A 54425-nucleotide genomic window follows, 5' to 3' on the forward strand; every position below is an offset into this window, starting at 1 on the left:
GTCGCCGGCATGGGCGCCCTGCCCAAGCGCGAGCGCCCGTAAGCGTCCGCCGCTCCGGCCACCGAGCCCCCGTGCCCACCGGCCGGGGGTTTTTCGTTGTTGGCGCGAAGATGGCGCCATGCCCACTCCCACCCGACTCCAGGTCCAGCGCCTGCGCCAGCTCTGGCGCAGCGCCGGCTGGCCCTGCCAGGACCTCGTCGAGGTCGAGCTGCTTGCGGCCGGCTGGGTCGAGCGCCTGCTGGAGGCCGACGGCCGGGAGCGCCTGCGCGTCACCGATGCCGGCGTCGGCGTGCTGGCCGAATCGCTGACCCGCAACCGCGCCGCCCGCGACGCCCACGAGAGCCTCGTCGAGCGCGTGGCCACCGAAATGCAGCGCGCCGGCCGCATCGCCTGGCGGGGCCTGGCCCTGCGCGCCGGCCTGCCCCAGGACGACGGCCGCATGCTCTGGGTCAACGCCCTGCCCGACGTCTATTCCATCCGCCACAGCACCGTCGAGGACTACCTCGAGCCCGCCATCCACGAGATCAAGGTCAGCCGTGCCGACCTGCTCGGCGAACTGCGCCGGCCTGCCAAGTCGGCCGCCTACCGGGCGCTGTGCGGCCAGTGCTGGTTCGTCATCCGCGCCGGCATCGCCGAGCCCGAGGAAATCCCGCCCGAGTACGGCGTGCTCATCGGCCACGACAGCCACCTCGAACTGGCCCGGCCGGCGCCCAGGCGGGCCCACAAGCCCGACTTCGCCACCTGGATGGCGCTGGCCCGGGCCACCCCGATCGCGCCTCCGGACGATCCCCAACCCCACCTCGGTTGAAGGGTGCCGGTGCCCATAATCGGGCCAACGCAGAACGAGGGGGGCGCCGGATGGAGCGCAATCGACAAGGCGCGCACCGGCGCCAGCGGGGTCGTCATGGCCGGGCGCGCCGCGGCTGGATGCTGTCCATCCTGCAACTGCTGCTGCTCCTGCTGGCGGGGGCGCCCGGGTGGGCCGCACCGGCCGCGCCGGGTGTGCCGGACCGCGGCCTGGCCTTCGGCCCCGCGCCGGCCTGGGTCGAGCCGCAGGCGGTGCCGCTGGACGCCGTCGCGCCGGCCGAAGGCCTGAGCGGGGGCGAGCACTACCTGCTGGCCGACGAGCAGGTGCGCGTCGTCGGCACGCAGCAGACGGACTATCACCACGTGGCCGTGCGGGCCGTCAACGAGCGCGGTGTCGAAGAGGCGGCCAATGTGCAGATCCGCTTCGACCCCAGCTACCAGACCCTCACCATCCATCGCATCGAAGTCCGGCGCGCCGGCAGGACGGTGTTCAGCGTGCCGGCCGGCGGCGTCAAGCTGCTGCAGCGCGAGGCCAGCCTGGAGTCGCTGATCTTCGATGGCCGGCTCACCGCCCACGTCGCCCTGCAGAACGTGCGCGTGGGCGACGTGGTGGAGACCGTCTACAGCCGCCAGGGCCACAACCCCGTCTTCGGCGGCCGGCAGTTCGGCAGCTTCGACCTCGAATGGGGCGTGCCCGTCGCCCGGCTGCATGCCCGCCTGCTGTGGCCGCAAGGTCGGCCGCTGTACTGGAAGCTGCACAACGGCGCCCAGGCTGCGCGCGTGGCGGACAACGGCAGCGAGCTGGACCACCGCTGGCAGATGCGCGACGTGCCGGCGCGCGTCGTCGACGCCAACAGCCCCGGCTGGTTCGACCCCTACGTCTGGGTCGAGTGGGGCGAATTCCAGGGCTGGGCCGACGTGGCCCGCTGGGCGCAGCCGCTGTACCGCCTGCCCGAAGGCGCGCTGCCCGCGCTGGACCGCGAGGTGGCCCGCATCGCCGCACAGTCCGCCGACCCCGAGCAGCGCCTGCTCGCGGCGCTGCGCTTCGTGCAGGGGGAGGTGCGCTACCTCGGCATCGAGATGGGCGTGAATTCGCACGCGCCCCACGCGCCGGCCGAGGTGCTGCAGCGCCGCTTCGGCGACTGCAAGGACAAGACCCTGCTCAGCCTGGCGCTGCTGCAGCGCCTGGGCATCCCGGCGCGGCCCGCGCTGGTCAACACGCGGCTGCGTGAAGCCACGGCCGACCGGCTGCCCACGCCGTGGGCCTTCAACCACGTCATCGTGCAGGCCGACCTGGGCGACCGCCGCGTCTGGCTGGACCCGACCCGCACGCCCCAGGCCGGCAAGGGCCTGGACCAATGGGTGCAAGCCGATTTCGGCCGTGCCCTGATCGTGGACGCGGCGACCCGCGAACTCGTGCCCATGGCTGGTCCGCAGGCGCGCACCCTGCGCCGCGAACTGCGCGCCGTGCTCGACGCCAGCGCCGGCTTCGACCAGCCGGCCACGCTGACCGTCACGACGCTGGCCCATGGCGAATCCGCCGAGCAGCTGCGCGAGGCCCTCGCCACCACCGCCCGCAACGATCTCCAGAAGCAATACCTCGACTTCTACGCCGCCAGCTACCCCGGCCTGGCCGTCGACCAGCCCTACATGGTGCGCGACGACCGCAACGCCAACACCGTCGAACTCGTCGAGCACTACCGCATGCCCAGCTACTGGAAGCGCGACGAGAAGCGCTCGCGCTGGAACGGCGAGCTCGAGGTGCCCGATCTGATGGAATGGCTGCGCCGGCCGCAGGCCGTCAACCGCCAGGGGCCGCTCGCCCTGCGCCACCCGGTGGACTTCACCCTCGTCAGCGAGTTCCGCCTGCCGGGCCAGTGGGACGTCAAGCCCGATCGCATCGCCGTGGAGGACCCGGCCTTCGAGATGAGGCGCGAGGAGGCCTGGAAGGACGGCAACGTCCTCGTGCTGACCGACCACTACCGCAGCCGCAGCAACCACGTCCCTGCCGCCGAGGTGCCGCGTTATGTCGCCCAGCTCGAGAAGGCGCGGGCCGGCATCAACTACAGCCTCTACCACGCTGACGCCGCAGCCTCTCAGGCCACGGCGCCTGCCGCGCCCGCGCGCGCGCCCGGCGCCGATTCGCCGCACTGGCTGCCCCTGCTCACAGGCGTGGCGGCGCTGGGCGGCCTCGGCCTGCTGGCGCGCCGCCTCTATCGCTGGGACCCCGAGCCGGCGCCGCTGCCGCCCGGCGGCGTCGCCGCGACGGCCATCGGCGGCTGGCTCTGGCTGCCGGCGCTCGGCCTCATCGCCACGCCGTTTCACGCCGGCAAGGTGCTGATGGAAGCCCTGCCGGCCTTGACCGTGGAGGGCTGGACCCTGCTGTCGCGTCCCGGCTCGGCCGCCTATCACCCGATGCTCGCGCCGACCGTGCTGGTCGAGTCCATCCTCAACCTCGCCATCGCCTGCGGCGCCCTGCTGCTGCTGTGGCTGATGGCCAAACGGCGCAGCAGCCTGCCGCGGCTCTACATCGCCTGGTGGATGCTGGTGTTCGCTGCGCTGCTGTGCGACGCCGTCGCCTTCAACCTGATTCCCTCCCTGAAGGGCCAGTGGACGGACAAGCAGATCGGCGAGGCCGTGCGCAGCGCCGTGTTCGGTGCGATCTGGATCAGCTACTTCCTGCGTTCGGAGCGCGTGCGCCGCACCTTCGTGAACCGGCTCGAGTCCGCCGCGGTACCGCCGGCCGCGCCCGTCGCTCCGGCCGCCGATCCACAATCGGCGTCATCCCTGACCGCCTGACGCCATGGCCACCGCCCCCTTGCTCGACGCCACCTGCCCGCGCTGCGGCGGCGGCTTCGAATGCGGCGCGCAGGCGGGGCGCTGCGACTGCTTCGACATCCGCCTGACCGAGCCCCAGCGCCAGGCCCTGGCCGCCCGCTACAGCGGCTGCCTGTGCCTGGCCTGCCTGCGCGAGCTGGCGGCGGGCGAGCCCGCGCGCGGCCCGCTGCCCGCCCAACCTGACTGACGGCAGCGGACCGGCGGGCGGGCATGATGCCCGCATGTCCGCCCTCGACCGCCTCGCCCCGCCGCTGTTCATCTTCATCTGGGCCACCGGCTACATCGTCGCCAAGCTGGCCGCGCCCTATGCCGACCCGCTGACCTTCCTCAGCTGGCGCTATGCCGGCGTGCTCGTGCTGATGCTGGGCCTGGCCCTGGCCGCCCGCGCGCCATGGCCGCGGGGCCGCGCCCTGGTCCACCTGGCCGTCGCGGGCCTGGGCATCCAGGCGCTCTACCTGGGCGGTGTCTGGGTCGCCATCCGCCAGGGCCTGCCGGCAGGCACGGCGGCCCTCATCGTCAACCTGCAGCCGGTGCTCGTCGCCGCGCTGGCGCCGCTGATCGGCGAGCGCGTCGCGCCGCGCCAGTGGCTGGGCGTGGCCCTGGGGCTGGCCGGCGTCGTCCTCGTCATCTGGCACAAGCTCACCGTGGGCACTTCCTTCGGCGCGCCGCTGCTGCTGTGCGTGATGGCCCTGCTGGCCATCACGGGCGGCACGCTCTACCAGAAGCGTTTCGTGCCGCAGTTCGACCTGCGCACCGGCCAGGTCGTGCAGTTCGCCGCGGCGCTGGCGGCCACCCTGCCCGCGGCCTGGCTCACCGAGCCCATGCGCATCGAATGGAACGCCTCCGTGCTGCTGGCCATGGCCTGGAGCGTGCTGGTGCTGACGGCCGGCGGCATCAGCCTGATGTTCTACATGCTGCGGCATGGGCGCGTTACGGCCGTGTCCAGCACCATGTACCTCGTGCCCTCTGTCACCTCGGTGATGGCATGGTTGCTGTTCAACGAGACACTGGGGGCACAGGCCATCGTCGGCATGGGCGTGACGCTGCTCGGCGTCTACCTCGTCGTGGCCAGAAAACCGGAGACCCCTGCATGAGCCGTCGAGCGCACCACAGCTTCTGGCCGGCCCGCGTGCCGCACGCGATCAGCCCCCCCGAGACCGCCCTGCCGGACAACCTGCTCGTCAGCGCCCGGCGCTATCCGCAGCGTCCGGCCCTGGTCTACCTCGGGCAGACGACCACCTACGCCGAACTGGCCGCGCAGGTCGACCGCCTGGCCGCCTGGCTGGCCGAGCGCGGCATCCGCAAGGGCGACCGCGTGCTCGTCGGGCTGCAGAACTGCCCCCAGCTCGTCATCGCCCACTACGCCGTCCTGGGCCTGGGCGCCGTCGTCGTGCCCGTCAACCCGATGAACCGCGCGGCCGAGCTCAGGCACCTCATCGAGGACAGCGGCGCCGTGCTGGCCATCACCAGCGCCGACCTGACCGCCGAGTGGCTGGCCGCCGGCATGGCGGCGAAGGACCTGCTCGTCACCCGGCTGGCCGAGGTCCTGCCCGGCGGCCGTACCGACGACCCCGGCCTGCCGCCCGGCTGGGCCGACTGGCTCAATGCCGACATCGCCCTGCCTGCCGGCGCCACCGCCTGGGCCGAGGCCATGGCCTGCACGGCCGCACCGCCCGTCACGGAGGTCGGCGCCGACGACCTCGCCCTGCTGCCCTACACCAGCGGCACCACCGGCCACCCCAAGGGCTGCATGCACAAGCACCGCAGTCTGCAGCACAACGTCTTCGCCGGCATCCTCTGGGCCACCGGCAACCAGGAGGACGTGGTGCTAGGCGTGGTGCCCATGTTCCACATCACCGGCATGGTCGTTGTGCTGCACGGCACCCTCGCTTGCGGCGCGGCCCTGGTGCTGATGCCGCGCTGGCAGCGCGAATACGCCGCGCGCCTCATCGCCGAGCACCGCGTCACGCGCTGGACCAACATCCCCACCATGGTCATCGACCTGCTGGCCAGCCCGCGCGTGGACAGCTTCGACCTCAGCCACATGGTCTCCATCGGCGGCGGCGGCGCGGCCATGCCCCAGGCCGTGGCCGAGCGCCTCTGGCAGCGCTGGGGCCTGCGCTACATGGAGGGCTACGGCCTCACGGAGACGGCGGCGCCCAGCCACAGCAACCCCTACGACGCGCCCAAGCAGCAATGCCTGGGCGTGCCCTACGTCAGCTGCGACGCCCGCGTCGTCGACCCTGACACGATGCGCGAGCTGCCCGTGGGCGAAAGCGGGGAGATCATCGTCCACGGCCCCATGGTCTTCGAGGGTTACTGGGGGCGCCCCGAGGCGACCGAGGCGGCCTTCGTCGAGTTCGAGGGCAAGCGCTTCTTCCGCACCGGCGACATCGGCTACGTCGACGCCGATGGCTACTTCTTCATGACCGACCGGCTCAAGCGCATGATCAACGCCAGCGGCTTCAAGGTCTGGCCGTCGGAGGTGGAGAACCTGATGCACGCCCACCCCGGCATCGCGGAGGCCTGCATCATCTCGGCACCGGATGCCTACCGCGGCGAGACCGTCAAGGCCGTCGTCGTCAAGCGTGCCGGCCACCAGGCCCTGACCGAGGCCGAGCTGCGCGACTGGTGCCGTACCCACATGGCCGCCTACAAGGTGCCCGCAGTCGTCGAGTTCGTCGACGCCTTGCCCAAGAGCGGCGCCGGTAAGGTGATGTGGCGCTCGCTGCAGGAGCGCGAGCGCGGCAGGGGATGAGGGCTGACGTGGCGCAGCTGGCCGCCCTCGTCCGCGCCACGCCCTGGTTCATGGCCGCGCTGCGCGCCGGCCGCGACCTGGGCCTGGCGCAGTGGTGCATCGGCGCGGGCGCGCTGCGCAACCTTGTCTGGGATGCGCTGCACGGCTACGCCCAGCCCACGGCGCCGGCGGACGTGGACCTCGCCTACTTCTGCGCCGAGGACCTCGACCCCGCGCGCGACGCGGCCCTGCAGCGCCGGCTCCAGCAGCGCTGTCCCAGCCTGCCGTGGGAGGTCACCAACCAGGCCGGCGTGCACCTGTGGTTCGAGGCCCACTTCGGGCACGCGGTGGCGCCGCTGAAGTCGCTGGACGAGGCCGTCGCCACCTGGCCCGAGCCGGCCACCGCCGTGGCGGTCTGGCTGGACGGCGACGACGCACTGCACGTGATCGCCCCGCACGGCCTGGCCGACCTGTTGGGCATGCGCATCCGCCGCAACCCGGTGCGGGTCTGCGTGGAGACCTACCAGCAGCGGTGCGAGAGCAAGCGCTACGTGGAGCGTTGGCCGAGGGTGGTGGTGGAGATGGAGTAGGGGGTGTGGCGGTGGCTGCAGCGGTCGCCGTGCTCGTCCGAACGGGTGGTCTCGGCCAGGAAGCGTCGTTCACGAACGACCGGTCTCTGGTAGTCTGACAGAAGGTATCTGGGGGTCTTGACATGACTAAACCGTCGGTTGTCGCGACGTATGCCGCTATGGCAGGCCTCCTGTTGGATCTAGGGCTCTTCGCGGCGGCATCGACGTATCTGTTGCTGCCGGAGTGGCGCGGGCCGTCGGCCAAAGCATTGGTGCTTGCGCTGTACTTTGCGCAGAGCGGTCTGGGCGTCTACGGCTTGTGGCGGGCTGGGCACCTCTCAAAGTCGATCCCCGAGATCCACACAAGCATCAAGGCATGGGGCCCGCCCCGGAGGCGCCTGTTCGAAGGCCAGGCGAACCTGATTGGGGTCATTGCGGTGGGCTTCGTCTTCTGGGCTTAGTGGAGCCTCGATGCATGCTCATGATCTGGCAGCCGGGAAAGCGATCATCGGCAACTGGCCGGCGAGATTGGCCGCGTTCTGGTCGTACCACGAGCAGGTCCTTCCGGCCAGGAGCGGCTCGTGGCGAAGGTCAGCTTTCGGAGAGGCTTGGCCCAGCACATGAACATGACCCTGTTGGTGTCCATCAATCGAATCAGCCGCGAGGAGTAGCGTGAGGCGTCGCAAATGAATAACCGGCTGTACGGACTGGCCCTCGCGCTGCTATGTGGCGTGAGCCACGCGCAGGAATTCTTCTCGGGCGAGTGGGATGGTTCCGAGCACATCTACCTTCGACAAGTTGGCAACAAGGTCTGCGGCCTGTGGTCATACGTGGCCACTGGACGCGGGTATGAGGGCCGCATGCTCGGCACTGCCAAGTCCAACTACCTGAAACTAGATTGGGCCTGTGGAACTCCCGGATCACGGACGCGTACCTATTGCGATGGCGCCGCGCCAAGGGGCGAGCCGGACGTTGGGTGGAGTCCTTCGAACGAGGAGGCCCTCGTTTGCAACGGCAGGCTTTGGATCACTAGTCACGTGCCGCCGTCCTGCCCACCACCATCCAAGACCGTCATGTGGGATGACCGAGTTTCAGGAACTGTCGGGCAGTCGGATGTACGTGCTTTCGATGCCGACGAGATCGCATGGGCCAACGAATGCGCGACGACGCTGGGCAGAGATGAAGGCGCGCTTTCTGCCATGCTGAGGCAACCTCAACCGCCCGGGTTGCCGGCATCCGGCTCCAACCGAATGCGAAATGAGGATCGCCTTGTAACGGTCGACCAGTTGCCTCAGGAGTGGAAGGAGGGGTTGCAACTGCCTCGCAGCGTAATGACGTACTGCTCGACCGAAGCGAGCCATCGTTCTCTGATAGGGGGCGAGCGAAAGGCCTTCATGCTCAGTTGCTCGGGGCTTAACATTCGATCTGAGCTGGGCACGTTTTATCGGTGCCGAGCCCAGTCCATTGGTCTGGAAGGTCAGGCGTATCTTGAGACGTATAAGAGTTGCCTGCTCGCCAGTGGAGCGAGAGAAGCCATTCCATTGGGCAGATGATGGCGTCGCCCCGACTGGGATCGATCAGCAGCAGCCGGTCGCAACCGACGGCTTTCAGGTAACCTGAAACGATGATTGAACCTCGTCCTGAAGTGGCGCTGCGGCTCGCGGAGCTGAGGCAAAGCGGCGCTTACCCAGTTCGCGCGATCAAGATCATTCGCGAAGAGTTTGGCCTTTCGCTTCGCGAGGCCAAGTTTCGGTTTGCGCAGTCACCTGTTTGGGCTGCAGAGAAAGCTGCCGCCGACGCTCTCCATCAGGAGATAGTCAACACCTTACGCACAGACGATGCCGACTGAGTAAAGACTGGCCTCGGCTAGGAGCGCAAGTAGGCAATAGCCTGCTTCAGGCGATTTTTGAGTCTTGGAAACGAGCCGACTTCTTGTACTGACCGTCGAAGATGCGTTTCAGATCTCCGGCCGCGGATGTCTGCTAACGCCCGGTATGCCTGCGGGCACGAAGCTGCCATTGACACCAGGTGCTGTGGTGAGGCTGGTTCGGCCTGACGGCGATGCCTTTGACTCCGTCATCAAAGGACTAGATGCTGTGCATAACCGACGCACCGATAACCCCGAGATTCGAATCTTCATTACGCTACCGGAGTCTGTCAGCAAGTCCGAAGTGCCGCCAGGTACGGCGGTTTTCTTCCCCGGCGGCTGAAACGTTCGCCGTCCAAAGCTCGCTGAATGTCCGCTTTGAGGTAGCGAGTTCGCTGGCGGCTACTTCCGCTCAGGGTCGCAAGCCATCAGCCAAACTGCCACGGTGAAAGGCGGCAACCAGGCCGCAGCTTCCGCTCGACCATCCTCTCGAACACCGTCGACGCCCACCCAAGGACCATACGATGATTAACTACCTGATCTCCTTTCCGGCAAGTGCCATGGATGTCCCCGCCGAGGAGCTGGCCGCCGTGGGCGAGGCGGCGCGGCAGGTCGTTCGCGAGGCCAAGGCGGCGGGCGTATACGTGTTCGGCGGCGGCATCAACGCGGATGCCGCCCCGCTCATGGTCGCGTCGGACGGCTCGGCCATCCAGGCAACCTATCCGCAGACTGCGGAGTTCGACGGCGGCTTCTGCGTTCTGCGGCTTCCGTCGCGCGAAGCCGCCATCCTCTGGGCCGCCAAGATCGCCAAGGCCTGCCGATGCTCGCAGGAGCTCCGTGAGTTCGGGGATGATCCCGAGAGCTGAGGGGCGGGGTCGAGCTCGCACAATCTCCATCCCGCTCCGCAGCGGCGGGCCTGACCTCCTCATGGCGCTCACCCAACCCCGCTACGTCATCGCCGTGTCCGACCTGGCGCGCTCGGCCGCCTGGTACCGCGACGCGCTCGGCTTCGAGGTGTACGAGCTGGGCGACCCCGGCTGGCGCTGGCTGCAGCGGGACGCCTGCATCATCATGGCCGGCGAATGTGCCGATGCCCTGCCGCCGTCGCAGCTCGGCGACCACGGCTACTTCGCCCATGTGCAGGTCGACGACATCGACGCGCTGCACGCCGACGTCGCCGCCCGCGGTGCCGGGAGATCAGCAAGCCGCTGCGCGACGAGCCCTGGGGCATGCGCGAGTTCGGCGTCCGCACGGTGGACGGCCACTGCATGATGTTCGGCCAGCGGCTCGCATGAGGCTCGCCCTCGACCCGTGGCAGGCCGCCTGGCAGGCGCTGGGTGCCCGCCCTGCCGACGCCTTGCACGCCGAGCTGCTGGGGCGTTATGGCGAGACGCACCGGGCCTATCACACGCAGCAGCACCTCGCCGAATGCCTGTCCCTGTTCGACGGGGTGCGACACCTCGTCGGGCGGCCGGCCGAGGTCGAGATCGCGCTGTGGTTCCACGACGCCATCTACGACGTGCACCGCCACGATAACGAGGCCCGCAGCGCCGACTGGGCGCGGCAGGCGCTGCTCGGTGCGAAGGCGCCCGCCGAGGTGGCCGCCCGCGTGGCCGCGCTGGTGATGGCCACGCGCCACAGCGTCGCGCCGGCCACGGCAGACGAGGGGCTGCTCGTCGACGTCGATCTCGCCGTCCTCGGCGCCACGCCGGCGCGCTTCGCCGAGTACGAGGCGCAGATCCGTGCCGAGTACGCCCACGTGCCCGCGCAGGTCTTCGCCGAGAAGCGGGGCGCCATCCTGGCGGGCTTTCTGGCGCGGCCGGCGATCTACGCCTGCGGGCCGCTGCGGCATCGTTTCGAGGCGGCGGCCCGGCGCAATCTTTCGGCTGCGCTGGCCACTTGCCGGCCCTGAATCACCAGGCCGCGGTCTGCGGCGCGTCCTGGGGGTGGCCGTCCGGGGCGAGCAGCAGGTACAGCAGCGGCCCGAAGGATCCGGCGGCCAGCGTGATGAGCGCGTAGGGCCAGAGCGTGCGCCCCCGCGACCGCGCGTCGCGGTGCAGCAGGAACAGCACCACCAGGCTCATCACGACGAGGTCGGCCAGCACCTGCGCGGCGCCCCAGTTGGCCAGTCCGGCCTGCCAGATGCCGAGGTAGCCCACCTGCCACATGGCCGCGAGGGTGAAGGCGCCGAAGGCAGCGAGGACGAGGATGAGGGCGGTGCGCATGATGGTCTCCTTGCGGCGGTCAACGGAACATGGCGTCATGCTCCGCGCCGACGCGCACCGCGGCAATGACCTCCGAGGTCATGGCCGCCGTGACGGCGCCGCCCCAGAATCCACCGCATGACCGCCACCCTCGCCGCCCTGCGCAAGTCGCGCCGGCTCAGCCAGCTCGAGCTGTCGTTGCGCACCGGTGTCTCGCAACGCCATCTCAGCTGCATCGAGACCGGCCGCGCCCGCGCCGGCCGTGAGACCCTGGTCGCCCTGCTCGATGCCCTGGGCGCGACGCTGGAGGAGCGCAACCAGGCGCTGCTCGCTGCTGGCTACGCCCCGGCCCACGCCGAGCGGTCGCTCGACGCGCCGGAGATGGCGCCCGTGCGCGCCGCACTCGCGCAGCTGCTGGATGCCCACGACCCGATGCCGGCGCTGGTGCTGGATGGCGAATACAACGTCGTCATGGCCAATGCGGGCCTCGCGCGGCTGCTCGGGCTGCTCGGCCTGCCGGCGCAGGTCATGCTCAGCCAGCCGCTGAACCTGCTGCGCGCCGTCTTCGCGCCCGACGGACTTCGCAGCCTGTGCGTCAACGAGGCCGAACTCTGCGGTGAACTCTGGGCCCGGGCAAGCCGGGAAGCCGAGCACCTTCCGCGGCTGCGCGTCCTGCTGGACGAGCTGCGCCCGTCGCTGCGGCCTAGGGGAGCCGCCGAGGCAAGCGGCCTGCCCGTGCTCGCCTTGCGGCTGCGGGCGGCGGACGGGCGCACGCTGAGCTTTTTCTCCGCCTTCACGAGCTTCGGCACGCCGCTGGACATCACGCTGGCGTCGCTGAAGGTCGAACATCTGTTTCCGTCCGACGAGGCCACGCGGGCGGCGGTGGCGGACGCTGTCTGAACGGGGTCCTCCATCCGGGCCCCGCCAGCGTTTCAGTCCTCGCCCGACTCCGGCAGGTGGATCAGCCCGGTGTGGTAGTCGTACTCGAAGACCTCACCGTAGCGGGCCCATTCGATGGCCACGCGCAGCACGCGTTCGGCCTCGGCGGCTTCCATGCTTTCCTGCAGCAGCTTGAGGAAGGGCTCTTCCTTGAGTTCGCCGTCGTCCTCCTGCTCGAGGCTGTGGCGGATGAAGGTCGCCAGGGGCACGTGCTCCAGCAGCTGCTGGCCGAAGATCTCGCGGCGGAACTCGTGGCTGCCCTCGACGTAGCGGTGGCCCAGCGGCGTCATCAGCAGGTCGCCGCCGCTGAGCTGGGCCAGGCCCAGGCGGTGCAAGGCGTCGGCCAGCGGTAGCAGGTCCTCGTCGGTGAGTTCGCTTTCCTCAGCCAGCTGCGGCAGGTCGGCACGGCCCTTGAAGGGCTCCTCGGCCAGCAGCTCTAGCAGGCTCTCCATGCGGCCGACCTCGGCCTCGGGCAGGCGGTCGGACAGGTGGGGGCGCGGTGCCTCCTCGACGGCGCCGGCCTCCGGCGCGGCGCTGGTCATCAGCCGGTAGACCTCGTCGATGAGCAGGCGCACCTCGGCGCTGTCGGCGCGGCGCGGGCGCTGCAGGGTGATGGGCAGTTCGGCGCGCACGCGGCCGGGGTTGCTGGCGAAGATCAGCACCCGGTCGGCCATCAGCACGGCCTCCTCGATGTTGTGCGAGACGACGAGCATGGCCTGGGTGGGCATCTGGCCGCCGTCCCACAGCTCCAGGATCTCGTTGCGCAGCCGCTCGCCGGTCAGCACGTCCAGGGCCGAGAAGGCTTCGTCCATCAGCAGCACCGCCGGCTGCATGACCAGGGCCCGCGCCAGCCCGACGCGCTGGCGCATGCCGCCGGACAGCTCGCGGGGCAGGGCGCCCTCGAAGCCCGCGAGGCCGATCAGCTCGATGGCCGCCTCGGCGCGGCGCGTGCGTTCGGCCGCGCCGATGCCGGCCGCCTCGAGCCCGAGCTCGACGTTCTGCTGCACCGTCAGCCACGGGAACAGGGCGAAGCTCTGGAACACCATGGCGATGCCCTGGGCAGGCCCGAACAGAGGCTGGCCGCGGTAGCGCACGTCGCCCGCGTCGGCCGGGATCAGCCCGGCCATGATGCGCAGCAGCGTGCTCTTGCCGGAGCCGCTCTGGCCGAGCAGGGCGACGATCTCGCCCTTGGCGAGGGTGAAGTCCACATCCTCCAGCACGCTGCGCAGGCTGCCGTCGGCGGACTTGAAGCCCTTGGCCACGTCCTTCAGTTCGATCAGGGCATCCATCAGAAGTGCATCCTTTCCTCGGCGATGCGGTACAGCCTGCGCCAGACCCAGTGGTTCAGCGCCATCACGAACACGCACATCACGCCGATGCCCAGGGCGATGCGGGGGAAGTCGCCCGCCGTCGTCATCTGCTGGATGTAGCTGCCCAGGCCCGCGGCCTGGAGCTTGGTGTCGCCCCAGGTCACGTACTCGGCCACGATGCTGGCGTTCCAGGAGCCGCCACTGGCGGTGATGGCGCCGGTGACGAAGCTCGGGAAGATGGCCGGCAGCAGGTAGCGCTTCCAGGCCAGCCAGCCCTTGAGGCCCAGGTTCTGCGCGGCCAGGCGCAGCTCGGTCGGGATGGTCGAGGCGCCCGCCACCACGTTGAAGAGCAGGTACCACTGCGTGCCCAGGATGATGAGGGGCGACAGCCAGAGGTCGGGGTCGAGGTGATATTTGACGATCACCAGCACCGCCACCGGAAACACCAGGTTGGACGGGAAGGCCGCGAGGAACTGGGCGACGGCCTGCACCCGCCCGGCGATGCGCGGGTTCAGCCCGATCCACACGCCGATGGGCACCCAGACGAGCGACGCCACCGCGATCAGCACCAGCACGCGGGCCAGCGTCAGCAGGCCGAGCCGGAAGACGTGCGCCGCCTCGCCCCAGCCCACCTCGGTGTGGATGAAGCTCACCAGGCGCCAGATGGCGAACAGCACGAGGGCGGCGATGAGGGCGTCCCAGGCGCGGGCCCACAGCGGATTGGCCGCCTTGGGCCGGGCGCGGATGGAACGGCCGTCATAGGTCTTGCGCAGGGGCGCGAAGCTGGCGGTGATCCAGCGGCCCGGCCACTCGCCCAGGCGTGCCAGCAGCTGGGTGCGTCGCAGCCAGGTGAGCAGCCAGGACTGGGGCGCCTGTTCGCTGCCCGCCTCCTCGAAGCGGAAACGGTCGGCCCAGGCCAGCAGCGGGCGGAAGAAGAGCTGGTCGTACAGCAGGATGCCGACCAGCATGCCGAGGATGGCCCAGCCGATGGCGCCCAGGTCGCGCGCCTCGATGGCCACGGCGATGTAGGACCCCACGCCCGGCAGCTTGATGTCCTGGCCGGCCACCGAGATGGCCTCCGACGCGACGACGAAGAACCAGCCGCCCGACATGCTCATCATCATGTTCCACAGCAGGCCCGGCATGGCGAAGGGCAGCTCCAGCCGCCAGAAGCGCTGCCAGCCCGAGAGCTGGAAGATGCGCGACGCCTCCTCCAGCTCGCGCGGCACGGTGCGCAGCGACTGGTAGAGGCTGAAGGCCATGTTCCAGGCCTGGGAGGTGAAGATCGCGAAGAGGGCCGCCAGTTCGACGCCGAAGAGATTGCCCGGGAACAGGGCGATGAAGGGCGCCACCGCGATGGCCTGGAAGCCGAGGATGGGAATGGACTGCAGGATGTCCAGCAGCGGCACCAGCACCTTCTCCGCCGCCCGCACCTTGGCCGCCAGCACCGCGAAGACACAGGCGAACACCACCGAGGCGGCCAGGGCGATGAACATGCGCAGCGTCGTGCGCAGCAGGTAGTAGGGCAGCCAGGCGACGTCCAGCGTCAGCGGCAGCGGCTCGCCGAGGTGGAAGGGCCGGGCCATCTGCGACGCCGCCAGCGCCAGCAGCACCAGCACCGCCAGCACGAGCGGCAGCAAGGCCCAATCCCAGCGATTGAACGCGGCCTCGACGGCGGGGCGGGGGAAGAAGCGGCGGTCGGACATGGGCATGCGAGCTGGCGGCCCGGCAGCCTAACGGCGCCATGTCACCGGGCCGTGAAGCTTCGCTGTCGGCGCCCTTGCAAAAGTTTGACCGGCATCGATTGTGCAGGTCCCAATATGGGACTATGCTCCGGCCATGCGCGTGATCGCCGTCTCCACCCTTCGCGCGTTCTGGGCCCTGCATCCAGACGCCGAGCAGCCGCTGCGCGCCTGGTACGAGGAAGTGGCGAACGCCGCCTGGACCCAGCCGGCGGACATCAAGCAGCATTACCGCAGCGCCAGCATCCTGAAGAACCGGCGGGTCGTGTTCAACATCAAGGGCAACGAGTACCGCCTGATCGCCGCCGTCGCCTACCGGCTGCAGATCGTCTACGTGAAGTTCATCGGCACCCATGCGCAGTACGACGCGGTCGATGCCGAGACCGTCGAATTCCCTTGAGATTTGCGAGAGAGAAGGCCATGGACATCCGCCCCATTCACACCGACGCCGACTACCAGGCGACGCTGCGCGAAATCTCGGCCCTCATGGTCGATGACCCCGCGCCCGGCACGCCCGAGGGCGACCGGCTGGACATCCTGGCCACGCTGGTCCAGGCCTACGAGGCCCGGCACTTTCCCATCGAAGCGCCCGATCCGGTCGAGGCCATCAAGTTCCGCATGGAGCAACGCGGCCTGTCGGTGAAGGATTTGGAGCCCCTCATCGGCAAGAGCAACCGCGTCTACGAAGTGCTCAACCGCAAGCGTCCGCTGACCCTGGCCATGATCCGCCGCCTGCATCGCGGCCTGGGCATTCCCGCGGCTGCGCTGATTGCCAGCGATGCCGCCAGCCGCTGACGTGGACTACTCGAACAGATGCCCCAGGTCGTGGTGGCCCATGGACTCCGCCTTGGTGCGGAGGTAGCGCTCGTTCTCGGGGCCGGGCCGGGTCAGCGAGGCCTCGCGCTCGACGACCTCGATGCCGAACTCCGCCAGCGCCGCCATCTTCAGCGGGTTGTTGGTCATGAGGCGGATGCGCTGCACGCCCAGGGCGCGCAGCATGCAGGCGGCAGCGTCGTAGCGGCGGGCGTCGATGGGCAGGCCCAGGGCGGCGTTGGCCTCGATGGTGTCCTTGCCGGCGTCCTGCTCGGCGTAGGCGCGCAGCTTCTGCACGAGGCCGATGCCCCGGCCCTCGTGGCCGCGCATGTAGACGATGGCGCCGCGGCCCTGGGCGGCGATGCGCTTCATGGCGCTTTCCAGCTGCGGCCGGCAGTCGCAGCGCAGCGAGCCGAAGACCTCGCCCGTCATGCATTCGGAGTGCACGCGCACCAGGGGCGGCTCGTCGCCGGTCAGCTCGCCCAGGCTCAGCACCACGTGCTCCTGCCCGCTTTCGCCTTCCCGGAAACCGTGGATGACGAATTCGCCGTGGACGGTCGGCAGGCGGGTGGAAACGATGCGTTCGATCTTCATGGTGGGGCGTGTCGCGGCGCCATTGTCGCTGCCCGCGGGATAACCCGCGCTGCGGAGTGCAGATCGCACGACATCCGGCCGCGCACCCACCCGACAAGGGGGGTATGACTTTCGATGCCATCCCTAGAATGACAGCATTGTCAAATTTACCGGTCCCGCCATGCGCCTGCCCCTGCCCCTGCCGATCTTTGCCCTGCTTTTCTGCGGCGCGGCCCATGCAGGTTTCGCTCCGCTGAACGGCCAGCAGGTCCTGCAGCAGTTCAACCTCGTGGCCCTCAGCGGCGGCAGCAGCAGCACCCACGTGCACGGCCGCGGCTGGATCGGCGGCAACTTCGTCGGCAGCAGCGGTGCCGAGTTCGCCAACGACAGCCCCATCCCGGTGTCCAACTATGCGGCCCTGACGGTCATGGGCTCGGTCGGCAACGTGACGGTCAACAACAACGGCTCGGCGGCCGTCGGCGTCGTCGCCACGGGCAACCTGAGCAGCGCCACCGTCAACAACGGCGGCGGCGTGGTGCAGGGCTCCACCAACGGCGTGAACTTCAACGGCTCCACGGGCGGCGCCTACGTCGGCGGCTCGGCCACGGCCACCAACTTCAACAGCGGCAAGGTGACCAACCTGGCCGGCGACGCCAAGCTGCAGTCCGCCCTCAATGCGGCCTCGTCCACCGACATGCGCGCGGTGATGGGCGGCCTGTCCAGCCAGCTCGCGGCGCTGGCGGCGACCAGCTCGATCGCCATGCAGGGCAGCAAGGCGGTCTTCACCGCCGTGGCCGACGCCACCGGCCGCGCCGTCTTCAACCTCAACGGCGGCTTCGGCGCCCAGGTGCTGGGCGCCTCGGAGTTCGAGTTCAACCTCGGCAACGCCTCGACCGTCATCTTCAACAGCGACCTGACCTCGGTCGTGGTGGGCGCCAACTTCCTGGGCGGCAGCGCCAGCGGCGCGCTGGCCCATGAGGCGGTCTGGAACTTCAACAAGGCCACCAGCGTCACCATCAACAACAACTTCGGCGGCACCATCCTGGCCACCCAGGCCTCGTTCAAGAACATGGCCGACATCGAGGGCTCGGTGATCGTCGACACCCTCAACAGCAGCGGCGCCCAGGTCCACCTCTACAGCTTCACCGGCGACGTCACCATGCACAAGCTGCCCGAGCCGGCCTCGCTGCCCCTGGTGGCCGTAGCCCTGGCCGGCCTCGCCTGGGGCCGCCGCCGCGCCGGCTCGTCCGCCCGCGTCCGCTGAGCGCCATGCGCCCGACTCGCCCGCTGGCGGTCCCGGCGGTCCCGGCGGTCCCGGCGGTTCTGGCCCTGGCCCTGTGCTCGGGCCTGCTCGGCGCCGCGCCGGAGAAGCCCGCCAACAGCGAGCTGGCCTATGCCTTCCTGAGCAAGGCCGAGCAGTGCTTCGGCAAGCGTGACCTGGCCTGCGCCCTGGAGAACGTGCGCAAGGCCCTCATCACCGACAAGGGCCTGCTGCTGGCCGAGCTGCTGCTCGGCAAGGTGCTGCTGGAAGGCGGCAACGCGGCCGGCGCCCAGGCGGCGGCCGAGCGGGCGCTGGCGCACGGCGTGCCGCTGGAAGACCTGGCCGAGACCCTCGTCCGCGCCGCCCTGCTGCAGGGCCAGCACCAGCAACTGCTGGCCGACGCCCGCCTGGCGCCGGCGCGCCTGCACGGCTCGGCCCGCCGCGCCGTGCTGCTGGCGCGCGCCCAGGCCCAGTTCGAACTCGGCCAGACGCGCGCCGCCCTGACGGAGCTGGACCTGCTGCGCGCCGACGACCCCGACCACCTCGCCGCCGCCCTGGCCGAACTGCCGATGCGCCTGCAGCTCGGCCAGCTCCGTGAAGCCGCTGCCGCCGTGGAGCGCGCCGAGCGCCTGGCGCCGGCCTCGGCCGACGTGCGCCTGGCCCGCGCCCAGCTGCTGCAGGCCCAGGGCGCTGCCGCGCCGGCCCAGCTCGCCGCGCTGGCGCAGGCCCTGGAGCTCGACCCCCGCCACCTCGAAGCGCGGCTGATGCGCGCCCAGCTACTGCTGCAGGGCAACCGCTGGGACGAGCTGCGCGCCGAGCTCAAGCCCTTGGCGGACGGCCATGGCGCCGACCCGCGCGTCGCCTATCTGCAGGCCCTGGAAGCGGCCCAGCGCGGCGACCGGGCCGCGATGACCGCCGCCCTGCGCCGGGTGACGGCCCAGATCGACCCGCAGCCGCAGGCGCTGCTGCGTTTCCGCCCCCGGCTGGAGCTGCTCGCGGGCCTGGCCCACGTCGCCCTGGGCGAGGCCGACCAGGCCAAGCCCTACCTCGAGGCCTACCGCAGCAGCCAGGGCGACAGCCGCTCGGCCACGCTGCTGGCGCGCCTCTACCTCGGCCAGCACCAGACGGAAGCGGCCACCCGCACCCTGGAGGCCGCGCTCGCCGAACAGCCCGGCCGGGCCGACGCCCTCGGCCTGCTCGGCGCGGCCAAGCTCTCCGCGGGGCGGCCCGAGGAGGCGGTGGCGCTGATGCGCGAGGCCCTGCGCAGCCAGGAGTCGCCGGCCTTCTACGTCACCCTCGGCCAGGCGCTGCTGCGCCAGGGCCAGCTCGACGAAGGCCGGCGCGCCCTGCAGGCGGCGCTCCAGAAGGACCCCGACAACGCCGACGCCGCCCAGGCCCTGGCCGAAGCGGCCCTGGCCCAGGGCGAGGCCCGCGGCCTGCAGCAGGCCGCCGACGTGCTCGCCGGCCAAGTGCGCCGCCAGCCCCGCCAGCCCGCGCTGCGGCTGCAGCTGGCGCGCCTGCAGCTGGCCAGCGGCCAGGCCGCCGCCGTGCTGCCCCTGCTGGACGACGCCCTGCGGCAGGACCCCGACCTGCACGCCGCGCGGCTGCTGCAGGCCGAGGCCGAGCGCCGGCTCGGCCGCGAGGACGCGGCCCAGGCCCGCCTGGTGGCCATGGTCAAGGCCGACCAGGCCGCCGTCGACGCGGCCCTGGCCCTGGCTGCCCTGGAGGAAGCCCGCGGCCATGGCGCCGAGGCGCAGGGCTGGCTGGCGCGCGCCGTGGCCAAGGCCCGGCCGCCCGAACTGCGCCCGCAGGCGGCGCTGGTGGAGTTCCACCTGCGCCAGCGCCAGCCGGTCGAAGCCGCAGTCGCCGCCAAGGCCCTGCTGGCCCTGGCGCCGGAGCACGTCGGCGCCCTGCTGCTCGGCGCCCGCGCCGCCGTCGCCCAGGGCGACGCCGCCGGCGCCCGGCCGCTGCTGGTGCAAGCCGCGCGCCTGGCCGGCGACGACGTCGCCGCCCTGGCCCAGGCCGGCCGCCTGCAGCTCGCCGCCAGCGACCTGGCGGGCGCCCGCGCCACGCTGGACCGCGCGCTGGAGCGCCAGCCCGACCTGGCGCCGCTACAGCGCCTGCGCATCGAGGCCGCCCTGCGCAGCGGCGACGTGGCCGACGCCCAGGCGCGCGTCACGCGCCTCGTCAAGCAGCAGCCCAAGGCAGCCGTGAGCCACATGCTGCTCGGCCAGGTGGCCCTGGCCCGCCACGAGCCCGCCGAGGCCATCCAGGCCTTCGCCCAGGCCCACCGGCTGGAGCCTTCCACCGAAAGCCTGCTGCGCCTGTATGCCGCCCAGGTCGGCCAGGTCGATCCGGCGCGCAACCTCGCCCTGCTGCAGCAATGGCTGGCGCAGCGGCCCGGCGACGCCCTGGTGCGCAACGCCCTGGCCGAGAGCCTCGTCGCCCTCGGCCGCCTGGCCGATGCCCGCCGCCACTACGAGCTGCTGCTTCAGCAGACCGACGCCAACGCCGTGCGCAACAACCTCGCCGACGTGCTGCTGCGCCTCAAGGACCCGGGCGCACTCGCCCTGGCCAAGGAAGCCCTGCGCCGCGAGCCGGGCAACGCCACCATCCTCGACACCGCCGGCTGGGCCCATGTCCAGGCCGGCCAGGCCGAGCAGGCCCTGCCCCTGCTGCGCGACGCCCTGGCGCGCGACCCTGCCGCCGCCGGCACCCGCTACCACCTGGCCCAGGCCCTGGCCGCGCTGGGCCGCCGCGACGAGGCCTTGCAGGCCCTGCGCGCCGCGCTGGCCGACAACCAGGCCGCCTTCGACCGCCCGGCCGCGTTGACCTTGCTGCGGTCTCTCGAAGCCTCACGCTGAACACAACTCAAAGGCAACCACAGAGGCACGGAGGCACAGAGACAAATGCGGTCCTCTGTGTCTCTGTGCCTCTGTGGTTGCATTTCTCTCGTCGCGTCATGCGCTGCGGAGGCCGTGAACGAGCCGTGGGCAACTGACCTGCGCTAGCCTTGGCGGTTCCCATCCTCCAGGAGCCCGCATGAGCCGCAACATCCGCTTCCAGCGCCCCGACGGCGCGTCGGCCGAGGCCTATCTCGCGCAGGCCGAGCAGCCCCTCGGCGCCCTCGTCGTCATCCAGGAATGGTGGGGCCTGAACGACCAGGTCCGCGGCGTGGCGCAGCGCTTCGCGAAAGCCGGCTTCACGGCCCTGGTGCCCGACCTCTACCGCGGCAAGAGCACCGTCGAGGCCGAGGAGGCCGAGCACCTGAAGTCCGACCTCGACTTCGCCGATGCCGCCTCGCAGGACATCCGCGGCGCCCTGCTCCACCTCAAGGGCCTCAAGCTCGGCGGCGGCAAGGTCGGCATCACCGGCTTCTGCATGGGCGGCGCGCTGACGTGGCTCGCGGCCCAGCAGTCGCCCGAAGCCGATGCCGCCGTCGTCTGGTACGGCATGCCGCCGGTCCAGGCCATCGATGCCGCCCGGCTCAAGCTGCCCATCCAGGCCCACTGGGCCGAGCAGGACGAGTTCTTTCCCATCGACCAGGTCGACGCGCTTGAAGCCAGGCTGCAGGCCGCCGGCGTGCGCTACGAAGGCCACCGCTACCTCGCCCGCCACGCCTTCGCCAACGAGACGGCGCAAGGCCCCGGCCGCATCCCGCAGACGCAGTACGACGCTGCCTGGGCGCAGCAGGCCTGGGACCGCACGCTGCGCTTCCTCGGCCAGCATCTGTGCTGACGTAAAACTCAAAGGCAACCACGGAGGCACGGAGGCACAGAGGAAACACGGAGCTCTTCTCTCTGTGGCTCTGTGCCTCTGTGGTTGCATTTCTCTCCGCGGGTGACGCCAAACACCACGGGCGACCGAATTCAGCCGCTGCGCCTGACCCGCAGGCGCGGCTCGGTCAGCCAGGCGGCGTCGTCCAGGCACAGGCCTTTTGGCCGCACCCCGTCCGCGCCCACCACGCCCACGTAGCCATCGCGGCCCTGCTCCTTGGCGGCGTAGAGGGCGGCATCCGCCAGGCTCAGCGTCGCGTCCCAGTCCCAGGCCCGCGGGGCCTGCGGGTCCAGCGGGAAGACGGCGAAGCCGATGGACACCGTGACCGGCAGGGTGCGGCCGTCGGCCAGGGTGAAGGGCCGCTCGCGCACCGTGGCGCCGAAGCGCGCGGCCAGCTCGGCGGCGCCGCTGCGCGCGCCGCCGCGCGCCAGGGCGAGGAACTCCTCGCCGCCCCAGCGCACCAGCACGTCGCTCTCGCGGAAGACGGCGCGCAGCCGCTGGGCGAACTCCACCAGCACCTGGTCGCCCGCGGCGTGGCCGTGGCGGTCGTTGATGCGCTTGAAGTGGTCGATGTCCATCAGCATGACGAGCAGGTCGGCCTCGTCGTCGGGATGGCGGTCGGCGGCGCCGCGGCGCGGCTCCGTGTAGTGGCGCAGGCTGAGCTGCAGGTCGGAGGCCACGCGCGAGTCCAGGTAGCGGCGGTTGCGCAGGCCGGTCAGCGGGTCCGTCGTGCTGGCCTCGCGCAGCTCGGCGGTGCGCTGGTCCACCAGGGCCTGCAGGGCGGCTTCGCGGCGGCGCAGCTGGGCCGTGCGCCGCGCCACGCCCCAACGCAGCAGCGCCCACAGCAGCGTGAGCCCGGCCAGCACGCCGCCGGCCTGGGCCCAGCGCGTCTGCCACCAGGCGGGCAGCAGCTCGATGTCGAGCCACAGCGGGCGGTCGCTCCACATGCCGTGGTGGTTGGTGGCGTACACCTCGAGCCGGTAGTGCCCCGGCGCGAGGCCGCCGTAGGTGGCGAAGCGGGCGCTGGCGTCGGTGAAGGTCCACTCCTGGTCCCAGCCGTCCAGGCGCAGCATGTAGCGCAGCCGCGCGGGGTCGGTGTAGTCCAGGGCGGCGAACTCCACGGCGAAGCTGCGCGTGCCCGCCGGCAGCTTCAGGCCGCGGGCGAACTCCTGCTCGGGCTGGAAGGGCTGGCCGTTGCGGCGCAGGCTGCTCACGACCACCGGCGGCGCGTAGCGCGAGGGCATGAAGGCCAGCGGCTCCACCACCAGCAGGCCACGGCTGCCGCAGAAGAGCAGCCGGCCGTCGGGCAGGGCGGTGTCGGCGAAGAAGCGCGGCGTGCCCATGGGCGGACCTTCGGCGCCGCTGAGCTCGTCCAGGCGGTCGGCGGCGGGGTCGTAGACGGACTGCTGGCTCCAGATGCGGCCGTGCGCGTCCTCGTGCAGGTTGACGCCGAAGGGCCGCCCCGGTGCGCCCAGGCGCTCGCTGATGCGCTCGAAGCGCGCCCGGCCTTGGGCGTCGTAGCCCTTGAGCCGGTGCAGGCCGCTGACGGCGGTGTCGACGTAGAGGCGGCCGTCGCGCGTGTGCAGCAGGCCAAGCACGGCCGGAAAGCCGAGGGCTTCGCCCGGCGCCCCCACCACCTCCACCAGCCGCTGGCCGTCCCACCGGAACAGGCCGGCCAGGGCGCCCACCCAGAGCTGGCCGCTGCCGGGCTCGACGTGCAGCGCATGCACGCCGCCGCGCAGCGGCTCGCCGTCCGCGCGGCGCACGCGTTCCACGCGCGCGGCCTGGGGCGAGGGCAGGCGGTAGAGGCCGTCCTGCATGCCGACCCAGACCTGCCCGTCCGGCAGCGCCAGCACTCGGTGGGCGCGGCCGCCTTCCAGCGGCCAGCTGGCCAGCAGCCGGGCGCTGCGCGGCTCGCGCCGTTCGAGGCGGCCGTTGGCGGCCAGCCAGACGCTGCCGTCCGGCCCTTCGGCGAGGTTGTCCACCGGCGTGTCGGCCTCGCGCGGCCAGCGTCCGACGGTGCGCAGCTGCGCGTCCAGCAACGCCACCGGACCGCTGTGGGTGGCCACCATCAGCAGCCCGTCGCGGCGGGGCAGCAGGCCGCGCAGGTCGCTGCTGGCCAGCGGGCTGTCCGGGTCGGCGTCGGGGCCGCGAACGGCCAGGGCGGGATGCTGACGGTGGCGCTGCAGGCCGACGCCATAACCGCCCACCCACATGGCGCCGGCCTGGTCGCGCAGCAGCACGTTGACGTCGTTGCCGGCCAGGCCGCCGGGCAGGTGGGGGTTGTGCCGCAGCTGGCGCAGCAGGGCGCCGCTGCCACCGTCCAGCCAGGCGATGCCATCGGTCAGGCCGGCCCAGACCGTGCCATCCGCACCCTGGGCCAGGGCCTGGACGCTGCCCTTGAAGCGCGCCGCCAGCCAGCGCGGCTGGCCGTCCTCGCCGATGCGGCCGATGCGGCCGTCCATGCTGCCGAACCACAGCCGGCCATTGCCATCCTCCAGCAGCGTGCTGATGCCGACGGCGCCTTCGGGCAAGGCGAGCGGCGCCCAGCGCCCCTGCGTGTCGCGCCGCGCCAGGCCGCGCCAGTGGCCGGCCCACAGCGAGCCGTCGCGGGCCACGGCCAGGGCCAGCACGCGGCCCTCGGGCTCGCCGTCGACCAGCAGCGGCTCGGTGTCGAAACGACCCGCCTTGGCCTCGTAGCGCAGCAGGCCCTGGCCCAGCGTGCCCACCCAGACGCGCCCGGCGCCGTCCTCGGCCAGGGCGCGGATGGGCGTGTGGCGCTCGCCGCCGCCGCCGAGCATGCGCACGCGGTCGAAGGCGGGCTCGTAACGCGCCAGGCCGTTGACCTCGGTGCCTATCCACATGCCGCCGTCGGCCGCCGCGGCCAGGGAGCGCACCCAGCCGAGGTTGCGCTGCACGGGCGTGCCGCCCTCGCGTTCGATGGGGCGCAGCCGGTAGCCGTCGAAGCGGGCCAGGCCGTCGCTGGTGCCGATCCAGATCAGGCCCTGCCGGTCCTGGGCCAGGCTGCCCACCACGTCGCGCGGCACCGGCACGCTGGCGAACTGTGGCTCCAGGGCGCTCGGGTCGGCCTGGGCCACCGGCACCCGGGCCAGCGCGATCAGCAGAGCCAGCGTCAGGGAGGGGCGGATCATGGGCGGCGCGAACTTGAAACCCGGCATTGTCCAAGCGGCGAATGAGCTGCCCGCGCCATGTTTACCCGGCCTCGAACGAGGCGCGGCCAGCGGCGCGACGCCCTTCGAAGTGGGGATGCGCGGCCGGTCTGGTCATGACGTGCCAGCCGACGTGCGGCCAGAATCGCCGCAAGAACAGGGGGTGCTGCGATGAACGTGTTTGTCAGCGTCGGGTCCACCGCCAATCCCGCCCACGAGACCTTCGTCAAGGCCGTCGAGGACCGGCTCCGCGCCGAGGGGCTGACGCCGCTGACCGTGGGCCGCAACTACTTCACCTCGGATTCGCCCTTCATCGGCGTCAACAAGCTCATGGACGACTGCCGCGGCGTCGTCGTCATCGCGCTGGAGCGCATCCACGTCGAGAGCGCCACCGAAAAGCGCGGCAGCGCGGCGGAGGGCAAGCTGCGCGACGTCAAGCTCGCCACGCCATGGAACCAGATCGAGGCGACGCTGGCGTACAGCCGCAAGCTGCCCTTGCTCGTGCTGGTGGAGCAAGGCGTGCGGCAGGACGGCCTGCTCGAGCAAGGCTTCGACTGGTACGTGCTGAACACGCCCCTCGAGCCGGCGGCGCTGGCCACCTCGGAGTTCAACGGCGTGCTGGCGTCATGGACGAGGAAGCTCTCCAGCGCGCCGGCCGTGCGGGCGCCCGCTGCGGGTCCGGCCAGCCCTGCCGACATGACGGTCGGGCAGCTGCTGGGCGCGCTCAAGCCGGCCCAGCTGTGGTCGGTGCTGGGCGCCCTGGCGGCGGCATTCGCCGCCACCTTTGCGCTGGGCGGCAAGTTGTTCCACTGAGCCCCGCGTCAGAACGGCAGCGCGTTCGTCGACTTGACCTCTTCCATCACCGCGTAGGTGCGCGTCTCGCGCACGCCGGGCAGGCTCCAGATGACGTTGCCGATGAACTCGCGGTAGGCGCCCATGTCGCGCACCCGGGTCTTGAGCAGGTAGTCGAAACCACCGGCCACGAGGTGGCATTCGAGGATCTCGGGCCGGGCCTGGACGGCGGCCTTGAAGGTGTCCATCACGTCCTGCACGGTGCGGTCCAGGTGCACCTCGATGAAGACGAGCATGGCCGCACCCAGCTTGGCCGGGTTGAGCCGCGCCTCGTAGCCGAGGATGTAGCCGTCGCGGGTCAGGCGCTTGACGCGCTCCAGCACGGCGGTGGGCGAGAGGTGCACCGTCTCGGCCAGCTTGAGGTTGGAAATGCGCCCATCGGCCTGCAGGACGCGCAGGATGCGTTCGTCGATCTTGTCGAGCCGGCCGTTCTCATCGGTCATCTGGATTTTCGTCGGTCATCGCGGTAATCCTTGGAATTTAATCCAAGTAGCTCCTCGATAAAGTGCCTGTTCTCACCAGGAGAGCCCCATGTCCACGCCGTTCACCGCACCGCCCGAACAGCCGCGCCTGCCCGATCCCTACCGGCCCGAGGCCGGCGTGGTGCAGGCGCTGGCCGCCCGCGTGGAGGGCGCGCTCGACTGGCCCGGCGTCGTCGCCATGGCCGCGCCCTGGGTGGAACAGGTGCGGCGCAACCCGGCGCCGTTCTGGGCCATGGAATCGCTGCTGCGCGAATACCCCATCACCAGCGCCGAGGGCCTGGCCCTGATGCGCCTGGCCGAGGCCCTGCTGCGCGTGCCGGACGCGCCCACCGCCATCGCGCTGACGGCCGACCAGCTCGGCCGTGCCGACTTCGACGGGGCCAGCGCCGGCAGCCCGCACAAGATGCTGGCCGCCCTGTCGGCCTCGGCCATCTCGCTGTCCAAGCGCTTCCTGCCCGGGGCCGAGGACGAGGGCGGCCTGTTCAAGCGCCTGGGCGCGCAGACCGTGGTGGCCGCCACGGTGCGCGCCATCCAGCTGCTGGGCCGGCAGTTCGTGCTGGGCCGCAACATCGGCGAAGCCATGGCCGAGGCGGACGCCGCGCGCAGGCAGCAGGCCAATCTGCGCTTCAGCTACGACATGCTCGGCGAGGGCGCCCGCACCGAGGACGACGCCCGCCGCTACCACGCCGCCTATGTCTCGGCCATCCAGGCCATCGCCGCCGGCCGCCGCGCCGAGAGCCCCGAGGCCTCCGACGGCATCTCCATCAAGCTCAGCGCCCTGTTCAGCCGCTACGAGGTGCTGCAGCGCGAACGCGTCTTCGCCGAGCTGCTGCCCCGCGTGTGGGAGCTGATCGGCCTGGCGGCGGCGGCCAACATCAACCTCACCATCGACGCCGAGGAGGTCGACCGCCTGGAGCTGTCGCTCGACGTGCTGGACACCCTGGCCGCGCGCATCGCCCTCATCCACCCGCAGTGGCGCGGCTTCGGCCTGGCGGTGCAGGCCTACCAGACGCGGGCCCTGGCCGTCATCGACGAGGTGGCCGACATCGCCCGCCGCCACCGCCTGCGCTTCATGGTGCGGCTGGTGAAGGGCGCCTACTGGGACGGCGAGATCAAGCGCGCCCAGGAGCTGGGCCTGCCCCACTACCCGGTGTTCACGCACAAGCAGCACACCGACGTCTCCTACCTGGCCTGCGCCCGTGCCCTCATCCAGCACGCCGACGTCATCTACCCCCAGTTCGCCAGCCACAACGCCGGCACCATCGCGGCCATCGTGCAGATGGCGCGCGCGGCCGGGGCGCCGTTCGAGATGCAGCGCCTCCACGGCATGGGCGAAGGGGTGTATCGCGAGGCGCTGAAGGACGGCAGCATCCCCTGCCGCGTCTACGCCCCCGTCGGCGAGCACCGCGACCTGCTGGCCTACCTCGTGCGCCGGCTGCTGGAGAACGGCGCCAACTCCTCCTTCGTGCATCAGCTGGCCGACCCCAGCGTGCAGGTGCCCGAGCTGCTCGGCTCGCCGCTGGCCGAGGTGCGCGACGCCAGCGCCCTGCCCCTGCCGCCGGCCCTCTACCTGGACGAGCAGGGCCGCGGCCGGCTCAACTCCTCCGGCGCCGACCTCACCGCGCCGGCCCAGCGCCAGCCCCTGCAGGCGGCGCTGGAAGCCACGGCCGTGCCCGCCGTGCCCGAGGCCACGGCCGCCGACGTGGACGCCGCCATGGCGCGGCTGCACGCCGCCTTCCCGGCCTGGAACGGCACGCCCGTCGTGCGGCGCGCCGCCATCCTGCGGCGCGCGGCCGACGCCCTCGACGCCCGCCTGCCGGAGTTCTGCGCCCTGCTCGTGAAGGAAGCCTTCAAGACCCAGGCCGACTGCGTCGCCGAGGTCCGCGAGGCCGTCGACTTCCTGCGTTACTACGCCGACATCGCCGAGCAGGACCCCGCCCTCATGCAGGGCCGCGGCGTCTTCGTCTGCATCAGCCCGTGGAACTTCCCGCTGGCCATCTTCTCGGGCCAGGTGGTGGCGGCCCTGGTGGCCGGCAACACTGTAGCGGCCAAGCCGGCCGAGCAGACGCCCGCGGTTGCGCAACGCATGGTGGCCCTGCTGCACGAGGCCGGCGTGCCGCCAGCCGCGCTGGCCCTGCTCCACGGCCCGGGCGAGACCATCGGCGCGGCGCTGGTGGCCCACGGACACACGGCGGGCGTGTGCTTCACCGGCTCCACCGCGGTCGCGCAGCTCATCCACAAGGCCCTGGCCGCGAAGCCGCACCCGTCCACTGGGCCGTTCCCGAGGACGGGTGAGCCCCCTCGGGGGGCAGGAGGCGTACCCGCCGACGTGGGGGCTCCAGTTCTGCCGATCCCGCTGATCGCCGAGACCGGCGGCCTGAACGCCATGGTGGTGGACTCCACCGCCCTGCCCGAGCAGGTCATCGACGCCGTCGTGCAGAGCGCCTTCCGCTCCGCCGGCCAGCGCTGCTCGGCCCTGCGCCTGCTGTGCGTGCAGGACAGCGTCGCCGACGGCGTCATCGAGATGCTCAAGGGCGCGCTGCAGCAGTTGCACGTCGGTGATCCGGCCAACCTCGCCACCGACGTCGGCCCCGTCATCGACGACGAGGCCCATGCCCACATCGCCCGCCACGTCGAGCGCCTCAAGCGCGAGGCCCGCCTCATCGCCGAGGCGCCCGTGGCCGAGGCCCTGCCACGCCAGATCCGCCCCGTGGCCTTCGAGCTGCCCGGCGTGCAGCACCTGCGCGAGGAGATCTTCGGCCCGGTGCTGCACGTGGTGCGCTTCCAGGACTCGGTCGACGAAGTCATCCGCGACATCAACGCCCTCGGCTACGGCCTCACCCTGGGCATCCAGACCCGCATCGACAGCCGCGCCCAGCGCCTGGCCGACGAGGCCCGCATCGGCAACGTCTACGTCAACCGCAACATCATCGGCGCGGTGGTGGGCGTGCAGCCCTTCGGCGGCGAGGGCCTGTCGGGCACCGGCCCCAAGGCCGGCGGGCCCGACTATCTGCGCCGCTTCTGCGCCGAACCCGTCATCGACGCGCCCGCGCCGCCGCTGCCGCTGGACGGCGACGCCCAGCCGCTGGCCGTCGCCGCCGACGCCGGCTGGCGCGACACCCCGCTGGCTGGCCGCATCGCCACGCTGCGCCGCGCCGCCGACACCCTCGACGCGCCCACCGCACTGGCGCTGCGCAGCCTCTTCACCGCCGCGCAGACCCTGTTCGCCGACATCGCCCTGCCCGGCCCCACCGGCGAGAGCAACACGCTGCGCCACCATGCCCGCGGCGTCTTCGCCGTGCTCGGCCGCGCCGAAGCCGGCCTGGCCGCGGCGGTGAGCGCCCTGCTCGCCGGCAACAGCGTGATCTGGCTGGGCGGCTCCGAGCAGCACCGCCAGGCCCTGCTGCACGCCGGCCTGCCGGGCGATGCCCTCACCCTGCTGCCCGACGCCACCTTGCCGGGCCTGCTGGCCGCGCCGCAACTGGCCGGCATGGCCCTCGCCTCATCGGATGCCGCCGCCGCCCACCGGCTGGCCCAGGCGCTGGCCGCGCGGCCCGGCGCCATCCTGCCCCTGGTGGTCGCGGCCGGCCACGTGCGCCAGCTCTACCGCTTCGCGGCCGAGCAGACCCTCACGGTCAACACCGCCGCGGCGGGCGGCAACGCGGCGCTGCTGGCGGGAGTGCACTGAGCGCGTTCAGCAGCCCTCGATCTGGTGGGACTGCACCACCCGCGTCTTGTCGTCCACGACATAGCGCACGGTGCAGCTGAAGCGGTTGAGGCCGCTCGCCGGGTCGGTCGTCGTGCGGGTGAAGGCATAGGTCGTGCGGCCGGCATTGCCGCGCGTTACCGCGGTCGGCTTGCCCAGCTTGGCCTGCAGCTCGGTGAGCGAGGCGCCGTGCCAGCGGTTCAGCGCCGCGTCGAACTCGGCGCGGCGGGCCAGGTCGGCGGCCGAGGCCGCGGGCCGCGCCGCCGGGGCCGGGGGTGACGCCGGCGCGGGCGTCGGCGCGGGAGCCGGTACGGGCGCCGTGGCGCAGCCGGCCATCAGCAGCAGCGCCAGGGCCGGCAGGGGCAGGAGGGCCAGGAGGGCTCGGGCGTTCATGGCCGCCGAGGCTAGCGCAGGCCGGCGCACCCGCCTCGTGGCCAGATGTAAACCTCGTCAGGAACGCTTGCCGCGAGCCCGGGCCGAGGCCTCAAGGCGCGGCCTCATACCGCCGCTCGCCGGTGCGCGGGTTGTAGAGCACCTGCATGGCCTGCCCCGACTCCGGGTCGACGAAGCGCTCCCCGGTCGCCTCCCATGGCCCCTCGGCCGCGGCGGTGCGGTGGCGGTAGCGCCAGCGCTCCAGCAGCACCGCCAGGGCCATGCCGCCGCTCCAGAAGACCAGCGGCAGCAGATCGTGCCGGCCGGCGAGCGTGGCGGCGGCGCTGATGGCACAGGCCGCGAGGGACACCACGAACAGCACGGTGCGCAGCATGGCTCAGGCCGGCAGCCGCTCGACCACCACGGCCGTGCCGTAGGCGACGATCTCGCTCATGGTCTGGCCCATCTCGGACGAGTCGAAGCGCATCATCACCACGGCGTTGGCGCCCATCAGGTTGGCGTTCTTGACCATGCGGTCGATGGCGTGGCGGCGGGCCTCCTCCAACAGCTGGGTGTACTCCGTGATCTCGCCGCCGACGAGGGAGCGCAGCCCGGCCATGATGTTGCCGGCCAGGCCGCGGCTGCGCACGACGACGCCGAAGACCTGGCCCCTGACCTCGGCGACGCGGTGGCCGGCGAGGTTTTCCGTGGTGGTGATGAGCACGCTGTTCTCCTGTGGATGGGTGACACCATCCTAGGTCTGTGGGCGTTAGGAAGCCGTTAGGGACGGCGCCCGACAATTCACCGCGATGAGCGCCGACCCCAACCCTAACCCCGACCCCGACCCCATGCCCCAGCCGCCCCCGCAGCCCGACCTCGACGCCTGCTGCGGCAACGGCTGCGACCCCTGCATCTTCGACCTGTACGACCTGGCGATGGACGACTACCGGCGCGCGCTGAGGGCGTGGCGGGAGCGGCATCCCGAGGCATCCTGAAAGGCCCCCCCGCCATGTGCCGCAACATCCGCACCCTCTTCAACTTCGAGCCGCCCGCCACCGAGGTCGAGATCCGCGACGCGGCGCTTCAGTTCGTGCGCAAGCTCAGCGGATTCAACGTGCCCTCGCAGGCCAACCAGGCCGCCTTCGACCATGCGGTGGCGGCCATCGCCGAGGAGGCGCGAACGCTGATCGCGTCGCTGGTGACCACGGCCGAGCCGAAGAACCGCGAGGTCGAGGCGGCCAGGGCGAGGGCGCGCTCGATGCAACGTTTCGGGCCAGGCGGCTGAGGACGCGGGAGCCGTCTCAAGACGCCACTTCAACGCGCCGCTGGCCCCGCCTCCAGCCGCTCGGCGGCCTCGTCGAGCTGGCGGGCCGCGGCGTCGTCCAGGGGGTGCAGGGCGGCGGTGGCGTAGGCGGCCACCAGCACGATGGCGAGCACGAGGCCGGCGGCCAGCACGCGGCCATCGCGCAGGTGCTGGCGCAGGGCGCGTGCATTCAGCGCCAGATGGGTGCCGGCGGCGCCCACGAGCAGCAGGCCGAAGAGCTTGTGCACGGGGTGCAGGCGCAGCGTGAACGAGGGCTGGTCCACCACCAGCATCAGCAGGCCCGAGCTCGCCATGGCGATGAAGGAGACGAGGAGGCATAGCGCGGTGAGCTTGCGGGTCATGGCTGGGGGTTGAAGTGCAGCGTGAATTCGGCGCCGGGCAGGGCGTTGCGCACGGTGATGCGCCAGCCGTGGGCGCGGCTCACGGCTTCGCAGATGGCCAGGCCCAGGCCGGCGCCGCGGTCGCGCCGGCTGGGCGCCCGCCAGAAGCGCTTGAAGAGGTGCTCGAAGTGGGCCGGCGCGATGCCGCTGCCCTGGTCGCGCACGACCAGGGCGTCGGGCGAGATCGTCACTTCCACCGTGCCGCCGGCGGGTGAGCAGCTGATGGCGTTCTCGGTGAGGTTCTTGACGAGGGCGAACAGCGCATCCCGGTCGCCCTGCAGCCCCGGCGGCGGCGTGGCCGTGTCGGTCCACAGCAGCACGCGGTGGCGCAGCGCCAGCGGCTGCAGGAAGCGGCTCACGTCGTCCACGATGGCGGCCACGTCCAGCGGTTCGGGGTGGTAGCTGCGGGACTCGGTCACCTCGGCCAGCAGCAGCAGTTGCTGCACCTGGCGGGTCATGTGGTCGATGTCCTCCAGCAGCGCGGCGGGCTTCTCGCCCATCTCGACCTGGGCGCGCAGCAGCGCCAGCGGCGTCTTCAGCTCATGGGCCGCATCGGCCAGGAAGCGCAGCTGGCGTTCGAAGCCGAGTTCCACGCTGGCCAGGCTCTGGTTGAAGGCCAGCACGAGGGGCTGCAATTCGGAGGGCAGGCCGGCGACCTCGAGCCGGCGGCCGGGCTGGTGGACCACGTCCGCGGCCTCGCGCGACAGCCGCCGCACCGGGCGCATCAGCTGCCGCAGCACGAAGAACTGCGCCAGGCCGAGCAGTGCGATGGAGAGAACGATGGTCATCGCCACCGTGCCGCCCATGCGGACGGCGGTGCCGGAATGGATGATGGTGACGAGGCGTTCGCTCATGCCCACCTGCAGCCACACGGTGCCCCCGGGCAGATCGACGGACTGCGTCCACAGACGCAGCGGCCGGCCGCCGACGACGGCGTGCGTGGGCCCGCCCAGGGGCGATGCCGGCAGCCGCGCGGCGCTCCAGTCCGCCTCGGTGATGGGGGAACTCCACATCAGCACGCGGCCCCGGGCGTCGAACACGCGGTAGCCCATGTCCTGCGGCGCGACCTGCGTCAGCCACTGCACCCGCTCGGGGGCCGGGGCCACGGCGAGGCGGCCTTCGGCGTCCCGGGCCAGCGTGCCGGCCAGCTCCAAGGCCAGCTCGGCGCTGGAATGGTCGGCCCAGCGCGCCGGGTCGCCGCGCAGGTAGATCAGCAGGCCGCCGCCCACCAGCGCGGCCGTGCCCAGCCAGGCGGCGAGGTAGGCGGTCAGCAGCCGGGCCTGCAGGCTGGCGGGCTTACTCGGCCAGGGCATAGCCGACCCCGCGCTGGTTGAGGATGCGCACGCGCGAGCCGGCGGCTTCGAGCTTGCGGCGCAGCCGGTGCAGGGCCACATCCAGGGCGTTGGGCGTGACGGCCTCCTGCGCGCCCCAGGCGGCGGCCTCCAGCGCCTGGCGGCGCACCGGCGTGCCGGCCGCCTGCACCAGGCTCAGCAGGATCTGCAGTTCGGTGCGCGGCAGCGCCACGGCCTGGGTGCCGCAGACCAGGCGCCCATGGCCGGGCTGCACCTGCAGGTCGGCGAAGGCCGGATCGAGCGGCACCTGGGCCGGCGGGCGGCGCAGCAGGGCGCGCACGCGGGCCACCAGTTCGTCCATCGGGAAGGGCTTGGTGAGGTAGTCGTCGGCGCCGGCCTCCAGCCCGGTCACGCGGTCGTGCAGGGCGTCGCGAGCGGTCAGCAGCAGGCAGGGCAGGTGCTGCTGCTGGCCGCGCAGGCGCTGCACCAGGGCCATGCCGTCGCCGTCGGGCAGGCCGCGGTCGATGAGGGCGGCGGCGTAGGGCTGGGCCTGCAGCGCGGCCCAGGCATGGTCCAGGCGCTCGACGGTGTCGCAGCCGATGCCGGCCGCCTCGAGCGCCCGCTGCACCAGGGCTGCCAGGCGCGGATGGTCTTCGACGAGGAGCACGCGGGCCATCGGGGTGGTGCGCCGGTCAGAAGCGGTAGAGCCAGCCCAGCCGCACCTCGGGCAGGGTGCTGCGGTCCACCAGCGGGCTGCGCTTGATGGCGCTGCCGAGCGAGGTGACCCCGAGGTCGGCGAACAGCAGCTGTTGCGGCGTGAGGCGGTAGTCCAGGCGCAGGGCGAGTTCGCTGTTGATCGTGGAGCCGGGCGTGTAGGCCGCGCGGTCCGCGCGGGCTTCGTCGGCCTTCACGCCGTAATAGTAGTTGACGTACTTGCCGTCCAGCCAGGTGGCCGTGAGGCGCGGCGTGACGGCGAAGTCGCCCAGCGAGAAGCGGCGCTGGACACCCAGGCGCAGCTTCTGGCCCTTGCTGTGGCTGCTCGCGTCGCCAGACCAGTCGGCGCTGAAGGAGGCCCAGTCGGTCTGCAGGCCGAGGCGACCGCCGACCCAGGCGCTGGCCTGGCGCTTGTCCATGCCGGCGAGGAAGGGCGAGTCGCCGGCCTTGTAGCCGTCTCGGGCATAGCCCACGGTCAGGCCATAGCTCAGCGGGCCGGTGCGGCCGAGCTTGACCTCCAGCCCGGGGCCGAACACGCGCACCCAGCGGTTCTCGAAGGTGACGATGGGCCAGACCTCGGTCTTGTTGTCGAAGTCGCGGTAGGCCTTGGTCTCGGGCATGACCGCAAGGCCCAGTCCCCAGCGGGAGGCTTCGCCGTCGCCTTCATGGGCGCCGTCGGCCATGGCGGCCTGCGGGATCAGGGCCGCGAGGACGGCGGCGAGCAGGGGAGTCTTGAACATGGTGGATTTCAGGGAAGGAGGAGGGACGGCGGACAGTCTGCGGCGGGCTGTCTTACCGGAGATTTACCGGAGATGCCCTGCCGTTGACCCGGCGGAGCGGACCAAGGGGGTGGCCGGGCTCGGCGCCGTCTCGTCGCCGACGAGCAGGCTGACGCACAATCGCCGCGCCCCGGCTTCGCTCCCACCTCGCCATGCGCCTCAAGCTCGCCTTGTCCGTCGTCGCCCTGCTGCTGCTCATCACGGCCTGGCTGTTCTTCGCCTGGCACTGGAGCTATTCGGAAGGCGAGCGCGCCGGCTGGGTGCAGAAGCTCTCGCGCAAGGGCTGGATCTGCAAGACCTGGGAGGGCGAGCAGGCCCTCGTCTCCCTGCCGGGCAGCAGCACCGTCGAGAAATTCGTTTTCACCGTGCATGACGAGGCCACCGCCCAGGCCATCTACAAGGTCATGGGCCGGCGCGTGAACCTGCACTACGAAGAGAAGGTCGGCCTGCCGGGCTCCTGCTTCGGCGAGACGCGCCACTTCGTCACCGGCGTCACCGTGGTCGACGAAATCTCGTTGTCGCCCGGCGTCGTCGTGCCCGTCCCTGCCGCATCGGCCGCCAGCCGCTGAACCATGGCCATCGAACTCGACCGCGCCCAGCGCGATCAGGCCATCCAGTCGCTCACGCGCTACGTCGAGCAGGAGCTGGACCAGCGCCTGGGCAACATCGCCGCCGGCGCCCTGCTGGGCTTCTTCCTCGAGGAGATCGCGCCCCTCGTCTACAACCAGGCCGTGGCCGCCGTGCAGGAGCGGCTGTCGCAGCGCGTGGCCGAGGTGGACGTGGAAGTCCACGAGGACGAGTTCCAGTACTGGCGCCGCCGCGAGGCCAAGGCGGGCGGGCGACGGTGACCTTCGGCCCGGATAGCGCTGTCGGGCGACACTAACCTCTTTTTCGCCCACACTTCCCGGCCGCGGGCACGCGTCCTGCCCGCCGGCCCCGACCCCCGCCCCGTATGGCATCGCCGTTCCAGCCGCTGATCTCGCGCTTCGAGCGCCTCGTCGACCCCTATCCGGAGGCCCCCGGCGGCGCCCCCGTGCAGGCGCTGCCGACCCGGTTCTTCGCCTTCCTGTGGCGCTGCGCCGACGGCGTGCGCCCACAACTGGTGGCCGTCATGCTGTTGACGGCCGGCATCGCCGCGGCCGAGGCCTGGCTGTTCAGCCTCATGGCCTCGCTGGTGGACTGGCTGGCCACCCTCAAGCCGGGCGAACTGTGGACCCGGCCGCAGCCCGTCGTGCTGACGCTGGTCGGCGTGCTCGCCGTCAGCGTCGCGCTCGCGGCCGTGCAGGCGCTGACCAAGTACCAGGCCGTGTTCGGCAATTTCCCGATGCGGCTGCGCTGGATCTTCCACCGCCGCATGCTCGCGCAAAGCCTCGCCTTCTTCGGCGACGAGTTCGCCGGCCGCATCGCCACCAAGGTCATGCAGACGGCCCTGGCCGTGCGCGACACCTGGCTCATCGTCGTCGACATCCTCGTCTACGTGGCCGTCTACTTCGGCACCCTGGTGGCCATCGTCGCCGGCTTCGACGCCTGGCTGATGCTGCCCTTCGCCGGCTGGCTGGCGCTCTACCTCGTCGCGCTGCGCTTCTTCGTGCCGCGCCTGGGCCGCATCGCCCAGGCCCAGGCCGACGCCCGCAGCCTCATGACCGGCCGCATCACCGACGCCTACACCAACATCGCCACCGTCAAGCTCTTCGCCCACGGCCGGCGCGAGGCGGCCTACGCCAAGTCGGCCATGCAGGACTTCATGCTCACGGCCTACGGCCAGATGCGCCTGGTGACGGGCTTCGAGGTCGTGAACAGCCTGCTGTCGGCCCTGCTCGTCGGCTCCACCGCCCTGCTGTCGCTGTGGCTCTGGGGCGTGAGCGCCATCGGCGTGGGTGCGGTCGCCGCGGCCACGGCCATGGCCATGCGGTTGAACGGCATCTCGCACTGGGTGATGTGGGAGATGGCCTCGCTCTTCGAACACATCGGCACCGTGCAGGACGGCCTGGCGACGCTGTCCAAGCCCCAGACCGTGGTCGACGCGGCGGGCGCCAAGGCGCTGGCCGTGCCGCGCGGCGAAGTGCGCTTCGAGAACCTGCGCTTCGCCTACCCCAACGGCAAGGTCGTGGTCGACGGGCTGGACCTGACCATCCGCCCGGGCGAGAAGATCGGCCTCGTCGGCCGCAGCGGCGCGGGCAAGAGCACCCTCGTCAACCTGCTGCTGCGCTTGCACGACCTGCCGCAGGACGGTGGCCGCATCCTCATCGACGGCCAGGACATCCGCACGGTGACGCAGGACAGCCTGCGCCGCCACATCGGCATGGTCACGCAGGACACCTCGCTGCTGCACCGCTCGGTGGCCGACAACATCCTCTACGGCCGGCCCGACGCCACGCGCGAGGACCTCGAGCGCGCCGCCGAACGGGCGCATGCCGACGAGTTCATCGCCCAGCTCTCCGACCCCAAGGGCCGCGTCGGCCTGGAGGCCCATGTCGGCGAGCGCGGCGTCAAGCTCAGCGGCGGCCAGCGCCAGCGCATCGCCATCGCCCGCGTGATGCTCAAGGACGCCCCCATCCTGCTGCTCGACGAGGCCACCAGTGCCCTGGACAGCGAGGTCGAGGCGGCCATCCAGCAGTCGCTCTACACGCTGATGGAAGGCAAGACCGTGGTGGCCATCGCCCACCGCCTGTCCACCATCGCGGCCCTGGACCGCCTCGTCGTCATGGACGCCGGCCGCATCGTCGAGCAGGGCTCGCACGCCGAGCTGCTGGCCCAGGGCGGCATCTATGCGCGGCTGTGGGCCCACCAGAGCGGGGGCTTCCTGGGCTTGGAAGACTAGGGTCCGGGTTCGCCAACCTCCAGCACGGTCACGCTGCGGGGCGCCACCTCCAGCGCCTGGCCGAGGTTGAAGCGCCGGCCGCTCAGCACGTCGCGCGCCGGCTGGCCGGGCTTGACCAGGGCCTCGAACCGGCCCAGCGGCACGGCCAGCGGCTGGCTGCCCTTGTGCAGCACCACCATCACGCAGCCTGGCTTCAGCGGGTCGTGGCGGAAGTAGACGTAGGCGCCGTCCCGCGGCACGTACTGCGTCATCCGGCCTCCGTGCACCAGCGGCTGCCCCTTGCGCCAGTTCAGCAGGCGGCGCAGCCAATCCTGCATGCGCCGCGCCTCCTCGCCGAGGCCGCGTCCGCTGACGGCGTCGCCCGCGTCGCCGGGCCAGCCGCCGGGGAAGTCGGCGCGCAGCACGCCGTCCTGCCGCGGGTCGGGGCCGCGCCAGCCCAGTTCGTCGCCGTAGAAGAACTGCGGCACGCGCGGCGCGGTCGCCACGAAGGCGAAGGCCATGCGGGCCAAGGCCTCGTCGCCCTTCACCGCGGCCATCATGCGGACGGTGTCGTGGTTGTCCGGGAAGAGCATCAGCTGCGACGCGTCCGGGTAGACGAAGTCCAGCCCCAGCGCCTCGTAGAGCGAGTACCAGCCCTGCTGGTGGCCCTCGGGCGTGACGAGGGCGCGGCGCAGCGCGGCCAGCAGCGGGAAGTCCATCATCGACGGCATCGAGGAGCGGTAGCCGTCGTGGTTGGCCTGGCCGCGCTGCCAGTAGGCCACCATGGGCGCGTGGTCGCTCATCTCCTCGCCGACGAGGCCCAGGCGCGGGTACTCGGCCATCACGCGGGCCGACCAGCGCGCGAGGAAGTCCTTGTCGGCGTAGGAGTAGGTGTCCTGCCGGATGCCGGTCAGGCCGAGCTCCTCGATCCACCACAAGGTGTTCTGGATGAGGTAGGTGGCCAGCAGCGGCTGGCGGGTGTCGAGGTCGGGCATGCTGGCGTCGAACCAGCCCTGGACGAAGGCGTCGCGGTCGGCCGCCGCGGCATGCGGGTCCTGCACGCTGATGTGCGCGTGGTTGGTGCGTTCGCGGCCGGCGGCGCGGTTGATCCAGCCGCGCGTCGGCGGGTCGGCCACCCAGCGGTGGGACAGGCCGATGTGGTTGAGCACGATGTCGTGGATGAGGCCGATGCCGCGCGCGCGGGCGTCGTCGGCCAGGCGTTTGTAGTCGTCCAGCGTGCCGAAGCGCGGGTCGATGCGGTAGTGGTCGGTGATGGCATAGCCGTGGTAGGAGTAGCGCGGCTGGGCGTTCTCCGTGAGCGGCGTGGCCCAGAGCTGGGTGAAGCCCATGGCGGCGATGTAGTCCAGCCGCTGGCGGATGCCCTCGAGGTCGCCGCCGTGGCGGGCATCGGGGTCCTGCCGGTCGACGCGGTCGCTCAGGTCCAGGCGCGGGTCGGGCCGGGCCACCGCGCTGCCGCCCCGGGCGAAGCGGTCGGGCACGACGAGGTAGACGGCGTCACGCGGCCCGAAGCCCTGGCGCTGGGCCGAGCCCGGCGCCCGCTCGCGCAGTTCGTAGGCCAGGCGCTGGCGCGGCTGGCCGTCCTGGGCCAGCTCAATGGACAGCGGGCCCGGCCGCGCATCCGGCGCGATGCGCAGCTGCAGGAAGAGGTAGTTGGGGCTGTCGCCGCGTTGCGTGGACTCCAGGCTGACGCCGGGGCGGTCGATGCGGGCCTGCAGCGCGGCCACGCCCGGGCCCTCGAGGGCGAGCTGCAGCGTCGGCTCGCGCATGCCCACCCACCAGTGCGGCGGGTCCACGCGCTCGACGGCGGCGTTGGCCGTGGCGGCCTGGGCCAGCGGCAGGGCCAGGCCCAGCATCAGGGTGTTCATCCAGCGGCGAAGACGCTTCATGCGCCATGCTCCTTGCGAGTGGAAAGTTGGAAGGCCTCGGCCTGGCGCCTGAGCGCGGCGTAGCGGCGCCGCAGCGCCTCCCGGTCCAGGCCGGCGTCATGCCCGAAGAAGGCCTGGCCCGCGCGCAGCGCGCCGAAATGCCCGGCCAGGGCGGCCAGCAGCCAGTCCGCGCGTTCCAGCGTCAGCGGCGTGCAGCTCTGGCCGCGCAGGTCGTCGTCGAGGTCCAGCACGTGCGAGCGCCAGGCCTCGGCGAGGTAGAGGTCCGCGGCGTCGCCCTGCAGCGCCGTGGCCCAGCGGCCGATGAAGCCGTCGAGCCAGGCCAGCACGTGGGCCTGCGCGCCCCGGGCGGCGGCCTCGCGGCGCAGGCGGCGGTAGGCCTGCAGCGCCACGGCCTTCTCGCGGCGGAAGGCGGCCAGGGCCGCGTCGCGGCCGGCCGTGCGCTCCAGGGCCAGCAGGTGGGCGCTGAAGCAGCGCGTCTCGAAGCGTTCGGCCGGGTGGAAGAGGGGCTGGTCGTCGCCGTGGCCTGCGCTCGAGAATTGCGTCAGCGGGTCGAAGCGGTACTGGTAGCCGAAGTCGAAGAGCCGCACCTGCCGGCCGTCGTCGAGGATGTTGGCCTCGCTGAGGTCCCATTCGAAGAGGCCCTCCAGCCACAGGTCGCAGGCCAGGCGCAGCAGCTGGCCGAGCTGGCGTTCATCCCAGCCGGCCACCGGGCCGCCGTCGATCCAGGGCGACAGCAGCAGGCCGTCGCCGAAGCTGGCCCAGGCGGTGTCGGCGAGGCCGTGCCAGCGCGCGGGCTCGCGGCGCTTGAGGGCGAGGTGGTCGGCGCGGCGCTGGATCTCGTTGAGGAAAGCGGTGCGGCCGTCGGCGTTGCGCACCCGCGCCTCGGGCCAGGCGCGCTTGAGCGCCCAGCGCTGCCCGCCCGCCTGCAGGCACAGCACCTCGGCGCTCAGGCCGGTGTCGATGCGCAGCACGGCGTCGTCAGGCCCGAGGGCCGCCAGCGCCTCGCGGTCGAAAGGCGTCGCGGCGAGGTCGCCCACCACCAGCGGCGCGCCGCGGGCGATGAAGTCGAGCTGGGCGGCCTGGCGGCGGGCGTCGAGAGTGGCGGTGTCGGTCATGGCCCGAGAATTCTGGGCAGCCGCCGCGGGCGGCGCATCCACCCGGGGGGTGGATTCAGCCCGGACAGCATGCACACCCTGAGCCCCGACGATCACCATCCCTGGACCGCCCTGTTCGGCCCTTGCCGTGCCGAGCTCGGCGAGCGGCTGGGCGCTGCCGGCGCCTCGGCGCCCGCGGCGCTGCGCGCGGCCTGGCTCATCGAGGTCGAGCGGCTGCCCCATGAGGCGGACCGGCTGCTTCGCCGCGAGCCGTTGGCCGATGCCGGACTGCGCGACCTGCTTGCGGCCGCCTCGGCGCGGATGTACGACGATGCCGCCGCCACCGCCGGCCATGCGGCCCGCGCACTGGCGCGGTTTGCCGACCCGCTGCATCCGCTGCACGCCTGGGCCGCCTGCCTGCAGGGTCAGGCGCAGCTGGAACTTGGCTGGCCGGCCCGCGCCCTCGCACCGCTGCAGGCTGCCCTGCGCGGGGCCCATCGCGACGGCCTCGCGCTGCTGCAGCTGGACGCGCTGCTTGCGCTGGCCCGCGCGCATGACGAACTCGGCGACGCGGCCCAGCGCGATGCGGTGCTGGCTGACGCGGCGCCGTTGGCTGCCGCCCATGCGGCATTGCCCGCGGCCGACTCCCTGCGCCGGCTGCAGGCCCAGCTCGCCGGCCGGGCCGCCCTCGTCGGCGGCCCACCGCCGCATGCGCTCGACGGCGAAGGCCGCGGCGTGCGCCTGGCCCGGGCCTGGCAGGCCTGGCTGGAGGGCGCGGCCGACGCGCCGGGTCTCGCGGCCGAGGTCGCGGCCCTGCGCCAGCTGCAGCGCCAGCAGTATTGGCCCCTGAAATGGCAGGTCGACCTCGGCCAGCTCGAAGGCGCCCTTGCCGCCCGCGCGGGCCGGCCGGTCGAGGCGCCGGTGCTTGCGCCCGAGGCACCGCACGGCCTGGCGCGGCTGCAGGCCGCCGTGCTGGATGCCGGCCACGCGCGCCTTGCAGGCCGTCCCGCCGGCGGCGCCGGTTTCGCGGGTCTGGCCGAGGAGCTGGCTGAGCGGGGCCTGCAGCGCCTGGCCGCGCGCCTGGCCCTGGTGCGGGCGGACGATGGAGAGGCGCTGGCGCGCTGGTGGCGACTGCCAGCCCGCGACACCGTCGACGCACTGTGGCTGGCGCCGGTGCTGTGGCCGCTGTGGCCGGCCCTGCTCGCCAGCGCCGACCCCCGGCGCAGCGCCGCCTCGCAGCAGGCGCTGGCCCGGCTGGGCGAGCGCCTGCCGGGGCCGCGGCGCGAGCCGGCCGCCTCCGCCCCGGTGCCGCTCGACCTGACTCCCCGCGAGTGGCAGGTCCTGCAGCTCATCGCCGAGGACTGGAGCAATGCGCAGATCGCCGCCCGCCTCTTCGTCTCCGAGGCGACGGTCAAGACCCACATCAACCGCGTCTACGCCAAGCTCGGCCTGCGCGACCGCCGCGAGGCGATGCTGCGGGCGCGTGCGCTGGGCGCCTGATCAGCGCGCCTGCAGCAGCGCTCCGGCCGGCATGGCCGCGCCTCGCAGGCGCGCGTCGAGGAAGGCTGTGGACAGGCGCAGTGCGTCCTGCAGGTCGGCCTGGGCCGCCTCGGTGGCGCTGCCGCTGCGCGGGCCCCGAGGCGCCCCGCCGGCCGGGCGGTGGGCTCCCTGCTCGCCGCCCATGCCGCCGCGTCGGCCGCCGCCCATGCCGCCCATCGCCGCCTCGCCGCCGCGATGCTGGTCCTGCACATGCCAGCCTTCCGGCGCCAGCGTGCCGGCCAGGGCGGCATGCGAGACGCCGGGCAGGCTGAGCAGCCAGCCGGCACCGGGGCTCAGGCCGTCGAAGGCGCGCCGCCGCTCGGCCGGCCGAGTGACGAGGCCGAGGGCGTCGCCGTCGTTGTCGCCGGTAACCAGCAGGGCCGCGGCCTCGCCGGCCGGCGAGGCCATGGGCGGCGGGCTGATCGCGATGACGGCCTGGGGCCGCCAGCCGCTCGCGTCGCCGCCGAGGTCCAAGGCCGTCTGCGCGCCGGTCTCGTAGCCGGCCACGGCCATGTGCTGCCAGTCCAGCGTCGCACCCGCCACCGCGGGCTGGGCCTTCAGGGCCGCGATGAGGCTGCGCAGGGCCTGCAGACGTTGCGTTCGCAGGGCCTCGCCGTAGTGAAGTTCGCCGAGGGCGCGGAACTCGCCGGTGCGGGCCAGCGGCGAGCGCCAGGCCGCCGCGTCCTCCGCCAGCGGCTGCACGCCCAGCACCGCATAGCCCGCCTGGGCCCAGGCCGCGGCCCAGCGCTGGCCCGCGTCGCCCTCCTGGCCGATGCCGGGCAGGTAGACGACGACCGGCAGCGCGCCGGTGGCGAAGGCGCCGCGCGTGACCGTCACGCGGCGGCCCTGCAGCTCGAAGCTGGCCAGCGACAGGTGCAGCTCGCGCGCCGCCGTCTCCGCCCAGGGCTTGGTCGCGGGAGGCCCGCCGGCGCAGGCGGCAATGGACAGGACGGCGATGGACAGGGTGGCCAGGAGCAGGCCGCGGCGGACAGGGGCAGGCAGGCGCATGGCGCGACGATAGCCCGGCCATGTCGCTGCTTTGTTGCTCGCCCGGTGCGGCGGGGGCGGCGCTTAGACTCGCGGCCATGACTGAAGAACGCATCGCCTTCGTCGGCGGCGGCAACATGGCCAGCGCCATCATCGGCGGGCTGCTGCGCGCCGGGTTCGCCGCCGGCCAGCTCCTCGTCGTCGAGCCGCATGCGCCGCAGCGCCACAAGCTCATGGGCGAGTTCGGCGTGCAGGCCCTCGCCGCCGCAGACGCCGGCCTCGCGGCCGCCACGACGGTGGTCTGGGCCGTCAAGCCCCAGCTCTTCGCCGAGGCCGCCGCGCCGCTCAAGGCCTGGGTGGGCGCTGCGCTGCAACTGTCCGTCATGGCCGGCATCCGCACCGATGCCCTCGTGGCTGCGACGGGCAGCGAGCGCGTGGTACGCGCCATGCCCAACACGCCGGCCCTGATCGGCCAGGGCATCGCGGGCCTGTACGCGCGGCCCGCCGTGTCGGCCGCCGAGCGCGCTGCCGTCGAGCGCCTGCTCGCGCCCACGGGCCAGACGCTCTGGGTCGAGCGCGAGGACGACCTCGACGCCGTCACGGCGCTGTCGGGCTCGGGCCCGGCGTATTTCTTCTTCTTCGTCGAAGCCATGATGGCCGCGGCGGTGGACATGGGCCTGACGCCCGAGCAGGGGCGGCGCCTGGCGCTGGCCACCTGCGCCGGCGCGGCGGCCTTGGGCCTCGCGTCCGACGAGTCGCCCGCCACGCTGCGCGAGCGCGTCACCAGCAAGGGCGGCACCACGCATGCGGCCATCAGCTCGCTGCAGGCGGACGCGGTCGATGCCGCCGTGCGCCGTGCGGTGCTGGCGGCACAGCGGCGCGCGGCGGAGCTGGGCCGCGAGTTCGGCGGCTGAGTGGGCATCGCCAGCCGCAACAGCCTGCGCGACTGGCTGCGGGCCCCGGGGTCGTTGAGCCGGCGCCTCGCCCGGCTGGGCGAGCGCTTCGAGGTCCAGGTGTTGCGCCAGTGCGCCGCGCCACTGCGCAAGCACGAGCGCCTGGCCCTGGGCCAGCCGCACTACGGCCTCGCCCTCGTGCGCGAGGTCATCCTGCGCGTGGACGGCGAACCGCTGGTGTGGGCGCGCTCGGCCGTGCACCAGCACACCACGCGCGGACCCTGGAAGGCCCTGCGCGGCCTGGGCAGCCAGCCGCTGGCCCACATGCTCTACGACGACCCGCGCATCCGCCGCAGTGCGCTGCAGCCCAGGCGACTGTCACGTTATGGCGTGACGCGCCGCCAACTCGCCCGGCAATGGGAAGTTGCCACCGGTGATGCGCCGTCGCCACAGATGCTGTGGTCGCGCAACTCGGTTTTTAGCTGTCGGGGAGCTGACTTGCGTGTGATGGAAGTGTTTTCCACAAGTCATAAATTCGCAGTGCGCCCATAAACCCCCATAAACTAAGTCCATAACAGAGGGGCGTTAGTAGACCCGTCGCGCAACGGCGCGCAGACGGGCCGGTCATGGGGGCAGTCAATGAACACCCGAGAGGTCGTGATCTTCAGCGGGGAGCGCTTCGTCGTTCCGCAATGCATTCAACGGATCGACCATTTGTCGACACACGGCTGGCAGCTGCGCTACGGCGGCACCAAGCTTTTCTCCGACCACAGCCAGGACGGCAGCGGCGCCAAGCGGGCCCTGGCCCTGGCGACCAAGGAGCTTCTCAAGCGCATCGCCACGATGCCGGCACCGTCCCGACTGCGGCGCACGCCCAGCCGCAAGAAGCAGAGCGATCTGCCGTCGGGCATCTCCGGTCCCATCGTGCGCCAGCGCGCCGGCAGCCGCGTGCGCGACTGCAGCTTTGCCGTCACGCTGCCGCGCTTTGGCGAGACGCCGCTGGCGCGCAGTGTCTACATCGGCACCGAGAACACCTACACCGTCGAGCGCTACCAGGAGGCGCTGCAGCGCGCCGTGGCCCTGCGCGAGAAGGCCGAGGCCGCCTACCAGCGCGCCGCGACCAAGGAGCGCCGGGCCCAGGCCCAGTCCCTGAAGGCGCAGATGAACGGCATCCTCGGCAAGGGCTGACGCGAGTCATCTGAAACCCGCATGAACCGGCGCGAGCGCCGGCGGCGGACACAATCGGCGGCCCTGGCCTCGTTGCCCTGCCGTCGTTCATGTCCACCGCCGCCTCCGCCGCTTCCTCGCCTAACCGTTTCGCCGCCTGGCTGAATGCGCTGCGGCCCGCGCCGCAGCCCGTCAACGCGCGCGAGCGCCTGCGCGTGGTGCTGGGCGCCGGCCTCGGCATCCTGCTCGCGGGTGCGCTCAGTCACGCCGTCATGGCGCCCAGCCTGCCCTGGCTGGTGGCGCCGCTCGGCGCCAGCGCCGTGCTGGTCTTCGGCCTGCCGGCGAGCCCGCTCGCCCAGCCCTGGGCCGTGCTGGGCGGCAACACCGTCTCGGCCCTGGTGGGCATCGCCTGCCTGCATCTGCTGCCGTGGCCGCCGCTGTGGGTGGCGGCCGTCGCCGTGGCTCTGGCCATCGGGGCGATGTTCGCCCTGCGCTGCCTGCACCCGCCCGGCGGCGCGGCCAGCCTGCTGATGGTGCTCACTGCCACGCACGACTGGCATTTCGCCTTGGCGCCGGTGGCACTGAACTCGGCCCTGTTGGTGCTGGCCGGCATGGCCTACAACAGCCTCACCGGCCGCCGCTACCCGCACACCCAGGTGGCGCCGGTGCCCATCGTCGGCGCGCAGCTGGCGCCGCCGCGCTTCGGCGACGCCGAGCTCGACGCCGTGCTGGCCCGCTACAACCAGGTGCTGGACGTGCCGCGCGACGACCTGGCCGACCTGCTGCACGAGGCCGAGCTGCTGAGCTACCGCAAGCGCCTGGCCGGACTGCGCTGTACCGACATCATGTCCACCCCCGTCATCACGGTGGAGTTCGGCACGCCGCTGGCCGAGGCCTGGGCGCTGCTGCAGCGGCACGGCATCAAGGCCCTGCCGGTGGTGGACCGCGTGCAGCGCATCGTCGGCATCGTCACGCGGGCCGACTTCATGCGCGCCGCCGAGGGCGAGCAGCGCGAGGGCCTGGCCGGCCGGCTGCAGGCGCTGCTGCGGCCTTCGCCCGCCACGCACTCCGACAAGCCCGAAGTCGTCGGCCAGATCATGAGCCGCCGGGTGCGCGTGGCCAGCGCCGACCGCGCCATCGCCGAGCTCGTGCCGCTGTTCTCGGCCACGGGCCACCACCACCTTCCCATCGTCGGCGAGCAGGCCCGGCTCGTCGGCATCCTCACCCAGTCCGACCTCGTGAAAGCGCTCAGCCATGGCCCATGAACCCACATCTTTCAACTGGGGCGTGATCGGCCCCGGCGGCATCGCCAACCGCTTCGCCGGCGCCCTTGCCGCCGTGCCCGGCGCCCGCCTCGCGGCGGTGTTCGCGCGCGACGCCGCCAAGGGCCAGGCCTACGCGGCCCAGTGGCAGCAGGCCGGCGCCCCGGCGCGCGTGACGACGGACCTGGCCGGGCTGCTGGCCGATCCGTCGGTGGACGCCGTCTACATCGCCACGCCGCACTCCAACCATGGCGAATACATCCGTGCCGCCTTGCTCGCCGGCAAGCCGGTGCTGTGCGAGAAGCCCCTCGTGACGACGCAGGCCGAGGCCCGCGAGCTGGTGGACTTGGCGCGGCGCCAGGGCGTCTTCCTGATGGAGGCGCTGTGGACGCGCTTCCTGCCCGCCTACGACCTCGCCGGCCGCTGGCTTCGCGAAGGCGCCATCGGCGAGCTGCGCGCCATGCAGTCGAGCTTCTGCTTCGCCTCGGTCTACGACCCCCAGCATCGCCAGTGGAACCCGGCCCTGGCCGGCGGCGCGCTGTGGGACATCGGCATCTACAACCTCGCCGTCACGCGCTGGGTGCTGCAGCAGATGAACGACGGCGCCTGCCCGGAGCCGGTGTCCATGGACGTCGAGGCCAAGCTCGCGCCGACCGGCGTGGACGCGGCCGTCAACGTGACCCTGCACTTCCCCGACGGCGTCACCTCGCAGTTCCGCTGCGGCTTCGACGCGGCGTCCATCAACGCCTTCGAGGCCCTGGGCAGCAAGGCCGGCCTGCGCTTCGTGCAGGACTTCTGGCAGGCCGAGTCGGTGGAGCTGGTGACGCGCAAGTCGCCGGCCCAGCGCGTGGATAGCCCCTTCGTCGCCAACGGCTTCGAGGGCGAGATCGCCGAGGCCCAGGCCTGCATCCGCGCCGGGCTGCCGGAGAGCCCGCGCATGCCGCACGCCGAGACGCTCGCCCTGCTGGGCTGGATGGACGCCATCCGGGCGCGCTTCCCGGGCGGCGTCAACAAGGCATGACCCGGTCCTAACGCGGCAACAGCAGGCGGTTGCTGCGGACCGGGTTGCGCTTGAGCGTGAGCGCCACGCCGCCCTCCCCGCTGGCCGAGGCCAGTGGCCGGGCGTTCGCCGCCGTGCCGCTCGCCAGCACCGGGCAGCTGCCCGTGTCGGCATGGCCGAGGGCCGTGGCCAGCATGGCCTCGGCGGGGTCGCCCAGGGCATGGCCGGTGTCGTCGCCCACGCTGCAGCCCTTGACGAAGCGCGTGCCGGACGTGCCCGTGATGCTCGGCTCGAAGCCGTCGGCGTAATCGCCGAAGCCCTGGGCGTTGACGCCTGCGAACTCGATGGGGAAGTAGCTGATGCCGCAGTTGTCCTTGGCGGTGAAGCCATAGGGCTTGCCGCAGGTCTTGCCGCCGACGAGGACGACGTCCACCCCCACGCCGCGCAGGCCGTTGACCACCGCCTCGCTGGCCGAGCAGGTGCCCGACTGCGCCAGCACGTAGACGCGCCCGAGGTCCAGCGTCGGCAGGGGCTGGACGTTGGTGCAGTTGCCGCCGACGAGGATGCAGGACTCGCTGTAGAAGGGCGTGATCCGGTTGTCGGCGCTGCGCAGGGCGCTGTACTTCAGCGTCTCGAAGGCCTGGTTGGCGGTGCGCGTGGTGCCGGCGATCATGGTGGCCAGCTCGCTGGCGATGTAGAGATAGCCGCCGCCGTTGTAGCGCAGGTCCAGCACCAGGTCCTGCACGCCCTGGGCCTGGAAGCCCTGGATGGCCGTGATGAGCTGGCCTTCCGCCGGCGCGACGTGGTCGTTGAAGAGCAGGTAGCCGGCGCGCCGGCCCTGGGGCGTCGTGACGACGCGGGCCACGGGCACCGGCGTCTTGGTGATGCTGGCGCTGGTGAGGTTGCGGGTGATGGTCGCGCCGCTGGCGCGCGTAAAGACGAAGCTGTGCGGCGAGTTGGCCGCATCGGGGAAGAGCGCGGCATTGAGCACGTCGACGCCGGCCTGGTCGGGCGCGTCGGCGCTGGTGCCGTCCACGCTGACGAGCTGGTCGCCGCGCAGCAGGCCGGCCAGGTCGGCCGGGCTTCCCGGCTCGACGTAGGCGATGCGGATCTGGCGCGGCGGTGTGGCGTTGGTCAGCTTCCACTCGATGCCGTAGCCGGCCTCGACGGCGTTCTCGCTGAGCGCCTTCCACTTGTCCGTCGGGTAGGTGAAGCTGAAGCGGTCGCGCAGGTGGCCGGTGTCGGTCAGCTGCGGCGTCTTCAGGGCCTGGAAGTAGGCGTCCATGGCGGCGTAGACGTCGCTGCCGCTGTAGCCGGCGCCGCTCGGATCCACGCGCGGCACTTCGTCGCGCCAGAGGTAGGCCTCGTCGAAGTAGGCGCGCAGCCATTTTTTCTCGGTGTCCAGCGTGGCGGTGCGCAGGTTGGCGGCGGCCATCGTGTTGTTGGCCGCGCATTGCTGGGCGAAGCTGGCCGAGGGGCCGGCCGGGTCGGCCGAGGCGCTGCCCGAGCCGGTGGAGCTGCCGGAGTTTCCCGAGGAGCCCGAGGAGCCGGAAGATCCCGACGTGGAGTTGCCGCCGAGCAGGGGCGTGCCGGCGCGGCCGCCTCCGCCGCCGCAGGCGGCCAGCAGGCTCAGCAGCAGTGCGGCACATGCGGCCCGGCCGCGGATCTGGTTGGACATCGACATGACTCCCTGGATGTTCGATCGAGCGGTCTCGGCCGCCCTGGCGCAATGTAGCGCGGCCTTCAGCGTCGCAAGGCCAGGTCGAGCACGGTGCCGGCGAACACCGCGAAGCCCAGCCAGTGGTTGGCCCGGAAGGCCGTGAAGCATTCGGCCCGGCTGCGCCGGCGGATCAGCGTGAAGTGCCACAGGGCCTGGACGGCTGCGGCCGCGATGCCCAGCAGGAACCAGCGGCCCATGCCCAGGCGCAGGCCCAGGCCCGCCCAGAGGGCGAGGTAGGTGGCGTAGAAGACCATGATGCCCGGCACGTCCCAGCGGCCCAGGGCGATGGCCGAGGAGCGCACGCCGATGCGCAGGTCGTCGTCGCGGTCGACCATGGCGTATTCGGTGTCGTAGGCCAGCACCCAGAAGAGGTTGCCCACCAGCAGCGCCCAGGCCGACAGCGGCACCGAGCGCAGGTTCCACTCGGTGCCGCCCAGGGCCGCGGCGAAGGCCATGGGGATGCCGAAGGAGAAGGCCACGCCCAGCACGGCCTGCGGCATGGCCAGCACCCGCTTGGCGAAGGGGTAGGCGATGGCCACGGCCAGGGCCGCGAAGCTCAGCAGGATGGCCGGCGGGTTGGTGGTCAGCACCAGGCCGAAGGAGATGAGGGACAGGGCGGCGCCGAGCAGCAGCGCCTCCTTCACCGACACCGCGCCGGTCGTCACCGGCCGCTGGGCCGTGCGCTTGACGTGGCGGTCGAAGTCGCGGTCGGCCACGTCGTTGACGCAGCAGCCGGCCGAGCGCATCAGCACCGTGCCCAGGGTGAAGACGGCCAGCAGATGCCAGCCCGGCCAGCCGTCCGCGGCGATCCACAGCGCCGACAGCGTCGGCCACAGCAGCAGCAGCCAGCCCGCGGGGCGGTCCCAGCGGATGAGCTGCAGATAGAGCGAGAGCCGCGAGGGCGGCGCTGCGGCGGGTGTGGCGGAGGTCATGCGCGGATTTTCACGCGGCGCGGCGGGGGCGGACATGCAATTCCCTGCCTCGGCAGGCGTGGGCCGGTGCGCCTAAAGTCGCCCGACCCTGGTTTACCGAACGCCGCCATGACCGACCTCAGCGCCTTCCCCATCACGAAGAAATGGCCCGCCCGGCATCCCGACCGCCTGCAGCTCTACTCGCTGAACACGCCCAACGGCGTCAAGGTGTCCATCGCCCTGGAGGAGACCGGCCTGCCCTACGAGCCCCACCTCGTGCGCTTCGACCTCAACGACCAGACCAGCCCCGAGTTCCTGTCGCTCAACCCGAACAACAAGATCCCGGCCATCATCGACCCCGACGGCCCGGGCGGAAAGCCGCTGGCCCTGTTTGAGAGCGGGGCCATCCTCGTCTACATCGCCGCCAAGACCGGCCAGCTGCTGCCCGCCGACCTGGCCCTGCGCTACGAGGCCCTGCAGTGGCTGATGTTCCAGATGGGCGGCGTCGGGCCGATGTTCGGGCAGCTGGGTTTCTTCCACAAGTTCGCCGGCAAGGACTACGAGGACAAGCGCCCGCGCGACCGCTACGTGGCCGAGTCGCGCCGGCTGCTGAAGGTGCTGGACCAGCACCTCGCCGGCCGCGACTGGCTGGTCGGCGACGACTACGGCATCGCCGACATCGCCACCTTCCCCTGGGTCAACAACCTCATCGGCTTCTACGGCGCCGGCGACCTCGTCGGCTTCGGCGACTTCAAGGAAGTGGGCCGCGTGCTGGAGGCCTTCCTCGCGCGGCCGGCCGTGCAGCGCGGTCTCAAGATCCCGTCGCGCGACTGAGTCAGCCCGGCCGACGCCCGCGCTGCCGGGCGGCCACGGCCTTGACCACCGTCTGCAGCGGCGGCGCCGACGAGAAGTCGGCCTCGTGGGGCGCCAGGGCCAGGTCGAGAAGGCGGCGCACGGCGGGTGTGTCCATGTCCTCGGGCGACGCCAGGCGGATGCTGCGCACCCTCGCGCCCTGGCCCTGCAGCAGGCCCTCGGGGTCGGGCAGGTCCCGGCCGTAGAGGAAGAACAGCGTCACCCAGCGCGGATAGGCGGCGATGGACACGAGGCTGGCCGAGGCCTTGTCGGCATAGGCGTAGCCGATGGCCAGGGCGTTGTAGTTGTCGTAGACCAGCTCGAAGCCGCGCGGCACGCGGGCGCAGAGCCGGCGCCGGCAGGCCGTGAGGGCGTCGGCGATCGCGGGCGAGTAGCGGGCGATGGCGTCGGCCACCTGGCGGGCGGTGGGGTCGCGGGCGGGGCTCATCGGGCGTGGGCGTCGCGGGCACTGTAGGCCGGCTTCGTGACAGCCGCCTTCCGGACTTGCCCGCGTCAGCTGGACAAGGGCGTCAGGCGGTCACCCGGCCGGGGCCGGCAGCCGTCGGCCAGGGGCTGGCCGTCGTCGCGGCTGAGCAGGCCCGCGGGGCCGTGGCAGAACTCCAGGCGGCGGGCCGCCGGCCAGCGCGCCCGGGCGAAGGCCTCGAGGCTGTCGGGCAGGCTGGTCTGCACCTCGCCGGCATTGAGCTGCTCGTCCGGGTGGTCGGCGAAGTGCAGCCAGGGCACGAAGCGGCCGGCCAGCATCAGCCAGGGCGAGGCATGCACCGGCACGGGGGCGTAGCCCTCGCGCCTGAGCCAGGCCTGGGCGTCCTCGCGGGTGCGCGGGCCGGCCGTCGCCGCGGCCAGCAGCTCGGCGACCCACTGGTTGCAGTTCTGGAAGGTGGTGGCGAAGGGGTAGGCGTTGGCGCTGTAGCGCGCATTCAGCAGCGCCAGCGCGAGGGCCTTGTCGCGCGCCGCGGCGGCCAGCGGCGCGGCGGCTTCGGGGGGCAGCAGCAGCACGCTGACGAAGCCGATGTCGGCATCGTCGCTGCCCGAGACGAAGCCCGCCAGGCCCTGGTCGAAGAGCCGCGGCGCGCCTTCGGCGCAGGCGTAGTAGAGCTGGCGCACGGCCCAGGGCATGCCGGGCGCGTCGTCGAAGCCGGCGGCCACGGCGATGGCCGCATGCGAGTAGCGCAGGCCGAAGCGGGAGAGGTCGGTGCCCGAGCGCGAGATCAGGGCCGCTTCGGCGCCCGAGCCGGCCAGCGCCTCCCGGACGAGGGCCGTGAAGCGCAGCAGCCGGTCCTGCTGCGTGGCGGTCAGGTCGTGGCTGCGGTCACAGCCCCGCGGCGGCGAGCCGGCCTGGGCCACGCCCGCGGCCAGCGCTAGCGCGGCGGCGGCCAGCCGCCTCAAGGCTTGACGACGCGCGCCGCCAGCTCGCGGTGCCAGCCGTCTTCCAGCACGAGGTAGAAGGCCTGGCCGGTGTCGGCATGGGCGAAGGCAACGCCGTAGGGCTGCGGCGTGGCCTGCACCTCGTCGCCGACGTTGACCGGCCGCGCCGCCAGGGCCTGCTCGGGCAGGGTCAGCTCGACCGGTTCGGCCCCGTCGCGTTGCAGCGTCAGGCGGCGCTTGCCGGGCTCGGCCTGGGCGACCTCGGTGACGCGGTAGCGCCCCTCGGCCCGGCGCTCGCCGCCGCTGCTGCTGCCGGAGGACTGCTTGAAGGAGTCCGACACGCTGCCCGACGAGGCCGAGCCCGCACCGGCGGCGGAGGAAACGAAGGAGTCGGCCTGGGCCGCGGTGGTGGCGGCCAGGGCCAGGGATGCCAGGAAAACGAGGCGCATCGTGGACTCGCGAAAAAGGATGACGACGCCCGACGATAGCGCGGATGCGTTAACCGCCCCTTGCCGTGCCACGCCAGCGCCGCAGCGTCAGGGCGTTGGTCACGACGCTCACGCTGCTGAAGGCCATGGCGGCACCGGCGATGACGGGGTTGAGCCAGCCGAAGGCGGCCAGCGGGATGCCGACGACGTTGTAGGCGAAGGCCCAGAACAGGCCCTGGCGGATCTTGGCGTAGGTGCGGCGCGAGACGTCGAGGGCGTCGGCCACGAGGCGCGGGTCGCCGCGCATCAGCGTGACGCCAGCGGCCTCGGTCGCCACGTCGGCGCCGCCCGCCATGGCGAAGCCGACCGAGGCCGCCGCCAGCGCCGGGCCGTCGTTGAGGCCGTCGCCGACGAAGGCCACCACCGCGCCGCCTTCGCGCAGCCGCTGCACGGCCGCGGCCTTGTCGCCGGGCAGCACTTCGGCATGCACCTCGGTGATGCCGAGCTGGCGCGCCACGCCGGCGGCGGCGCCCGCGCTGTCGCCGGTCAGCATGACGGTGCGGATGCCGCGGGCCTGGAGCTGGGCGACGGCCTCGGCGGCGGTGTCCTTGATGCGGTCGCCGAAGGCCAGCAGGCCCAGCGCCCGCGGGCCCTCCAGCAGCCACGAGACGGTGCGGCCTTCGGCCTCCAGGCGGCGCGCCTCATCGCCCAGCGGGCCGGGCGCCACGCCGCGCTCCTGGGCCAGGCGGGCGCTGCCCAAGGCCAGGCGGTGGCCCTGCACGACGCCTTCGACACCCCGCCCGGGCAGGGCCTGGGCCTCGTCCACCGGCAGTGGCGGCAGGGCGGCGGCCTCGGCCAGCACGGCCACGGCCAGCGGGTGGCTGCTGCTGCGCTGCAGGGCGGCGGCCAGCTGCAGCAGCTCGTCGCGCGCCAGGCCCTCGGCCGGCACGACGGCCACCAGCGACGGATGGCCCACCGTCAGCGTGCCGGTCTTGTCGAAGGCGACGACGCTGACGGCATGGGCCAGCTCCAGGGCCTCGGCGTCCTTGATCAGGATGCCCTGGCGGGCCGCGACGCCGGTGCCGGCCATCAGCGTGGTCGGCGTGGCCAAGCCCAGGGCGCAGGGGCAGGCGATGACGAGGACGGCCACGGCGTTGACCAGGGCCGCCTCGGCGCCGGCGCCGTGCAGCCACCAGCCGGCGAAGGTCAGCGCCGCCACGGCCAGCACCACCGGCACGAAGACGGCGCTGACGCGGTCGACGACGCGCTGGATGGGCGCCTTGGCCGCCTGGGCGGATTCGACCATGCGGATGATGCGCGCCAGCGTCGTCTCCGCGCCGATGGCCGTGGTGCGCACGGTCAGCGCGCCCTCGGCATTGATGGCGCCGCCGGTCACGCGCTCGCCCGGCGACTTGGCCACGGGCAGGCTCTCGCCGGTGATGAGGGACTCGTCCACATGGCTGCGGCCGGTGACGATCTCGCCGTCCACCGGAATGCGGTCGCCCGGGCGCACGGCGACCACGTCGCCCACCGCCACGGCCGACACCGGCAGCTCCACCTCGCGGCCATCCGGCCGCAGCACGCGGGCGGTGGACGGGCGCAGGGCATTGAGGGCGCGGATGGCATCGGTCGTCTGGCGCTTGGCGCGCTGCTCCAGCCATTTGCCCAGCAGCACCAGCGTGATGACGGCCGCCGACGCCTCGAAGTAGAGGTGGCCGTGGCCGGGGTGGCGCCACAGCAGGTAGACCGACAGCCCGTAGGCCGCCGAGGTGCCCAGGGCCACCAGCAGGTCCATGTTGCCGGTGCCGGCGCGCAGGGCACCCCAGCCGGCGCGGTAGAAGCGCCCGCCCAGGACGAACTGCACCGGCGTGGCCAGCAGCCACTGCAGCCAGCCCGGCAGCATCAGCGTGATGCCGAAGGGGCTGAGCAGCATGGGCAGCATCAGCGGCAACGTCAGCACCGCGCCGGCCG

At 72.3% G+C, this 54425-nt stretch carries 55 protein-coding genes (2 of these 55 running past the window's edge); 33 read left to right on the forward strand and 22 right to left on the reverse strand.

Going from position 1 to position 54425, the window contains the following annotated elements; all coding sequences use genetic code 11:
• From LXT12_RS23415 to LXT12_RS23475, 13 genes are all read left to right on the forward strand, one after another.
• Positions 1–42, forward strand: partial view of a DUF4397 domain-containing protein gene (locus tag LXT12_RS23415; protein WP_233394721.1) — the 3' end only. The gene continues 1290 nt to the left of window position 1, outside the view; the window shows 42 of its 1332 coding nt (coding positions 1291–1332); its start codon lies beyond the left edge, outside the window; its stop codon occupies positions 40–42.
• A gap of 76 nt (positions 43–118) precedes the next feature.
• Positions 119–808 carry a hypothetical protein gene (locus LXT12_RS23420; protein WP_233394722.1) on the forward strand — a complete coding sequence of 230 codons (690 nt, stop codon included), beginning with the start codon at positions 119–121 and terminating at the stop codon, positions 806–808.
• A gap of 50 nt (positions 809–858) precedes the next feature.
• Positions 859–3606 carry a DUF3857 domain-containing protein gene (locus LXT12_RS23425; protein WP_233394723.1) on the forward strand — a complete coding sequence of 916 codons (2748 nt, stop codon included), beginning with the start codon at positions 859–861 and terminating at the stop codon, positions 3604–3606.
• A gap of 4 nt (positions 3607–3610) precedes the next feature.
• Positions 3611–3832, forward strand: coding sequence for a cysteine-rich CWC family protein (locus LXT12_RS23430; protein ID WP_233394724.1), 222 nt, complete (start codon positions 3611–3613; stop codon positions 3830–3832).
• 34 nt (positions 3833–3866) lie between these two features.
• Positions 3867–4739 carry a DMT family transporter gene (locus LXT12_RS23435; protein ID WP_233394725.1) on the forward strand — a complete coding sequence of 291 codons (873 nt, stop codon included), beginning with the start codon at positions 3867–3869 and terminating at the stop codon, positions 4737–4739.
• A complete protein-coding gene (locus LXT12_RS23440; RefSeq protein ID WP_233394726.1) occupies positions 4736–6403 on the forward strand; it encodes a long-chain-fatty-acid--CoA ligase in 1668 nt (555 codons plus the stop codon). Before LXT12_RS23435 ends, LXT12_RS23440 begins: the two co-directional genes overlap by 4 nt.
• Positions 6404–6411: 8 nt before the next feature.
• A complete protein-coding gene (locus tag LXT12_RS23445) occupies positions 6412–6972 on the forward strand; it encodes a nucleotidyltransferase family protein (protein WP_419964788.1) in 561 nt (186 codons plus the stop codon).
• A gap of 122 nt (positions 6973–7094) precedes the next feature.
• Positions 7095–7412: a hypothetical protein gene (locus LXT12_RS23450; protein ID WP_233394728.1), complete on the forward strand. Its 318-nt coding sequence runs from the start codon at positions 7095–7097 to the stop codon at positions 7410–7412.
• Positions 7413–7637: 225 nt separating this feature from the next.
• On the forward strand, positions 7638–8504 hold the full coding sequence (locus LXT12_RS23455; protein ID WP_233394729.1) for a PsiF family protein: 867 nt from the start codon (positions 7638–7640) through the stop codon (positions 8502–8504).
• 71 nt (positions 8505–8575) lie between these two features.
• Positions 8576–8800, forward strand: a complete 225-nt coding sequence (locus LXT12_RS23460; RefSeq protein ID WP_233394730.1) for a hypothetical protein — start codon at positions 8576–8578, stop codon at positions 8798–8800.
• Between the two features lie 542 nt (positions 8801–9342).
• Positions 9343–9684 (forward strand): YciI family protein, encoded by a 342-nt coding sequence (locus LXT12_RS23465; protein ID WP_233394731.1) that lies wholly within the window; start codon positions 9343–9345, stop codon positions 9682–9684.
• A gap of 61 nt (positions 9685–9745) precedes the next feature.
• A complete protein-coding gene (locus LXT12_RS23470; protein WP_233394732.1) occupies positions 9746–10090 on the forward strand; it encodes a VOC family protein in 345 nt (114 codons plus the stop codon).
• 19 nt (positions 10091–10109) lie between these two features.
• Positions 10110–10730 carry an HD domain-containing protein gene (locus tag LXT12_RS23475; protein ID WP_233394733.1) on the forward strand — a complete coding sequence of 207 codons (621 nt, stop codon included), beginning with the start codon at positions 10110–10112 and terminating at the stop codon, positions 10728–10730.
• A 1-nt stretch (position 10731) separates the two neighbouring features.
• Here the strand turns inward: LXT12_RS23475 and LXT12_RS23480 are convergent, their stop codons facing one another.
• Positions 10732–11043 carry a DUF2834 domain-containing protein gene (locus tag LXT12_RS23480; RefSeq protein ID WP_233394734.1) on the reverse strand — a complete coding sequence of 104 codons (312 nt, stop codon included), beginning with the start codon at positions 11041–11043 and terminating at the stop codon, positions 10732–10734.
• 117 nt (positions 11044–11160) lie between these two features.
• Between LXT12_RS23480 and LXT12_RS23485 the strand changes: the two genes are divergently transcribed.
• Positions 11161–11922, forward strand: a complete 762-nt coding sequence (locus LXT12_RS23485; protein WP_233394735.1) for a helix-turn-helix domain-containing protein — start codon at positions 11161–11163, stop codon at positions 11920–11922.
• Positions 11923–11954: 32 nt separating this feature from the next.
• On the opposite strand, the gene LXT12_RS23490 is transcribed toward LXT12_RS23485, so the two are convergent.
• Together LXT12_RS23490 and LXT12_RS23495 are read right to left on the reverse strand one after the other, a co-directional pair.
• Positions 11955–13250 (reverse strand): ABC transporter ATP-binding protein, encoded by a 1296-nt coding sequence (locus LXT12_RS23490; protein ID WP_419964789.1) that lies wholly within the window; start codon positions 13248–13250, stop codon positions 11955–11957.
• Positions 13250–14977 carry an ABC transporter permease gene (locus LXT12_RS23495; protein WP_233394736.1) on the reverse strand — a complete coding sequence of 576 codons (1728 nt, stop codon included), beginning with the start codon at positions 14975–14977 and terminating at the stop codon, positions 13250–13252. Before LXT12_RS23495 ends, LXT12_RS23490 begins: the two co-directional genes overlap by 1 nt.
• Before the next feature lie 133 nt (positions 14978–15110).
• Here LXT12_RS23495 and LXT12_RS23500 point away from each other — a divergent pair, with 133 nt between their 5' ends.
• Both LXT12_RS23500 and LXT12_RS23505 read left to right on the forward strand, forming a co-directional pair.
• Positions 15111–15413, forward strand: coding sequence for a type II toxin-antitoxin system HigB family toxin (locus LXT12_RS23500; protein WP_233394737.1), 303 nt, complete (start codon positions 15111–15113; stop codon positions 15411–15413).
• A 20-nt stretch (positions 15414–15433) separates the two neighbouring features.
• Entirely contained in the window at positions 15434–15808 is a 375-nt protein-coding gene (locus LXT12_RS23505; RefSeq protein ID WP_233394738.1) for a helix-turn-helix domain-containing protein, read from the forward strand.
• 6 nt (positions 15809–15814) lie between these two features.
• On the opposite strand, the gene ribA is transcribed toward LXT12_RS23505, so the two are convergent.
• On the reverse strand, positions 15815–16420 hold the full coding sequence (gene ribA, locus LXT12_RS23510; protein ID WP_233394739.1) for a GTP cyclohydrolase II: 606 nt from the start codon (positions 16418–16420) through the stop codon (positions 15815–15817).
• Positions 16421–16580: 160 nt separating this feature from the next.
• On the opposite strand from ribA, the gene LXT12_RS23515 reads away from it, so the two are divergent.
• The 3 genes from LXT12_RS23515 (at position 16581) to LXT12_RS23525 (ending at position 21398) form a co-directional block, all read left to right on the forward strand.
• The gene (locus LXT12_RS23515) at positions 16581–17663 is read left to right on the forward strand and encodes a collagen-binding domain-containing protein (protein WP_233394740.1); all 1083 of its coding nucleotides are present in this window, start codon (positions 16581–16583) and stop codon (positions 17661–17663) included.
• 5 nt (positions 17664–17668) lie between these two features.
• Positions 17669–20524 carry an XrtA/PEP-CTERM system TPR-repeat protein PrsT gene (prsT, locus tag LXT12_RS23520; RefSeq protein ID WP_233394741.1) on the forward strand — a complete coding sequence of 952 codons (2856 nt, stop codon included), beginning with the start codon at positions 17669–17671 and terminating at the stop codon, positions 20522–20524.
• Between the two features lie 178 nt (positions 20525–20702).
• Positions 20703–21398, forward strand: coding sequence for a dienelactone hydrolase family protein (locus LXT12_RS23525; RefSeq protein ID WP_233394742.1), 696 nt, complete (start codon positions 20703–20705; stop codon positions 21396–21398).
• Between the two features lie 131 nt (positions 21399–21529).
• On the opposite strand, the gene LXT12_RS23530 is transcribed toward LXT12_RS23525, so the two are convergent.
• Positions 21530–24589 carry a ligand-binding sensor domain-containing diguanylate cyclase gene (locus LXT12_RS23530; RefSeq protein ID WP_233394743.1) on the reverse strand — a complete coding sequence of 1020 codons (3060 nt, stop codon included), beginning with the start codon at positions 24587–24589 and terminating at the stop codon, positions 21530–21532.
• A 189-nt stretch (positions 24590–24778) separates the two neighbouring features.
• Here LXT12_RS23530 and LXT12_RS23535 point away from each other — a divergent pair, with 189 nt between their 5' ends.
• Positions 24779–25420 (forward strand): hypothetical protein, encoded by a 642-nt coding sequence (locus tag LXT12_RS23535; protein ID WP_233394744.1) that lies wholly within the window; start codon positions 24779–24781, stop codon positions 25418–25420.
• An 8-nt stretch (positions 25421–25428) separates the two neighbouring features.
• On the opposite strand, the gene LXT12_RS23540 is transcribed toward LXT12_RS23535, so the two are convergent.
• Positions 25429–25902, reverse strand: a complete 474-nt coding sequence (locus LXT12_RS23540; RefSeq protein ID WP_255763758.1) for an Lrp/AsnC ligand binding domain-containing protein — start codon at positions 25900–25902, stop codon at positions 25429–25431.
• Positions 25903–25990: 88 nt separating this feature from the next.
• Between LXT12_RS23540 and LXT12_RS23545 the strand changes: the two genes are divergently transcribed.
• Positions 25991–29629, forward strand: coding sequence for an L-glutamate gamma-semialdehyde dehydrogenase (locus LXT12_RS23545; RefSeq protein ID WP_419964790.1), 3639 nt, complete (start codon positions 25991–25993; stop codon positions 29627–29629).
• Positions 29630–29635: 6 nt separating this feature from the next.
• Here LXT12_RS23545 and LXT12_RS23550 read toward each other — a convergent pair whose 3' ends face one another.
• The 3 genes from LXT12_RS23550 to LXT12_RS23560 form a co-directional block, all read right to left on the reverse strand.
• Positions 29636–30040 carry a hypothetical protein gene (locus LXT12_RS23550; RefSeq protein ID WP_233394745.1) on the reverse strand — a complete coding sequence of 135 codons (405 nt, stop codon included), beginning with the start codon at positions 30038–30040 and terminating at the stop codon, positions 29636–29638.
• A 91-nt stretch (positions 30041–30131) separates the two neighbouring features.
• On the reverse strand, positions 30132–30413 hold the full coding sequence (locus LXT12_RS23555) for a hypothetical protein (protein WP_233394746.1): 282 nt from the start codon (positions 30411–30413) through the stop codon (positions 30132–30134).
• Positions 30414–30416: 3 nt separating this feature from the next.
• Positions 30417–30743 (reverse strand): YbjQ family protein, encoded by a 327-nt coding sequence (locus LXT12_RS23560; protein WP_233394747.1) that lies wholly within the window; start codon positions 30741–30743, stop codon positions 30417–30419.
• Between the two features lie 85 nt (positions 30744–30828).
• Here LXT12_RS23560 and LXT12_RS23565 point away from each other — a divergent pair, with 85 nt between their 5' ends.
• Positions 30829–31014 carry an oxidoreductase-like domain-containing protein gene (locus tag LXT12_RS23565; protein ID WP_233394748.1) on the forward strand — a complete coding sequence of 62 codons (186 nt, stop codon included), beginning with the start codon at positions 30829–30831 and terminating at the stop codon, positions 31012–31014.
• Positions 31015–31028: 14 nt separating this feature from the next.
• On the forward strand, positions 31029–31304 hold the full coding sequence (locus tag LXT12_RS23570) for a DUF2277 domain-containing protein (RefSeq protein WP_233394749.1): 276 nt from the start codon (positions 31029–31031) through the stop codon (positions 31302–31304).
• A 29-nt stretch (positions 31305–31333) separates the two neighbouring features.
• Here the strand turns inward: LXT12_RS23570 and LXT12_RS23575 are convergent, their stop codons facing one another.
• Genes LXT12_RS23575 through LXT12_RS23590 form a run of 4 tightly spaced genes read right to left on the reverse strand, consistent with a single transcriptional unit; the run spans position 31334 to position 34469 of the window.
• Positions 31334–31684, reverse strand: coding sequence for a DUF4405 domain-containing protein (locus tag LXT12_RS23575; protein WP_233394750.1), 351 nt, complete (start codon positions 31682–31684; stop codon positions 31334–31336).
• The gene (locus LXT12_RS23580; RefSeq protein ID WP_233394751.1) at positions 31681–33036 is read right to left on the reverse strand and encodes a sensor histidine kinase; all 1356 of its coding nucleotides are present in this window, start codon (positions 33034–33036) and stop codon (positions 31681–31683) included. Before LXT12_RS23580 ends, LXT12_RS23575 begins: the two co-directional genes overlap by 4 nt.
• Positions 33020–33691: a response regulator transcription factor gene (locus LXT12_RS23585; RefSeq protein ID WP_233394752.1), complete on the reverse strand. Its 672-nt coding sequence runs from the start codon at positions 33689–33691 to the stop codon at positions 33020–33022. Before LXT12_RS23585 ends, LXT12_RS23580 begins: the two co-directional genes overlap by 17 nt.
• A gap of 16 nt (positions 33692–33707) precedes the next feature.
• A complete protein-coding gene (locus tag LXT12_RS23590; RefSeq protein WP_233394753.1) occupies positions 33708–34469 on the reverse strand; it encodes a MipA/OmpV family protein in 762 nt (253 codons plus the stop codon).
• A 191-nt stretch (positions 34470–34660) separates the two neighbouring features.
• Between LXT12_RS23590 and LXT12_RS23595 the strand changes: the two genes are divergently transcribed.
• From LXT12_RS23595 to LXT12_RS23605, 3 genes are all read left to right on the forward strand, one after another.
• Positions 34661–35077: a hypothetical protein gene (locus LXT12_RS23595; protein WP_233394754.1), complete on the forward strand. Its 417-nt coding sequence runs from the start codon at positions 34661–34663 to the stop codon at positions 35075–35077.
• A 3-nt stretch (positions 35078–35080) separates the two neighbouring features.
• The gene (locus LXT12_RS23600) at positions 35081–35356 is read left to right on the forward strand and encodes a DUF2164 domain-containing protein (RefSeq protein WP_233394755.1); all 276 of its coding nucleotides are present in this window, start codon (positions 35081–35083) and stop codon (positions 35354–35356) included.
• Between the two features lie 104 nt (positions 35357–35460).
• On the forward strand, positions 35461–37329 hold the full coding sequence (locus LXT12_RS23605; protein ID WP_233394756.1) for an ABC transporter ATP-binding protein: 1869 nt from the start codon (positions 35461–35463) through the stop codon (positions 37327–37329).
• Here the strand turns inward: LXT12_RS23605 and LXT12_RS23610 are convergent.
• On the reverse strand, positions 37326–39215 hold the full coding sequence (locus tag LXT12_RS23610) for an alpha-amylase family glycosyl hydrolase (protein ID WP_233394757.1): 1890 nt from the start codon (positions 39213–39215) through the stop codon (positions 37326–37328). The two genes, LXT12_RS23605 and LXT12_RS23610, sit on opposite strands and share 4 nt — an antisense overlap.
• The gene (locus tag LXT12_RS23615; protein ID WP_233394758.1) at positions 39212–40330 is read right to left on the reverse strand and encodes a protein kinase family protein; all 1119 of its coding nucleotides are present in this window, start codon (positions 40328–40330) and stop codon (positions 39212–39214) included. The genes LXT12_RS23610 and LXT12_RS23615 overlap by 4 nt, the downstream gene beginning before the upstream one ends.
• 69 nt (positions 40331–40399) lie before the next feature.
• On the opposite strand from LXT12_RS23615, the gene LXT12_RS23620 reads away from it, so the two are divergent.
• A complete protein-coding gene (locus LXT12_RS23620; RefSeq protein ID WP_233394759.1) occupies positions 40400–41809 on the forward strand; it encodes a helix-turn-helix transcriptional regulator in 1410 nt (469 codons plus the stop codon).
• On the opposite strand, the gene LXT12_RS23625 is transcribed toward LXT12_RS23620, so the two are convergent.
• Positions 41810–42856 carry an alpha/beta hydrolase gene (locus LXT12_RS23625; protein ID WP_233394760.1) on the reverse strand — a complete coding sequence of 349 codons (1047 nt, stop codon included), beginning with the start codon at positions 42854–42856 and terminating at the stop codon, positions 41810–41812. It lies immediately after the preceding gene.
• Between the two features lie 77 nt (positions 42857–42933).
• Here LXT12_RS23625 and proC point away from each other — a divergent pair, with 77 nt between their 5' ends.
• From proC to LXT12_RS23650, 5 genes are all read left to right on the forward strand, one after another.
• On the forward strand, positions 42934–43749 hold the full coding sequence (gene proC, locus LXT12_RS23630) for a pyrroline-5-carboxylate reductase (RefSeq protein WP_233394761.1): 816 nt from the start codon (positions 42934–42936) through the stop codon (positions 43747–43749).
• The gene (locus tag LXT12_RS23635) at positions 43750–44280 is read left to right on the forward strand and encodes a chorismate--pyruvate lyase family protein (RefSeq protein ID WP_233394762.1); all 531 of its coding nucleotides are present in this window, start codon (positions 43750–43752) and stop codon (positions 44278–44280) included.
• Positions 44281–44367: 87 nt separating this feature from the next.
• Entirely contained in the window at positions 44368–44916 is a 549-nt protein-coding gene (locus tag LXT12_RS23640; RefSeq protein ID WP_233394763.1) for a hypothetical protein, read from the forward strand.
• Positions 44917–45005: 89 nt separating this feature from the next.
• Entirely contained in the window at positions 45006–46160 is a 1155-nt protein-coding gene (locus LXT12_RS23645; RefSeq protein WP_233394764.1) for an HPP family protein, read from the forward strand.
• A complete protein-coding gene (locus LXT12_RS23650; protein ID WP_233394765.1) occupies positions 46150–47178 on the forward strand; it encodes a Gfo/Idh/MocA family protein in 1029 nt (342 codons plus the stop codon). The genes LXT12_RS23645 and LXT12_RS23650 overlap by 11 nt, the downstream gene beginning before the upstream one ends.
• Before the next feature lie 7 nt (positions 47179–47185).
• On the opposite strand, the gene LXT12_RS23655 is transcribed toward LXT12_RS23650, so the two are convergent.
• Together LXT12_RS23655 and ubiA are read right to left on the reverse strand one after the other, a co-directional pair.
• Positions 47186–48835: a S41 family peptidase gene (locus LXT12_RS23655; protein ID WP_233394766.1), complete on the reverse strand. Its 1650-nt coding sequence runs from the start codon at positions 48833–48835 to the stop codon at positions 47186–47188.
• A gap of 65 nt (positions 48836–48900) precedes the next feature.
• Complete coding sequence (gene ubiA, locus LXT12_RS23660; protein ID WP_233394767.1) at positions 48901–49809, reverse strand: 4-hydroxybenzoate octaprenyltransferase; 909 nt, start codon at positions 49807–49809, stop codon at positions 48901–48903.
• A 108-nt stretch (positions 49810–49917) separates the two neighbouring features.
• Here ubiA and LXT12_RS23665 point away from each other — a divergent pair, with 108 nt between their 5' ends.
• Positions 49918–50622 carry a glutathione S-transferase N-terminal domain-containing protein gene (locus tag LXT12_RS23665; protein ID WP_233394768.1) on the forward strand — a complete coding sequence of 235 codons (705 nt, stop codon included), beginning with the start codon at positions 49918–49920 and terminating at the stop codon, positions 50620–50622.
• 1 nt (position 50623) lies between these two features.
• On the opposite strand, the gene LXT12_RS23670 is transcribed toward LXT12_RS23665, so the two are convergent.
• The 4 genes from LXT12_RS23670 to LXT12_RS23685 form a co-directional block, all read right to left on the reverse strand.
• The gene (locus LXT12_RS23670) at positions 50624–51088 is read right to left on the reverse strand and encodes a DUF1801 domain-containing protein (protein ID WP_233394769.1); all 465 of its coding nucleotides are present in this window, start codon (positions 51086–51088) and stop codon (positions 50624–50626) included.
• 65 nt (positions 51089–51153) lie between these two features.
• Positions 51154–52047 (reverse strand): DUF2145 domain-containing protein, encoded by an 894-nt coding sequence (locus LXT12_RS23675; protein WP_233394770.1) that lies wholly within the window; start codon positions 52045–52047, stop codon positions 51154–51156.
• On the reverse strand, positions 52044–52475 hold the full coding sequence (locus LXT12_RS23680) for a hypothetical protein (RefSeq protein ID WP_233394771.1): 432 nt from the start codon (positions 52473–52475) through the stop codon (positions 52044–52046). Before LXT12_RS23680 ends, LXT12_RS23675 begins: the two co-directional genes overlap by 4 nt.
• A 49-nt stretch (positions 52476–52524) precedes the next feature.
• Positions 52525–54425: the 3' portion of a heavy metal translocating P-type ATPase gene (locus tag LXT12_RS23685; protein ID WP_304622785.1), read on the reverse strand. Its footprint extends 295 nt past the window's final position; 1901 of the gene's 2196 nt are visible here — the last part of the coding sequence; the start codon falls outside the window, past its right edge; its stop codon occupies positions 52525–52527.

The sequence above is a fragment of the Pelomonas caseinilytica genome (genome assembly GCF_021353235.1).
GTDB lineage: Bacteria > Pseudomonadota > Gammaproteobacteria > Burkholderiales > Burkholderiaceae_C > Pelomonas > Pelomonas caseinilytica.

Bases quoted from the DNA above. Each gene is read 5' to 3' on its own strand.
- LXT12_RS23505 (WP_233394738.1), top strand. From the start codon at position 15,434: ATGGACATCCGCCCCATTCACACCGACGCCGACTACCAGGCGACGCTG.
- LXT12_RS23420 (WP_233394722.1), top strand. From the start codon at position 119: ATGCCCACTCCCACCCGACTCCAGGTCCAGCGCCTGCGCCAGCTCTGG.
- LXT12_RS23565 (WP_233394748.1), top strand. From the start codon at position 30,829: ATGAGCGCCGACCCCAACCCTAACCCCGACCCCGACCCCATGCCCCAG.
- LXT12_RS23655 (WP_233394766.1), bottom strand. From the start codon at position 48,835: ATGTCCAACCAGATCCGCGGCCGGGCCGCATGTGCCGCACTGCTGCTG.
- LXT12_RS23435 (WP_233394725.1), top strand. From the start codon at position 3,867: ATGTCCGCCCTCGACCGCCTCGCCCCGCCGCTGTTCATCTTCATCTGG.
- LXT12_RS23610 (WP_233394757.1), bottom strand. From the start codon at position 39,215: ATGAAGCGTCTTCGCCGCTGGATGAACACCCTGATGCTGGGCCTGGCC.
- LXT12_RS23495 (WP_233394736.1), bottom strand. From the start codon at position 14,977: ATGTCCGACCGCCGCTTCTTCCCCCGCCCCGCCGTCGAGGCCGCGTTC.
- LXT12_RS23620 (WP_233394759.1), top strand. From the start codon at position 40,400: ATGCACACCCTGAGCCCCGACGATCACCATCCCTGGACCGCCCTGTTC.
- LXT12_RS23500 (WP_233394737.1), top strand. From the start codon at position 15,111: ATGCGCGTGATCGCCGTCTCCACCCTTCGCGCGTTCTGGGCCCTGCAT.
- LXT12_RS23525 (WP_233394742.1), top strand. From the start codon at position 20,703: ATGAGCCGCAACATCCGCTTCCAGCGCCCCGACGGCGCGTCGGCCGAG.
- LXT12_RS23540 (WP_255763758.1), bottom strand. From the start codon at position 25,902: ATGACCGATGAGAACGGCCGGCTCGACAAGATCGACGAACGCATCCTG.
- LXT12_RS23585 (WP_233394752.1), bottom strand. From the start codon at position 33,691: ATGGCCCGCGTGCTCCTCGTCGAAGACCATCCGCGCCTGGCAGCCCTG.
- LXT12_RS23475 (WP_233394733.1), top strand. From the start codon at position 10,110: ATGAGGCTCGCCCTCGACCCGTGGCAGGCCGCCTGGCAGGCGCTGGGT.
- LXT12_RS23680 (WP_233394771.1), bottom strand. From the start codon at position 52,475: ATGCGCCTCGTTTTCCTGGCATCCCTGGCCCTGGCCGCCACCACCGCG.
- LXT12_RS23480 (WP_233394734.1), bottom strand. From the start codon at position 11,043: ATGCGCACCGCCCTCATCCTCGTCCTCGCTGCCTTCGGCGCCTTCACC.
- LXT12_RS23535 (WP_233394744.1), top strand. From the start codon at position 24,779: ATGAACGTGTTTGTCAGCGTCGGGTCCACCGCCAATCCCGCCCACGAG.
- LXT12_RS23530 (WP_233394743.1), bottom strand. From the start codon at position 24,589: ATGATCCGCCCCTCCCTGACGCTGGCTCTGCTGATCGCGCTGGCCCGG.
- LXT12_RS23575 (WP_233394750.1), bottom strand. From the start codon at position 31,684: ATGACCCGCAAGCTCACCGCGCTATGCCTCCTCGTCTCCTTCATCGCC.
- ubiA (WP_233394767.1), bottom strand. From the start codon at position 49,809: ATGACCTCCGCCACACCCGCCGCAGCGCCGCCCTCGCGGCTCTCGCTC.
- LXT12_RS23595 (WP_233394754.1), top strand. From the start codon at position 34,661: ATGCGCCTCAAGCTCGCCTTGTCCGTCGTCGCCCTGCTGCTGCTCATC.
- LXT12_RS23550 (WP_233394745.1), bottom strand. From the start codon at position 30,040: ATGAACGCCCGAGCCCTCCTGGCCCTCCTGCCCCTGCCGGCCCTGGCG.
- LXT12_RS23465 (WP_233394731.1), top strand. From the start codon at position 9,343: ATGATTAACTACCTGATCTCCTTTCCGGCAAGTGCCATGGATGTCCCC.
- LXT12_RS23650 (WP_233394765.1), top strand. From the start codon at position 46,150: ATGGCCCATGAACCCACATCTTTCAACTGGGGCGTGATCGGCCCCGGC.
- LXT12_RS23615 (WP_233394758.1), bottom strand. From the start codon at position 40,330: ATGACCGACACCGCCACTCTCGACGCCCGCCGCCAGGCCGCCCAGCTC.
- LXT12_RS23515 (WP_233394740.1), top strand. From the start codon at position 16,581: ATGCGCCTGCCCCTGCCCCTGCCGATCTTTGCCCTGCTTTTCTGCGGC.
- LXT12_RS23460 (WP_233394730.1), top strand. From the start codon at position 8,576: ATGATTGAACCTCGTCCTGAAGTGGCGCTGCGGCTCGCGGAGCTGAGG.
- LXT12_RS23490 (WP_419964789.1), bottom strand. From the start codon at position 13,250: ATGGATGCCCTGATCGAACTGAAGGACGTGGCCAAGGGCTTCAAGTCC.
- LXT12_RS23570 (WP_233394749.1), top strand. From the start codon at position 31,029: ATGTGCCGCAACATCCGCACCCTCTTCAACTTCGAGCCGCCCGCCACC.
- LXT12_RS23440 (WP_233394726.1), top strand. From the start codon at position 4,736: ATGAGCCGTCGAGCGCACCACAGCTTCTGGCCGGCCCGCGTGCCGCAC.
- ribA (WP_233394739.1), bottom strand. From the start codon at position 16,420: ATGAAGATCGAACGCATCGTTTCCACCCGCCTGCCGACCGTCCACGGC.
- LXT12_RS23645 (WP_233394764.1), top strand. From the start codon at position 45,006: ATGTCCACCGCCGCCTCCGCCGCTTCCTCGCCTAACCGTTTCGCCGCC.
- LXT12_RS23580 (WP_233394751.1), bottom strand. From the start codon at position 33,036: ATGCCCTGGCCGAGTAAGCCCGCCAGCCTGCAGGCCCGGCTGCTGACC.
- LXT12_RS23470 (WP_233394732.1), top strand. From the start codon at position 9,746: ATGGCGCTCACCCAACCCCGCTACGTCATCGCCGTGTCCGACCTGGCG.
- prsT (WP_233394741.1), top strand. From the start codon at position 17,669: ATGCGCCCGACTCGCCCGCTGGCGGTCCCGGCGGTCCCGGCGGTCCCG.
- proC (WP_233394761.1), top strand. From the start codon at position 42,934: ATGACTGAAGAACGCATCGCCTTCGTCGGCGGCGGCAACATGGCCAGC.
- LXT12_RS23665 (WP_233394768.1), top strand. From the start codon at position 49,918: ATGACCGACCTCAGCGCCTTCCCCATCACGAAGAAATGGCCCGCCCGG.
- LXT12_RS23430 (WP_233394724.1), top strand. From the start codon at position 3,611: ATGGCCACCGCCCCCTTGCTCGACGCCACCTGCCCGCGCTGCGGCGGC.
- LXT12_RS23545 (WP_419964790.1), top strand. From the start codon at position 25,991: ATGTCCACGCCGTTCACCGCACCGCCCGAACAGCCGCGCCTGCCCGAT.
- LXT12_RS23640 (WP_233394763.1), top strand. From the start codon at position 44,368: ATGAACACCCGAGAGGTCGTGATCTTCAGCGGGGAGCGCTTCGTCGTT.
- LXT12_RS23425 (WP_233394723.1), top strand. From the start codon at position 859: ATGGAGCGCAATCGACAAGGCGCGCACCGGCGCCAGCGGGGTCGTCAT.
- LXT12_RS23590 (WP_233394753.1), bottom strand. From the start codon at position 34,469: ATGTTCAAGACTCCCCTGCTCGCCGCCGTCCTCGCGGCCCTGATCCCG.
- LXT12_RS23605 (WP_233394756.1), top strand. From the start codon at position 35,461: ATGGCATCGCCGTTCCAGCCGCTGATCTCGCGCTTCGAGCGCCTCGTC.
- LXT12_RS23670 (WP_233394769.1), bottom strand. From the start codon at position 51,088: ATGAGCCCCGCCCGCGACCCCACCGCCCGCCAGGTGGCCGACGCCATC.
- LXT12_RS23600 (WP_233394755.1), top strand. From the start codon at position 35,081: ATGGCCATCGAACTCGACCGCGCCCAGCGCGATCAGGCCATCCAGTCG.
- LXT12_RS23455 (WP_233394729.1), top strand. From the start codon at position 7,638: ATGAATAACCGGCTGTACGGACTGGCCCTCGCGCTGCTATGTGGCGTG.
- LXT12_RS23450 (WP_233394728.1), top strand. From the start codon at position 7,095: ATGACTAAACCGTCGGTTGTCGCGACGTATGCCGCTATGGCAGGCCTC.
- LXT12_RS23625 (WP_233394760.1), bottom strand. From the start codon at position 42,856: ATGCGCCTGCCTGCCCCTGTCCGCCGCGGCCTGCTCCTGGCCACCCTG.
- LXT12_RS23555 (WP_233394746.1), bottom strand. From the start codon at position 30,413: ATGCTGCGCACCGTGCTGTTCGTGGTGTCCCTCGCGGCCTGTGCCATC.
- LXT12_RS23485 (WP_233394735.1), top strand. From the start codon at position 11,161: ATGACCGCCACCCTCGCCGCCCTGCGCAAGTCGCGCCGGCTCAGCCAG.